Source organism: Pseudacidovorax sp. DMC4 (genome assembly GCF_056314265.1).
Genome location: NZ_JBQUYR010000001.1, coordinates 221,318 through 278,988 on the forward strand (window position 1 = coordinate 221,318; position 57,671 = coordinate 278,988).

Here is a 57,671-nt window from a genome sequence, read left to right on the forward strand (position 1 = left end):
GCCGCTGCGCGTGGCCACCGATGCCACCTTCCCGCCGATGGAATACATCGAGAACGGCAAGCGCACCGGCTTCGACACCGAGATGGTCGAGGCCATCGGCAAGCAGCTGGGCCGGCCCGTCGAGTGGATCGACATCGACTTCAAGGGCCTGATCCCGGCCCTGGTCTCGCGCCGCGCCGACATGGCCGTCTCGGCCATCTACATCACCGACGAGCGCCGCAAGGTGGTCGACTTCACCGTGCCCTACTACGCCGGCGGCCTGGTGGTGATGACCAAGGCCGACAACACCACCGTCAGGTCGCCCGCCGACCTGGCCGGCCGCAAGGTGAGTGTGCAGGTGGGCACCAAGTCGGTGAGCTTCCTCAAGGAGAAGTACCCGCAGGCCCAGCTGCTCGAGGTCGAGAAGAACCAGGAGATGTTCAACCTGGTGGAAGTCGGCCGCACCGACGCCGCCGTCACCGGCAAGCCCGCCGCCTACCAGTACGTGCGCACCCGGCCGGGCCTGAAGGTGATGCCCGAGCAGCTGACCACCGAGGAATACGGCATGGCCATCCGCAAGGACACGCCCGAGCTCACGAAGGCCGTGAACGACGCGCTCGCCAGGATGAAGGCCGATGGCTCTTATGCCGCCATCGTCCAGAAGTGGTTCCCTGCGTCGAAGTAATGCACGGCTGACCCCAGGACGCAATGATGGATCTGGACTTCTCGCCGGTCTGGGCCGGATGGCCCGACCTGCTGCGCGGCACGTTGGTGACGGTGGAGATCACCGCCTGCGCGCTGCTGCTGGGCTGCGTGCTGGGCCTGGCGGTGGGCATCGGCCGGCTGCGGCCGCAGCGCCGCTGGCTCTACAGCGTGTGCACCGCCTATGTGGCCGTGATCCGCGGCACGCCGCTGCTGGTGCAGCTGTTCATCCTGTTCTTCGGGCTGCCGCATTTCGGGCTGCTGTTGCCGGCCTTCCTGTGCGGCGTGCTGGGCCTGGGCGTGTACAGCGGCGCCTATGTGTCGGAGATCGTGCGCGGTGCCATCCAGTCCATCGACCGCGGCCAGACCATGGCCGCCCAGTCCCTGGGCATGACGCCGGGCCAGGCCATGCGCCACATCATCCTGCCGCAGGCGGTGGTGCGCATGATCCCGCCGCTGGGCAACGAGTTCATCGCGCTCATCAAGAACTCGGCCCTGGTCTCGCTGCTGACCATCCACGACGTGATGCACGAGGGCCAGAAGATCATCAGCGTGTCCTACCGCTCGCTGGAGGTGTACCTGGCCATCGCGGCCGTGTACTTCGCCCTCACCGGCACGGTGACGCTGGTGCTGCGCCACTTCGAACGCCGGCTGCGTCAAGGCGGCCTGGTGCATTGAAGTGACACCCGCCCACGGAGACATCGCCATGACGACCCTGCACCGCTTCGACCTCGACCGGCTCCCGGCGACGCCCTGGAAGAACGGCGGCGGCCGCACGCGCGAGATCGCCTGCTGGCCGCCCGGCGCCGGGCTGGAGGACTTCGGCTGGCGCTGCTCGGTGGCGACCGTGGATGCCGATGGCCCCTTCTCCACCTTCGCCGGCATCGACCGCCGCATCCTGCTGCTGGCGGGCAACGGCCTGCACCTGACCGGCGAGGGCATCGACCACCGGCTGGACGTGCCGCTGCAGCCCTTCGCCTTTGCCGGCGAGGCGGCCATCGCCTGCAGTCGGCTGGGCAGCACCTCGACCGACTTCAACCTGATGACGCGGCGCGGCCGCTGGCAGGCCGAGCTGACGGTGCACGACCATGCGGTGCGCCTGGCCGGCGCGCCGCACGGGCTGCTGCTGGCGGTCTCGGGCACCTGGCGCACCGGCACCGCAGCGCCGCTGGAAGCGGGCCAAGGCCTCTGGTGGGCCGATGTCGCGGGCCCCGCGGAGGCGGTGCCTGACACAGAGGGCGGCGAGGCGCGCCTGATCGCCATCCGCCTGATGCCGCTATGACCGCCCTGCCCTTCTCCCAACGCCCCAGCGCCGACGGCCTGTGGACCGGCCTGCGCGGCAGCGACGGCCAGCCGCTGGCGCTGACCGTGGCAGATGGCCGCATCGTGTGGCGAGGCACCCCCGATGCGCTGCCGCCCGGCGCGGACGCCCTGCCCCGCCACGACGGCGGCGGCGCGCTGGTCACGCCGGGCCTCGTCGACTGCCACACCCACCTGGTCTACGGCGGCCAGCGCGCCAACGAATTCGCCATGCGCCTGGCCGGCGCCAGCTACGAAGAGGTGGCGCGCGCCGGTGGCGGCATCGTCTCCACGGTGCGGGCCACGCGCGAGGCCAGCGAGGACGCGCTGTTCGACGCCGCCAGCGCCCGCCTTGCGCCGTTGCTGGCCGAGGGCGTGTGCGCCATCGAGATCAAGTCCGGCTACGGCCTCGCCTTGGAGCACGAACGCAAGCAGCTGCGCGTGGCCCGCCGCCTGGCCGCCGCCCATGGCGTGACGGTGCGCACCACCTTCCTCGGCGCCCACGCGCTGCCGCCCGAATACGCGGGCCGCAGCAGCGACTACATCGACCTCGTCTGCCGCGAGATGCTGCCCGCGCTGCATGCCGAAGGCCTGGTGGACGCGGTGGACGTGTTCTGCGAGCGCATCGCCTTCTCGCTCGAAGAGACCGAGCGCGTGTTCCAGGCCGCAAAGGCGCTGGGCCTGCCGGTCAAGCTGCATGCCGAGCAGCTCAGCGACATGGGCGGCGCGTCCCTGGCGGCACGCTACGGCGCCCTCTCCTGCGACCACATCGAGCACCTGTCGCCCGCCGGCATCGCGGCCATGGCGCAGGCCGGCACCGTGGCCGTGCTGCTGCCCGGCGCCTACTACACGCTGCGCGACACGCAGCTGCCGCCCATCGCCGGCCTGCGCGCGGCCGGCGTGCCCATGGCCGTCTCTACCGACCACAACCCGGGCACCTCGCCCTGCCTGAGCCTGCTCCTGATGATGAACATGGCCTGCACCCTGTTCCGCCTGACGGTGCCCGAGGCGCTGGCGGGCGTCACCACCCATGCCGCGCGGGCGCTGGGCATTTCGGCCACGCATGGCGAACTGGCCGTCGGCCGCGCCGCCGACTTCGTGCTGTGGAACGTGCAGGAGGCCGCCGAGCTGGCCTACTGGTTCGGCCAGCGGCCCGTGCGTTGCGTCATCCGCCAGGGCAGGATCGCGGAGGGCGCGCTTTGAGCGCCGGGAGCCTCTTCGCCGATCACGCCCTGCTGCCTGGCGGCTGGGCGCGCGACGTGCGCCTGGACTGGGACGCCGCCGGCCGCCTCACCGCCGTCCAGCCCGGCGCCTCCGCCGAGCCCGGCATGCCGCGTGCCGAAGGCCCGCTGTTGCCCGGCATGCCCAACCTGCATTCGCATGCCTTCCAGCGCGGCATGGCGGGCCTGACCGAGTACCGCGCCGAGGCGCAGGACAGCTTCTGGAGCTGGCGCAGCCTCATGTACCGCTTCGCGCTGCGGCTGAGCCCTTCGCAGCTGGAAGCCATCGCCTTCGGCCTCTACGTCGACATGCTGGAGGCCGGCTACACGGCGGTGTGCGAGTTCCACTACGTGCACCACGACACCGACGGCCATCCCTACGCCGACGATGCCGAGCTGGCCCGCGCCCTGCTGCGCGCCGCCGAGCGTGCGGGCATCGGCCTGACGCTGCTGCCGGTGCTCTATCAGACCAGCGGCTTCGGCGGCGCCGCGCCGGCCGAAGGCCAGCGCCGGTTCATCCGCAGCACCGCGTCGATGCTGCGGCTGCTCGAAACGCTGCGTCCGGTTTGTGAGGCCCAGGGCGCGCGCCTGGGCCTGGCGCCGCATTCGCTGCGCGCCGTGCCGCCCGAGGCGCTGCGCGACGCGCTGGCCGGCCTGGCCGCGCAGGACGCGACCGCGCCCATCCACATCCACATCGCCGAGCAGACCAAGGAGGTGGAGGACTGCGTCGCCTGGAGCGGCCAGCGCCCCGTCGCCTGGCTTCTGGACCATGCGCCGGTCGATGCCCGCTGGTGCCTGGTGCATGCCACGCACATGGACGCCGACGAATACTGTCGCGCCGCCGCCACCGGCGCGGTGGCGGGCCTGTGCCCCACCACCGAGGCCAACCTGGGCGACGGCCTGTTCGACCTGCCGCGGTGGACCGCCGGTGGCGGCGACGGAGAACCGGACCCCGCTGCCCGGCAGGGTGCGTCCTCGACGGCCTCCGGCGCCGGCAGGCGGCCCGGCGGCGGCGCCTGGGGCATCGGCTCCGACAGCCATGCCTGCGTCGATGCGGCCGAGGAGCTGCTGATGCTGGAGTACGGTCAGCGCCTGCTGCGCCGCCAGCGCAACGTGGCCGCCACCGCGGCGCAGCCCGATGTGGCCACCGCCCTATGGCTGTCGGGCGTGGGCGGCGGCGCACAGGCGTCGGGCCGCGCGCTCGGTGGCCTGGCCGTGGGCCAGCAGGCGGACATGCTCGTGCTCGACGCGGCCCATCCGGTGCTGGCCGGGCTGGAGGCGCCGCAGATGCTGTCGGCCCATGTCTTCGCCGCCGGCCGCCAGCGCCCGCTCGCGCAGGCGTACGTGGCCGGCCGCAAGACGGTCGATGCCGGCCGCCATCCGCTGCGCGCCGAGGCCCAGCGGGCGTTCGTCCAGGCCCGGCGCGAACTGCTGGCCGGTGGGGCCTGAGCGCCGGCTCTGCCGCACCGGAGCTCGGCCCATGAGCGCGCCCGAACCCCTTTGCTTTTCGGTGCCGTGCCCCCGCGCCAGCGCGGGCGCACGGCCGCCTTCACACTCGCTTCTGCCATGACCGCCTTCACCACCACCGAACCCCCCTTCCGCTTCCGCCAGGGCACGCGGCCGCTGCTGATCTCCATGCCGCACGTCGGCACGCATGTGCCGCCCGCGTTGGCTGCGCGCCTGACCGATGAGGCCCGCCAGGTGCCCGACACCGACTGGCACCTGGAGCGCCTTTACGACTTCGCCGACGAACTCGGCGCTTCGGTCCTGGTGGCGACGCATTCGCGCTATGTGATCGACCTGAACCGGCCGCCGGACGGCGCCAGCCTGTACCCGGGCCAGAGCGTGACGGGCCTGTGCCCCGTCGACACCTTCGACGACACGCCGCTGTACGCGGACCCGGCCGACCAGCCCACCGAGGCCGAGATCGCCGCCCGCCGCGAGGCGATCTGGGTGCCCTACCACGCGAAGCTGGCCGAGGAGCTCGAACGCATCCGCGCCGCCCATGGCATCGCCATGCTGTGGGACGCGCATTCCATCCGCTCGGTGCTGCCGCGCTTCTTCGAAGGCACCCTGCCCGACCTCAACCTGGGCACGGCCCAGGGCGCGGCCTGCGACCCGCAGCTGGCCGAACAACTGCTGGCCATCGCCCGCGCCGACACGGCGCACACCAGCGTGCTCAACGGCCGTTTCACCGGGGGCTACATCACCCGCCACCATGGCCAGCCGGCACGCGGCGTGCATGCGGTGCAGCTCGAAATGACCCAGAGCAGCTACATGCAGGAACGCCTTCCCTTCGACTACCTGCCCGACGTGGCCGCGCGCGTGCAGCCCACCGTGCGCCGCATGCTGGAGGCCATGCTGGCCTTTGCCGACGGAGCGCGCGCATGAGCGGCCATCCGGCGGCCTCGCAGGGCACGCTTGCCGCAGGCGAGGGCATGGCAGGCGGCCCGGCGGGCGTCCGCCGCGCTGCTCCGCCGGCCTTCCTCGCCGCCCTGATCGAGGCCCTCGGCGCCGACGCCGTCACGCCCGGCGAGGCCGTGCCCGACCGCCACCTGGCCGATTGGAGCGGCCTGCCGCCCGTGCGCCCGCTGGCCCTGCTGCGACCGCGCAGCACCGAGGCCGTGTCGGCCGCATTGCGCCTGTGTACCGAGCACCGCGTGCCGGTCGTGCCCCAGGGTGGCCTCACCGGCCTGGCCGGCGCCGCCATGCCTGTCGAAGGCGCGGTCGCCCTGTCGCTGGAACGCATGAACGCCATCGAGTCGGTCGATGCCGCCACGCGCACCCTCACCGCCCAGGCCGGCGTCACCATCCAGGCCGTGCAGGAGGCCGCTGCCGAAGCCGGCCTGCGCTTCGGTGTGGACTTCGGCGCCCGCGGCTCGGCCCAGGTGGGCGGTGCCCTGGCCACCAACGCGGGTGGCAACGGCGTGCTGCAGTTCGGCATGATGCGCGAGCAGCTGCTGGGCCTGGAGGCCGTGCTGCCCGACGGCCGCGTGCTGCCCATGCTGCGGCCCATGCAGAAGAACAACACCGGCTACGACCTCAAGCAGTTCTTCGTCGGCGCGGAAGGCACGCTGGGCGTGATCACCCGCGCCCTCTTCCGCCTGCATCCGGCACCCCGTGCGCGTGCCACGCTGCTGGCCGCCCTGCCCGACTACGACGCCGCCCTCGCCCTGCTCGGCCGACTGCAGTCCCGCTTCGCCGGCGGCGTCGCCGCCTTCGAGCTGATGTGGCGCGACTTCGTGGCCGCCTCCATGGCCTGGCAGCACCTGCGCGAGCCCTTCGACACGGAGCATCCTCTGATGGCCCTGGTCGATCTGGACGGCGGCAGCGAGGCCGCGCTGCAGGCCGAGGTGGAAGAAGCCCTGGCCGAGGCCATGGAGGCCGGCCTGGTGGTCGATGCCGCCCTGGCCCAGTCGCAGGCCCAGGCCGCGGCCTTCTGGAAGATCCGCGAGGCCACCGCCGAGCTTCCGGCCAACCTGCGTCCGCCGGTCAACTTCGACGTCAGCCTGCCGATGGCGCAGATCGGCCGCTTCGTCGACGAATGCCGCGCCGCGCTGGAGGCGCGCTGGCCGGGCCACACCAGCGTCTTCTTCGGCCACATCGGCGACAGCAACCTGCACCTCTCGATCGATGGCGCCAGCATCGGCGGCGATGCCGAGGCGGCGGAGCAGCTGGTCTACGGCATGGTCGGCCGCTTTGCCGGCAGCGTCTCGGCCGAGCACGGCATCGGCCTGCACAAGAAGCCCTACCTGGGCGCCAGCCGCACGCCCGAAGAACTCGACGCCATGCGCGCCATCAAGGCCGCGCTGGATCCGCTGGGGTTGATGAATCCGGGGAAGGTGTTCTGAGCGCAGGGACCGGGGCCCGCTGACCGTCTGCCTGGCGCGCGTTCAACGCTCAGTGGCGCATGCTGGGCTCGCGCCGTACCGGCCAGTCCAGTCGCACGGCGGTGCCCTGCCCCGGCGTCGACGTCACGGCCAACGTGGCCCCGATGGCGGCGGCGCGGCTGCGCATGCTGGCCAGGCCCTGGCCGCCCGCGGGCGGACCGTCCGCCGCGAAGCCGCGGCCGTCGTCGGCCAGCACGATCTCCATGCGCTCGGGCGGGCCGGCATGCCAGTGCGCTTCGAGGCGGATGCGCCGCGCCTGCGCATGGCGCAGCACGTTGGTGAAGCCCTCCAGCAGGATGCGCTGGATCTGCATGGCCGTCTGCGGCGTGACGTCGGCGCGCGGCGGCAGGCTGTCGACCTCCCATTCCAGCGTCAGGCCGGCCGCCTCCAGGCGCGGTTGCAGCCGGTAGCGCAGCGTGGCGAGCACCACGGTGAGGTCGCCTTCCAGCGGCTGAAGCGAATCGACGGCCACGCGCAACTCGTCCAGCGCCAGCTTGACCTGCGCCTCCATCAACGCCGGGTCGGCGCCCGGGCGGCCCACCAGGTTGAGCAGGCCCACCAGCTGCGAGCCGACGCCGTCGTGGATCTCGCGCATCAGGCGCTGTCGCTCCAGCAGCACGGCCTGCTGCTCGCGCTCGGCCTGCAGCGCGTCCATGGCGGCAGTGAGCTGGCGCTCGCGCTCGGCCACGCGCGCATCGAGCGAGCGAGCCAGGTCGCGGTACTCGCGCACCGAGCGGCTGTAGCGCTCGACCACCATGCCGGCCAGGATCAGCACGAAGCCGAACATGGCATGCGGGGTGAGCGGCACCCAGCTCGCCCCGCCCAGGCCGATGCGCACGTGCAGCAGGTCGTGCAGCCCGGCTGCGATGGCCAGCACCCCGGCGACGAGCAGGGCATAGGCGGTCGGGCGCCGGCCCGCCACGGCTTCGCGCACCACGCCTGGGAGGCTCAGGATGCCGCCCCCGCACAGCAGCGCCAGCGCGGCCGTCCACAGCAGCGGCCGGCGCAGCGCGAAGGAGGCGGCTGCCAGCAGCACCGCGGCCCACAGGATCGCGCTCAGCAGCTGCAGCACCCGGGGCGAGGGCTGGCGCAGCGCGAGCGTGACGAAGCGTGCGAGCAGGGCGATGTGGACCGCATAGCTCATGGCCACGAGCGCGCCCCATTCGGGCCAGGGCAGCGGCATCTGCAGGCCGCTCTGGTCGAAGTTGCGCAGTGCGCCGGCAACCGCGGCCACGCCGAAGCAGCCATAGAGCGGATCGCGCTGGCGCCACCAGAGGCCCGCGGCCAGACCGCCCATCAACAGCAGACCCGTGGCATACACCAGCGACAGCGTATTGCGCCACAGCCGCTCCTGGGCCTCCAGCGCCTCCAGCCGGGCCAGTGGTCCCCAGCGCACCGCCGAGACGCCGCCGCCGCGCTGCGGCTGGAAGCTCAGCTCGATCCGCACGCGCAGGGGCGCGGCCGCGCCGTCGACGAGGTCGGCGGGCAGCCGCACCAGCCGCGGGCCCCGGCCGGCATCGAAGCCAGGGTCGCCCAACTGGCCCCAGCGCGCCACGAGCCGGTCGTCCACGTAGATGGCGGCCTGGTTGCCCAGTGCTTCGAAGAGCAGGCCATGGAGGCGGTCCTCCGTGCCCGCAGCCGGGACGGGCAGGTCGAGCGTCAGCGTGGCGCCGCCGGCCTGGCGCGGCGACTGGTCGGCCCAGCGGAAGGGCAGGGGGACGGCGCGGGCCGGGCGCGGCGGCTCGCCGGCCACGCGCACCACCGCCTCGGCCGCGTTCAGCGTCAGCAGCTCGGCCGCGGGTGCGGCGGTGGCCGGCCCGGGCGCGCACAGAAGGGCGGGCAGCAGCAGGAGGGCGAGGCGCCACGCCAGCCGGCGCGCGCGGGGGATGCGTCCGGCGTGCGGATCCTCAGGGCAGCAGGCCAAGGTTGCGGGCTTCGTAGACGGCCTCGGACTTGTTGTGCACGTCCAGCTTGCCGTAGATGTTGCGCACATGGGTCTGCACCGTGCTGACCGACACGCCGATGCGGGCGGCGCTCTCGGCATAGGTGAAGCCGCGGGAGATGAGGTCCAGCACCTCGAATTCGCGCGGCGACAGCCGCTCGGCCGCGGGCGCCGCACCGGCCTGCGCCGGACTGGCCGGCGCGGCGCCGCGCCCACCCGGGAGGGCCGTGCCGCCGGTCTGTTGCCAGCGCCGCAGCAGCTGCCGCGCAATGATGGGCGACATGGGCGAGCCGCCCGCACGCAGCGATCGGATGTGCAGGCCCAGGTCGTGCTCGGTGCCGTCCTTGAGCAGGTAGCCGCTGGCGCCCGCCTCGAAGGCCCGCACCATGTTGGCCTCGTCGCCGAAGATGGTGATGACCATCACCGCGCAGTCGGGCTGCAGCCGGCGCGCGGCGCGGATCACCTCCAGGCCCGGGCGGTCGGGCAGGCCCAGGTCCACCAGCAGCACGTCCAGCGGCTGCCGGGGCAGCCAGTCGAGGATCTGCTGCGCGGTGGCGGCCTCGAACACCAGCGCCAGCCCGGCGTCGCCCGTCACCGCATGGGCGATGCGCTGGCGCATGCCGGCATCGTCCTCGACCAGGGCGACGCGGGCCGGCCTGCCGGAAGTGCTCGTCGGTGGGGTAATCATTGCCAGTCGTCGCGGGGGATGGTGTGGCGCTCGGCCAGGCCGCCCGAATGGTAGAGGCCCACCTCGACGCGGTCGTCATGGACCGTCGCCAGGCCCCAGTGGTGAAGCGTGGTGGGATTGCGGCTGGTCATCATCCAGGCGGGCAGGGCGGCGCCGGAGGCCGTGGCCTCGAACAGGCAGGTCTCGCCCGCGTAGCGCTGATAGCGGCGGAAGGCGTTGCGATGGATGTCGCCGCTGAGCAGCAGCAGGCGCCGCTGCGCCGCCAGGGCGAGCAACTGGTCGTGTTCCTGATGGCAGTCGGCCCAGGTCTCTCCCTGGTCCGCGCTGTTGGCCAGCCAGGTGTCGCGCTCGAACACCACGCCCGAGGCGACGATGTGGATCGCCTGCGGCTCGGCGCAGCCCGCGATCAGCGCCGCCATCTGCGGCTGGCCCAGCAGCGCCTTGTGGCCGTTGCCGGCCTTGAAGCTGCGCCCGTCGGTGAGGTGCAGCACCACGCCGTCGGCCAGCGGCACGCGCTGGTAGCCGGGCGCGGGCGGCGGCCGGGTGTGGTCGATGGTCTCGAAGAGGGGCATGCGCCCCGGGCCCGGCCTGGCGGCCAGCGCCGCGCGGAAGGCGCTGAACAGGCAGCGCGAATAGGCCAGATGGTCGCGCCACTGCGGATCGGCGGCGAGGTCGGCGCCGCAGGCGTTGTTCCAGAGGAAGTCGTGGTCGTCCCAGATGGCGGAGGTGGGCACCTGGGCCACCAGCGCCCGGAACTCCGGGCAGTCCAGCTGCTGCTGCAGGCGCCGGTGGGCATGGCGGCCGAACTGCTCGGCACTCATGGCCTGGACGCTGGCGGTATCGGCCCCATGCACGTCGTAGTAGGCCGCGTCGCCCAGCAGCACCAGGTGGTCGGGCTGGGCTTCGGCGATGCGCGTCCACACCGGCTGGCTGGGGAACTGCGTGGCCTCGGCGCACGAGGTGAAGGCGATCTTCAGGGGGGTGGGCATGGGGGCTCCGCGGGGGGGATGGGACCGCGGCGAGTGTCGATTCTGGAGCGCCGGCCGCCGTCCCATGAATGGGGGACCTGCGGCCAGATCGGCCACCCAGGGAGCCGATACGGTGGCCGCCTGTGCGAGGGCGCCGGCGCGCTCGGCGTGTCCGCGCCTTCTCAGCCGCCCGGTGGTGCCATCAGCCCGCTGGCACGCAGCACCTGGCGCCCGATGGCCGCCTCCAGCACCCGCTGCCCACGCCCGGCCGGCGCCACCAGCGTGAACCAGCGCCGCGCACGGGTGATGCCGGTGTAGACCAGCTCGCGCGTGAGCACCGGGCTGGCGGTGGGCGGCAGCAGCAGTGCGGTGTGCTCGAACTCCGAGCCCTGCGACTTGTGCACCGTCATGGCGAAGACGGTCTCCACGGCCTGCAGCCGCGCGGGCAGGGTCCAGCGCACGCCGCCCGAGCCGTCGGCCGCGGCGAAGGCCACGCGCAGCGCGGTGCCGGCCTCGGGCACCGGTCGGCCGGTGGCATCGTCGAAGCGGGCGGGCAGCTGCAGCGTCAGGCCCACGTCGCCGTTCATCAGGCCCAGCGCCGAATCGTTGCGGGTGACCAGCACCGGCCGGCCGGCGTACCAGCCCTGGGTGGCGGCGATCCAGCCTTCGGCGTGCAGCAGTTCGGCGATGGCGGCATTCAGGCCCGCCACGCCCCACGGACCTTCGCGCAACGCGCACAGCAGCTGGAAGCGGCCGCTGGCCTGCAGCAGGGCCGCGGCCCAGGCGTCCCATTCGGCGCGGGGCGCGTCGGAGTCGGGGCGCGCCTCGTGGATGCGACGCAGCCAGTGGGCCGGACCGACAGGCTGCCGGCCGTCGGGCTGCGCGCCCGCCGCCGAGGTGTCGTCGATGCCGTCGTCGGCCAGCAGCAGGGCGCGCAGGGCGGCGTCCTGCGCCAGATGACCCGGCGCAGCGCTGAGGCGGCAGCGGCGCAGGTCGGCGGGGCCGTCGTCGAACAGCGCCAACGCCTCGGCCGCCCGGCCCGCATTGACGGCTGTCGCCAGCCGGCCGATGCCGCTGCCGGCATGGAAGCGCCGGCTCACGCGCAGCATGGCGATGGCCTGGTCCAGCGGCTGCCCGCGCGGGTCCTGCAGATCGGCGGGCGGCGTCTGGCCGGTGGCGGCCTGCAGCCAGGCGAGGGTGTCCGGGGCGTAGTGGCCGGCCTCGGCGCGGCTGCACAGTTCGCCCAGCACCGCGCCGGCCTCGACGGAGGCGAGCTGGTCCTTGTCGCCCAGCAGCACCAGCCGGGCCTGTGGGGGCAGGGCGTCGAGCAGGGCGGCCATCATCTCCAGGTCGACCATGGAGGCCTCGTCGACCACCAGCACGTCCAGCGGCAGCGGATGGCCTGCGTGGTGACGCAGGCGGCGGGTGTCGGGGCGGCTGCCCAGCAGGCGGTGCAGGGTGCGGGCCTCGGCCGGCACATGGCTTCGCAGGCCGGCGCCGCCGGGCAGCTGGTGCCAGGGCAACGGGTCGAGGGCGCCGCGGATGGACTCGGTGAGCCGCGCGGCGGCCTTGCCGGTGGGTGCGGCCAGCTGGATGCGCAGCGGCCGGCCCGGGGCGCCCGGCATGCCGCGCGTGCCGGCACCCGCATCGGAGGCTGAACGGGCACCGGTATCCGGCGCCGCTTCCGCGCCGTGCTGTCGCCCGTCGCCCCCATGCATCGCCATCGACTGCAGCAGCGCCAGCAGCCGCACCACGGTGGTGGTCTTGCCGGTGCCCGGCCCGCCGGTGATGACGGCGAAGCGCTGGCGCAGCGCGAGGGCGCAGGCCATCTTCTGCCAGTCGGGCGTGCCGTCGCCGGCGCCGAAGAGCCGGTCGAGCACGGGGCGGATGCGCGCGGCCGGTGCCACGGGGGCGGGCGCCAGGCGGGCCTCGATGCGGGCGCGCACCTGCTGCTCGTACTGCCAGTAGCGCCGCAGGTACAGGCGCGGGCCCTGCAGCACCAGCGGCGTGGCGCCTTCGGCCGGGTCGCCGCGGCCGCACAGGCGGCTGGCGGTCAGGGCCTCGCGCCAGGCGGCCAGGCGCAGCGGCTGCAGCCAGCGCTGCGGGCCGTCGCCCACCGCGGCGGCGCTGGCGGTGTCGGGCGGCAGCGAGAGGCTGTGGCGGCCGTCGGCCAGCGTGGCCTGCAGGTCCAGGCAGACATGGCCGCGGCCGAGCTGGTGGCTGGCCAGGGCGGCGGCCAGCAGCAGCTCGGCGCCGGCTTCGGGATCATGGTCGCGGCAGAAGAGGGCGAAGCTGCGGTCCAGCTCGCGCAGCCAGCCCTGCTGCACCCAGCGGTCCAGGTCGGCCAGCAGGGCGTCGCGCCGCTGCCCGGCGGCGGCTTCGGCGGGCTCGGCGTCGAAGAGGTCGGCGGTGGGCGTCACGGGCGCGGTCTGCGTGGCGTCGGTGCGGCGGGTCATTCGGCGTCGCCTTCCTCGGGGCCGCGCAGCAGGGCGTCGAGTGCCTCGATCAGTTCGCGCGGCGGCCGCACGGCCCAGATGCCGTGGCCGGGCGCATCGGCGCCGCGCAGGTAGACGGTGAGCGCGCCGCCCAAGTGCGTGTCGGGGTCGTAGCCCGGCAGGCGGCTGCGCAGCAGGCGGTGCAGCGCCAGGCTGTAGAGGGCAGCCTGCACGTCGTAGCGATGGGCCAGCAGCGAGGCCTGGATCGCCGCATCGCCATAGGCCGCGTCGTCCGGGCCCAGCCAGTTGGACTTGTAATCGGCCACCCACCAGCGGCCGTCGTGTTCGAAGACCAGGTCCATGAAGCCCTTGAGCATGCCGGCCAGCTGCGTGGGTGGCAGCGGTGGGCGGGGCTGGCCGGGCAGCAGGTGGCGCTGCACCAGCGCGTCGATGCTGCGCGCGTCGGCGCGGTGCACCGGCATCCAGAACTCCATCTCGGACTTCGGCCGCGCCAGGCCGGCCGGCGTGGCGGGTGCGGCATCGGGCAGCGGCCAGGGCGTGCGCAGCCAGCGCGGCAGCCAGTCGCACAGCGGCTCGATCCAGGCCTCCCAGCCGCGCACGGTGCAACGGCGGGCGATCAGGTCGCGCAGGGCCTCGGGGCTTTCGAGCACGCGGGCGAAGCCCTGCTGCGCGCACCAGTCGAGCAGGCCGTGCAGGAAGCTGCCCGCCTCGGCGCCCTGCGGGAAGGCATGCCAGCTGCCGCCGCGCGGGGCGGTGGCGGGACGCTCCTCCGGCGCGACGTCGGCGGGCGCGATGGCTTCTTCCAGCGCCTGGTCCTGGCGGGCGTCCTCGGGCTCGGCGGCGGGCGCCGGGGCGTCCTGCGCCAGGGTGCCGCTGCCGCCCAGTTGCTGCACGAGTGCGGAATAACTGGCGATCCACCAAGGCGCATGCCCGTGGCGCAGCGGCGTGCGGGCGGTGCCGGGTGGCGGCGGGACGGGTGGGCGCCAGATGCGGGCGTCGGGGGAGGGTGCGGGTTCGATGACGAGCGTGGGCGGGCCGGAGGCGGCAGATGCGCCAGCCGCGGCGGATGCGTCGGAGGGCGTGGCTGTCCGGGCTGCCCCGGATGCGCCGCCCACCCCGGACGCGGAGGACGCTCCGGCTGCCGTCGTCGCGGCGGCGTCGCCCGCATTGCCCGCATTGCCCGCCAGCGTGTGCAGCGCCGCCCGGTAGCCCGCCAGGCTGTCGATGGCCGCGCCAGCGCCCAATACCTGCCCCAGCGCGCCGCGGTCCAGCGCCACCTTCCTGCCGCTGCCAGCCGACAGGGGCGCCACGCCCAGCCACAGCGCATGCCGGGCGCGGGTCAGCGCCACGTAGAGCAGCCGCATGTCCTCGGCCAGCCGCTCCTCGTCGGCCAGGGCGGCGGCCTCCTCGTGCTTGCCGTCCAGCTCGATCACGCGGGCATCGGCCTCGGCGTCGTGGAAGCCGATGGACCTGGTGGCGGAGGCCTTCTCCTCGCGCCAGGCGGCGATGAAGGGCAGCAGCACCAGCGGGTACTCCAGGCCCTTGGACTTGTGGATGGTCACGACCTTGAGCAGGGCGGCGTCGCTCTCCAGCCGCAGGATCTCTTCCTCGCCGCCCGGCTCGGCCAGGCGCTGGGCGAGGGCGCGGATCAGCGCATGCGGGCCGTCCAGGTCGAGGGCGCGGCGTTGCAGCCATTCGGCCAGGTGCAGCACGTTGGTGAGCCGGCGTTCGCCGCCGAGGGCGGTCGCGGCGGGTGCAGCGCCGTCGGGCGCATCCGCCTCATCGACGGGCGTTGGGCTGCGCGTGTCAGGCTGGGGGCGCACATCGGGCCCGGACGCCATCCCTGCGGGCGCTTCGGCAGGCAGCGCGCCGGCCCTGCCAGCCGGCGCAGCCAGCCAGCGCGCGGGCAGGTCGTAGGCATGCAGCAGCGCATGCACCATCGGCAGCACGCCGTGGCGCAGCCAGCAGGCGTTGAAGGACTGCCAGCGCAGGGCGGTCTCTTCCCAGGCCAGTTCGTCCTCTTCCAATCGGGCCAGTCCGGCCAGCGGCAGGCCCAGGCTGCGGCTGGCCAGGGCGGTGCGCAGCAGCCGGTCGTCGCCCGGCTCCGCGGCGGCGCGCAGCCAGCGCAGCATGTCCTGGGCCTCGGGCGTGGCGAAGACCGATTCGCGGTCCGACAGGTAGACGCTGCGCAGCCCGCGCGCGGCCAGCGCACCGCGGATGGCGGCGGCCTCGGTGCCGCTGCGCACCAGCACGGCGATGTCGGCCGGCCGCAGCGGCTGCCAGCGGCCGTCGGACTGACGGAAGCCGCTGCGGCCCTCGCCGGTGTCGGCCAGCCAGCGCACGGCGGCGCTGGCGAAGACTTCGGCCATCTGCGCGCGGTAGTCGGCGGTGCCGACGCTGTCGCGGCCGGCGTCGGGCTCGGGCTCCTGCGACCAGAGGGTGAGGGCGGCCGCGGGCGCGCCTTGGAGCCACAAAGCCTCGCTCCGGCCGCGGGCGCGCACCGGCACGAAGGGCACGGGGTCGCCGTCCGCCTGCGCGAAGCGGAAGGCCCCGCGCGGATGGCGGCTGGCCTGCGCGAAGACGCGGTTGACGGCCTGCACCACGGCGGTGGTGGAGCGGAAGTTGGTGTCCAGCGCATAGATGGCGCCACCCGCCGCATCGGCCTGCGCGGCGGTGTCGCGCCGGGCGCGCAGGTAGGTGCGGATGTCGGCGCCGCGGAAGGCGTAGATGGCCTGCTTGGGGTCGCCGATCAGGATCAGGCCGGTGGCGGTGCGGGGGGCGGCAGCAGGGCCGGCGCCGTGCATGTCGCCGGCCCCGGCGCCGCTTCCGTTTTCGCCATCGCCACCGCTTGGGCCACTGCCGTCGCCGCCATCCCCCGCTTCGCCATAGATGCGCCGGAAGATGCGGTACTGCACCGGGTCCGTGTCCTGGAACTCGTCGATCAGCGCCAGCGGAAAGCGGGTGCGGATGCGCGCCGCCAGCGCCGCGCCGCCCGGGCCGGCCAGGGCGCGGTCCAGCTGCAGCAGCAGGTCGTCGAAGCCCAGTTCGGCGCGGCGCAGCTTCTCGGCCGCGAGGGCTTCGCGCAGGGCGCGGGCGGCATGCACGGCCAGGTGCGCACGCAGGCCCGCGGGCTGGGCCGCGACCTGCGCCTGCTGCCAAGCGTCGATGGCGTCCAGCGCGGGATGGTCGGGCAGGGCCTGGCCCTTCTTGAGCTTGGCGCCTGCGCGGCCGAAGCGGGCGATGTTGTCGGGCGCCTCGGCACCGGCGCTCCAGTCGGCCAGCGCCTGCAGCCAGCCGTCGAAGGTGGCGTCGTCGTCCTTGCCGCGGTAGCTGTTGCCGTTGAGGTGCGGGCGGGCGTCGTGCCACAGGCGCTCCAGCGTGGCGCGGTCGGCCTGCCAGGCCTGGCGCGCGGCGTTCTCCCACGCGTCGGCCTCGGCCATGCTGCGGCCCAACTGGCGCAGGGCGTCCAGCGCGTCGGCTTGGCCGTCGAAGGCGCTGCCTTGCAGCCGCAGCTGCGCATCGCCTTGCGCGAGCAGCGGGCGCACGGCCTGCCACAGGGCCTCGGGGTTGGCGAAGCAGCCCAGCAGCGCACGCGAGGCGGCGGCGTCCAGCGGGTAGTAGTGGCGCCGCCAGTGGTCGTGCAGCACCTGCTGCTGCAGCGCCTGCAGGTCGGTCTGCAGGGTCTGGGCGAACAGACTGCCGCTGCCCATGGCGTGCTCGCGCAGCATGCGCCAGGCCCAGCCGTGGATGGTGGCGATGGCCGATTCGTCCATCCACTGCGCGGCCACGCGCAGGCGGTGGGCGCAGCCGGGGCGGGCCTCGGGCGCGTAGTCGGCGAGCAGGGCGGCCAGCGCGTCGCCGGCCGGTGCCTCGGCCTCGCCGGCGAAGACGCGCGCGGCCTCGTCCAGCCGGGCGCGGATGCGCTCGCGCAGCTCCTGGGTGGCGGCTTCGGTGAAGGTCACGACCAGGATCTCGGGCGGCGTGAGCGGCCGGCCGAAGGCGCTGCCGGGCCCGCCATGGCCCAGCACCAGGCGCAGGTAGAGCAGGGCGATGGTGTAGGTCTTGCCGGTGCCGGCGCTGGCCTCGATGAGGCGCAGGCCGTGCAGGGGGAAGCGCAGCGGGTCCAGCGGCTGGACGGCGGGGAGGGTGGCGTTCACGACTCGGCCTCCTTCGTGGCGCCGCGGCGTGCGGCGGGCACTTGTCGCCACAGCGGGCCGTAGAGCGCCTGGGCCCAGTCGAACAGGCCGCGGCCATCGCCGGTGGTGCGGGCGCTGTCCAGGGCGGCGAAGTCGGCATAGGCGCGGGCCAGTGCAGGGCGCTCGCACTCCCCCTGGCGCTGCATGCCGCCGTCGTAGGCCATGCGGGCAGCGTTGCCGGCCATGTCCTCGGCCAGCGCGGCGAAGCCGGTGCGGCATGCCAGGGGCAGCGGCTGGCGCAGGCCGGCGAGCCAGGCCTCGACGAGCTGACCCAGCGCTTCGTCCGCATCGGCCCGGGTCAGCGTCGGCAGCACCAGGGTGCCCGATTCACTGACCAGCACGGTGCGCGTGGGGCCGGCCGCCCAGTTGAGCGCCAGGTGCGCCGGCCAGTGGCGCACCACGTGGTGCCACGACAGCTCCTTGCCCTTGTGCAGCCGGCCCTGGGCCAGCACGAGGCGCGCGGGCTCGGCGGTGGCGGAGCCGGATGCCGGGCCTCCACCCGCACCTGCACCACCGCCAGCGGCCAGTCGCCGCGGCGGCAGGGCATCCTCGATCGCCACGCCGCTGGCCGCATGCCGCCAGTGCAGCAGCACGGGCTCGGCCTCCACCTCGGGCCACGCCTCGCAGGCCTTGAGGTAGTGATCGAAGGTGCGGGCCACGCGCTGGCGCAGACCCTGGCCGGCCAGCGTGCCGAAGGCCTGCAGCGGCAGCCGGCCTTCGCTCGCCAGCCGGTCGATCTGCTGCGCGAGCGTCGTGCCCAGCGCCGCCCGGACGGCGGCCGGGCCGGGCTGCGCGTCGCACCAGGGCTGCAGGGCCTGGCGCAGCTGCTGCTCCAGCGCCCAGTTCTCCAGGCCGCCCAGGGCGAAGAGCTCGTCGTCGAGCACGTCCTCGCTGCCGTCCGCACCGGGGCCGAAGCGCACATGCAGGCGCTGGGCGAAGAAGGCCTCGATGGGCTGGGCCAGGAAGTCCTCCAGCGGGCGCAGGGCGATGGGCTCCTCGGGCTGCCAGGGCGGGAGGGCCTGCTCGTCGCGGTCGGGCGGTTGCGCGGAATGAGCCGCCTGCCACTCGCGGCCATAGGTGTAGAGGCCGTCCACGGCCGGCGCGCGCGGCGCCTCGGGCGCGAAGTAGCGCGGGCTGAAGGGCTGCAGCGGATGCTCGGTGGTCAGCGCGGCCAGCAGCGCGTCGCGGTCGTGCTCGTGGCCGGCCAAGTGCCAGCCGGCGGCCAGGTGATCGCGCAGCTGGCCCACCAGCACGCTGGGCGCGCGGGCGCTGTGGTCGCGCACGTCGCGGCCGATCCAGCTCAGGTAGAGCTGCTCGCGCGCCGACAGCAGCGCCTCCAGCAGCAGGTAGCGGTCGTCGTCGCGGCGCGAGCGGTCGCCGGGGCGCCAGTCGTCCCTCATCAGGTCGAAGTCGGCGCGCATCACCGGGCGCGGGAAGTCGCCGTCGTTCATGCCCAGCAGGCAGACCACGCGGAAGGGAATGGCCCGCATGGGCATCAGCGTGCAGAAGCTGACGCCGCCCGACAGGAAGCGCTGGGCCAGCCCGCCGCTGCCCAGCTGGCCCAGCCAGGTCTCGCGCACCACCGAAAGCGGCAGCTTCTCGTCGAAGCCGGCGGCGGCGCAGTCGTCCAGCCAGCGGTCCAGGCCCTGCAGCAGTTCCTGCACGCGCACCTGCTCGCGCGGCGTGGCCGGCGCGAAGAAGCGCTGCAGCAGCGCGCGCAGGCGTTCGGCCCAGACGGTGGGCGTGTCTTCCAGCGACAGCGTGTCGAGCGTGACTTCCATGGCGCGCAGCAGCGCCGCCAAGGGTCCGAGGGCGGCGGCGTCCAGCCCGCCCACTTCGTCGAAGGGCGCGATGCCGTCGAAGGCCTCACCGTCGCCAGCGGCATAGCCCAGCAGCATGCGTTGCAGGCCGAAGCGCCAGCTGTTCGCTTCGCCGGCGGCGCCCAGGCCCTGCTGCGCGCGCTGATCGGCATCCAGGCCCCAGCGCACGCCGGCGCCTTCGATCCAGCGCTTGAGCACGGGCAGCTCGTCCTCGGCCAGGCCGAAGCGTTCGCGCACGGCCTGGACTTCGAGCAGGTCCAGCACGTCGCTGGCGGCGAAGCGGCTGTCGGGCAGGGCCAGCAGCGCCTCGAGGGCCACCAGCAGCGGCTCGCGCCCACGCTGGCCCTGGTCGGCGACGGTGAAGGGAATGTGCCGCGGGTCACTGCGCGTCAGCCGGCCGAAGACGGCCTCGATATGGGGGGCGTAGGCATCCACGTCCGGCAGCATCACGATCACGTCGCGCGGCTGCAGCGTGGGGTCCGCGTCGAAGCGGGCCAGCAGCTGGTCGTGCAGCACTTCCACCTCGCGCTGCGGCGAATGGGCGGTGTGGAAGCGCAGCGAGATGTCGCGCGCCGGGTCGACGGCGGGCCAGCGGGCACGGGTCTCGGCCAGGGGGCGCAGCTCCAGGATGTCGTCCTGCAGCTGGCGCAGCAGGCTGTGCTCGGGCGGCGTGTCATCGCTGAAGAGGTCGATGCGGCCGCTGCCGATGCCGGCCCAGGCGCCGCGGTAGCGGTCGGGTTCGTCGAAGCCGTCGATCAGGTGCAGGTAGTCGCGGCCCTGCTTGCCCCAGGCGGCCAGCAGCGGATGGGCATGCTGGTGCAGCGCGGCCTCGTCCAGCACGGCGGGCATGCCGGGGCGGCGCGCCTGACGGCGGTAGGCGCCGCGCAGCAGGTCCTGGTCGGCCACGATGTCGGTCCAGTGGTGGCGGCAGGGGTTGTGCACGAAGAGCATCACCTGCGCGTGCCGCGCCAGGGCCGCCAGCGCCTGCAGCGTCTGCGCGGGCAGGGCGGAGATGCCGAAGACGATCACCCGCCGCGGCAGGCCCGCCGGGGGCGGGCCTTCGTGCGCGGCCAGGGTGTCGATGAAGCGCTGGTGCACGCCGGCGCGGCTGCCCGCCAGGCCCTGCGTCGCATCAGCCGGTGCGCGGCCGTCCAGATCGTCGAGCAGGGCGCGCCACAGGCGGGCCTGCCAGTGCTGGTCCTCGGGCAGCGGGCGGGTGCCGCCGCGCAGCGTCTGGAGCTGGTCGCGGCCGGCGGCCCAGTCCTGCAGCCAGTCGGCGCGGTAGACCTGGTACTGGTCGAACAGGTCGGCCAGCCGCAGTGCCAGCTGGTGGCACTTGCGGGATTCGGGATCGTGGGCCAGGAATCGGGCCAGCGGCGCGAAGCGCGGATCGGTCTCGGCCGCGCGGGCGGTGAGGGCAGGCAGCAGGCGCATCAGCCGCCAGGCGAGCGGCGCCTCGTCCAGCGGCGAGCGCTCGGGCACCGTGTCGGCGCCCAACACCGCGCGGTAGGCCCGCCACAGAAACTGCGCCGGCAGCTGCACGTCGAAGGCCGCCGTGATGCCCAGCCCGCCGCGGGCCGGATCGGCCGCCAGCGCCAGCTTGAGCCACTGCGCGATGCCGTTGCTCTGCACCAGCACCACCTCGTCCTCCAGCGGCGCGAGCGGATGCCGCGCCAGCCAGGCCACGAGCAACTGCCGCAGGTCTTCCGGCCGGTTGCCGTGCAGGACCATCAGGCCGGGCTGCAGGGGGGGCGTGGCGAAGGAATCGGTCATGGCGGGCAGCGGCCGGCCATGTTAGCGGCCGGGGCAGGCGCGGGTTTTTACAATCGCGCCCCCATGAATCTGCCCACCTACACCCGCGCCCAGCAGCTGCCGGCCATCCTGGCCCAGCGCATTGCCATCCTCGACGGGGCCATGGGCACCATGATCCAGCGCTTCAAGCTCAGCGAGGCGCAGTACCGCGGCGAGGGCTACACCGGCCCCGGGGCCGTGGGCGATCGTTTCAAGGACTTCCACAAGGACGTGAAGGGCAACAACGAGCTGCTGTCCCTGACCCGCCCGGACGTCATCCGCGACATCCACGAAGGCTATCTGGCGGCCGGCGCCGACCTGATCGAGACCAACACCTTCGGTGCCACCACCATCGCGCAGGAGGACTACGACATGGCCGGCCTGGCGCGCGAGATGAACTTGGCCAGCGCCCGCCTGGCGCGCGAGGCCTGCGACAAGTTCAGCACGCCGGACAAGCCGCGCTTCGTGGCCGGCGCCCTGGGCCCGACGCCGCGCACCGCCAGCATCAGCCCCGACGTGAACGACCCGGGCGCCCGCAACATCGACTTCGAGACCTTGCGCGCCGCCTACTACGAGCAGACCGCCGCGCTGGTCGAGGGCGGCTCGGACGTGCTGCTGGTCGAGACCATCTTCGACACCCTCAACGCCAAGGCCGCGCTCTTCGCCATCGACGAGTACTTCGAGGCCAGCGGCGAATGCCTGCCGATCATCATCAGCGGCACCGTCACCGACGCCTCGGGCCGCATCCTGAGCGGCCAGACCGTCACCGCCTTCTGGCACAGCGTGCGCCATGCGCGCCCGCTGGCCGTTGGCCTGAACTGCGCCCTGGGCGCCGCGCTGATGCGGCCCTATGTGCAGGAACTCAACCGCGTGGCGACCGACACCTTCATCAGCTGCTACCCCAACGCCGGCCTGCCCAACCCGATGAGCGAGACCGGCTTCGACGAGACGCCCGACGTCACCTCGCGCCTGGTGCACGAATTCGCCGCCGACGGCCTGGTCAACATCGTCGGTGGCTGCTGCGGCACCACCCCCGACCACATCGCCGCCATCGGCGCCGCCGTCGGTCCGATGACGTCGCGCGGCGTGCAGGGCGCGCGCTTTTACCGCGAAGCCGCCTGAGCGCCTGCCCGGACATCCCGACATCGGGCCGCGGAGCAGGCCACGCGGGAGCGCGCGCGGAACCGGCTTTGCCGGGCCGCTGCGTGCGCCCCCTTGAGGGGGAGGCGCCGCAGGCGCCAAGGGGGTGGGCCTACTTCAACCAGCCGCGCTTTCTAAAGTAGAGCATCGGCCCGACGGCGCTGGCTGCCATCAGCAGCAGCACGTACGGATACCCCAGGCTCCACTCCAACTCGGGCATGAACTTGAAGTTCATGCCGTAGATGCTGGCGATCAGCGTCGGCGGCAGCAGCGCCACGCTGGCCACCGAGAAGATCTTGATGATCTTGTTCTGGTTGATGTTGATGAAGCCGACCGTGGCGTCCATCAGGAAGTTGATCTTGTCGAACAGGAAGGCGGTGTGGCTGTCCAGCGATTCGATGTCGCGCAGGATCTGCCGCGCCTCCTCGAACTGGTCGGCATTGAGCATGCGGCTGCGCATCATGAAGCTCACCGCGCGGCGGGTGTCCATCACGTTGCGGCGGATGCGGCCGTTCAAGTCTTCCTGGCGCGCGATCAGGCCCAGCACCTCGCCGGCGATTTCGTCGCTCACGTTGCCCTTGAGCACCAAGTTGCCGGCGGCTTCGAGCTCGTCGTAGATGCCTTCGAGCGTGTCGGCCGAGTATTCGGCGTCGGCGTCGAAGAGCTTGAGCAGCACCTCCTTGGCGTCCTCGATCAGCCCCGGCGCGCGGCGCGCGCGCATGCGCAGCAGGCGGAACACCGGCACGTCCTCGTCGTGGATCGAGAACAGCACGCCGCGGCTCTTCAGTTCGGCGTTGTGCTGGTTGAGGATGAAGGCGACGCGCACGCTGCGCGGCTCGTCGGCGTCGGCGATCAAGAAGTCGCTGCGCACATGCAGGTCGCCGTTGTCCTCTTCGTAGAAGCGGGCCGACTCCTCGATGTCCTCGTCGGTCACGTCCTCGGGAATGGACAGGCCGTAGTACTGCTTGACCCAGCGCTTCTCGTCCGGGCTGGGCGACTCCAGGTCGACCCAGATGGGCTGGAAGCGGGACAGCTCCTCCAGCGACTCGATTTCCTCCTGGACGAGGCGGCCGTTGGCGAGCGTGAAGATGTTGAGCATGGCGTGCTCCCCTGAAAGCGAAGGCGTTGCGGGACGATGGGCGACAGGAAGGGGGTGGTTGGCGCTTTCAGCCCGCCACCCGCGCACCGGCCGGCACGCGCGACGCGAAGGTCAGAAGGGAGCTGAAAGCTGCCGAGACGGGGAGGTGTCCAAGGTCGGTACTCCGGTAAAGCAGCGGGCGCGATTATGCACCGCAGCAGGGCGTGAAATGCCCCGATCTGGATGGGCATCCAGTACATTTGTGGCGTCATGTCCACCCTTGTGAACGAAGCGTCCACGGTCGCCGCCGACACCGTGGCCGGGCGCCTGGAAGCGGCCCTGGCCGGGCTCAACGAAGACCAGCGGGCAGCCGTCCTGCACGGCGTCGGCGAGCGCGCGATGCCGGGCGGGCCGCTGCTGGTCATCGCCGGTGCCGGGGCCGGCAAGACCAGCACGCTCGCCCACCGGGTCGCCCACCTGCTGGCCGCGGGCGCCGACCCGCAGCGCATCCTGCTGCTGACCTTCTCGCGCCGTGCCGCGCAGGAGCTGACCCGCCGCGCCGGCCTGGTCGCCGCCCGCGTGCTCGGCCTCGCAGAAGGCAGCCTGCCGGCGCTGCCCTGGGCCGGCACCTTCCACGGTGTCGGCGCACGGCTGCTGCGCGACCATGCGGTCCAGCTCGGGCTGGACCCGGACTTCACCGTCCACGACCGGGGCGATGCCGAAGACCTGATGGGCTGGGTGCGCCACGCCCGCGGCCTGTCGCAGACGGCCCGGCGCTTTCCCCTCAAGGGCACTTGCCTGGCCATCTACTCGCGCGTGGTCAACACCCGGCTGCCGCTGGCCGAGGTGCTGCGCCAGTCCTTCCCCTGGTGCGCCGAATGGCAGGAACAGCTGCCGGCCCTGTTCGCCGACTATGTGGACGCCAAGGCCCAGCAGAACGCGCTGGACTTCGACGACCTGCTGCTCGCCTGGGCCACGATGATGGAAGAACCGGCCCTCGCCGCACAGGTGAGCGCCCGCTTCGACCATGTGCTGGTCGACGAATACCAGGACACCAACCGGCTGCAGGACGAGATCCTTCGCCGCCTCAAGCCCGACGGCCGTGGTGTCACGGCCGTCGGCGACGACGCCCAGGCCATCTACGGCTTCCGCGGCGCGACGGTGCGCAACATCCTGGACTTTCCGGCCGCCTTCGACCCGCCGGCGCGCGTGCTCATGCTGGAGCGCAACTACCGCAGCACGCCGCCGATCCTCAACGCCGCCAATGCCGTCATGGACCATGCCCAGGAGCGCCATGCCAAGCGCCTGTGGACCGACCGCCCGAGCGCGGGCCGTCCGCAGCTGGTGCTGGTGCCCGACGAGGCGCACCAGGCCACCTGGGTGGCCGACCGCGTGCTGGCCCACCGCGAAGGCGGTCTGGCGCTCAAGCGGCAGGCAGTGCTGTTCCGCACGGCCAGCCACAGCGCGGCGCTGGAGCTGGAACTGGTGCGCCGCAACATCCCCTTCGTGAAGTTCGGCGGCCTCAAATTCCTGGAAGCGGCCCACGTCAAGGACCTGCTCGCGCTGATGCGCTTCGTGCACAACCCGCGCAGCCGGCTGGCGGGCTTCCGCACGGTGCAGCTCATTCCCGGCATCGGTCCCGCGACCGCAGGCCGGCTGATGGACGCGATGCAGGCTGCCGCCGACCCGGCCGCCGCGCTGGCCGCCTTCGTGCCGCCACCCATGGTGCGCGAGGCCTGGCAGGACTTCGCCCGCGCCTGGCAGGCGCTCAAGGCCGGCGGCGATGGCTGGCCACAGGAGCTGGCCATCGCCATCGACTGGTACGCGCCGCACCTGGAGCGCCTGTACGAGGCCGCGCCGCTGCGACTGGGCGATCTGCAGCAACTGGCCGAACTGGCCCGCGGCTACGCGTCGCGCGAGCGCTTCCTGACCGAGCTGACCCTCGACCCGCCCGACGCCACCAGCGACCGGCCCGGCCCGCCGCTGCTCGACGAGGACTACCTCATCCTCTCGACCATCCATTCCGCCAAGGGCCAGGAATGGAACTCGGTGCACGTGCTCAACGTGGTCGACGGCTGCATGCCGGCCGACGTGGCGCAGGGCGCGCACGAGCTGGAGGAGGAGCGGCGCCTGCTCTACGTCGCCATGACGCGCGCCCGGGAACACCTGCACCTGCTGGTGCCGCAGCGCTTCCATGTCACGCAGCAGTCGCGCTTCGGCGACCGGCATCTGTATGCAGGCCGCACTCGCTTCATCCCCGATGCGGACCTGCACCATTTCGACCGCGTGACCTGGCCGCCACCGCCGCCCGTCGTGCCCCATGCCCCTGTCCCGCCCGAGGTCTTGGACCTGCGCCAGCGCCTGCGCGCCGCCTGGCGTCCGGGCTCTTGAATGCGGGCCCCCGCGCTATCGAAGATGCAGCGGCGCGAACATCTCCTGATGGCGCTCAAACATTCCTCCATTGCAATTCGATGACGCCGCGCGCATAGTGAATTCAACGCGCCGACGCGCCTTCATCCCACATCGTCAGACCGCCCCGCCGACATCCCGCATTGCCTCGCGCACCCGCTTGAGTTCCGCCGGCCGGCGCCTTCCTTTCGAAGAACCGGCCATTTCCCCAACCGTCAATTCCAGGAGGTCATTCATGAATTTGACGATCAGCGGCCATCACCTCGACGTCACGCCTTCGCTGCGCAGCTACGTCACCACCAAGCTCGACCGCATCACGCGGCACTTCGACCGCGTGGTGGACGTCAAGGTGATCCTTACCGTGGAGAAGCAGAAGGAAAAGGAACGCCGGCAACGCGCCGAATGCAGCATCCACGTGAAGGGCAACGACATGTTCGCCGAGTCCAGCCATGCCGACCTGTATGCGGCGGTGGACGAACTCATGGACAAGCTCGACCGCCAGGTCGTCCGCCACAAGGACCGTCTCCAGGATCATGGACATCCCTCGCCCAAGCGCCTGATGTGAAGTCCCGCAGGCGACACCGCCTGCCATGCCGCCGAGCCCCTGCTCGGGGCAAATCCTCTTGAAAAGCCGCCTCCGGGCGGCTTTTCCATGTCTGGTACAAGGGTTAGCCCGGGTGCATAATCGCGCCCCGATTCGCCCCCCACCATGAACCGACTCGCATCCATCCTGCCGTCCGCTCAAGTGCTCGTGAGCGTGGACGCCACCAGCAAGAAGCGTGCTTTCGAGGAAGCGGGCCTGCTGTTCGAGAACCTGCACGGCCTCGGCCGCGCGCTCATCACCGACAGCCTGTTCGCCCGCGAGCGTCTCGGTTCGACCGGTCTGGGCCATGGCGTGGCCATCCCGCACGGTCGCATCAAGGGCCTGAAATCGCCGATGGCGGCGGTCTTCCAGCTGGCCCATCCCATCGGTTTCGACGCGCCCGACGAGCAGCCCGTGGCGCTGCTCATCTTCCTGCTGGTGCCGGAGACGGCCACGCAGAAGCATCTGGAGATCCTCTCCGAGATCGCCGAGATGCTGAGCGATGCGCCCCTGCGCGAGAAGATCAAGAGCAGCGTCGACGCCAGCGAGCTGCATGCCCTGATCGCGGGCTGGCGCTCGGCCCAGGTGGTCTGAGGGGCGCACGCCCCGGGGCTCGCGCCCTTTCCTGCTTTCTCATGACGTCGCGCGGGTGCCCCGACGGGGGCTCGCCTCTGTGGACAATGGCCGCATGAAGCCCACCGTCATCAGTGCCGATGCGATGTTCGAGGATTTCCGCGGCTCCCTGCGCTGGGAGTGGCTGGCGGGCCTCGGCGCCTCGGAGCGGCAGTTCGACCCCGAGGTCATCAGCAATGCCCGCTCGGCCGCCGACCTGGTCGGCTATCTGAACTACATCCATCCCTACCGCGTGCAGATCATGGGCGCTCGCGAGGTCGCGTACCTCACGCGCGGATCGCCCGAGGACTGCGCCCGGCGCGTGGCCCGCATCGTCACGCTGGAGCCGCCCATGCTGGTGCTGGCCGATGGCCAGGCCGCGCCGGACGAACTGCTGTCCATCTGCGAGCGGGCGCAACTGCCGCTCTTCGCCACCCGCGAATCCTCGGCCTTCGTCATCGACGTGCTGCGGGCCTACCTGTCCAAGCACTTCGCCGAGCGCACCTCGATGCACGGCGTGTTCATGGACATCCTGGGCATGGGCGTGATGATCACCGGCGAATCGGGCCTGGGCAAAAGCGAACTGGGTCTGGAGCTGATCTCGCGCGGCAATGGCCTGGTGGCCGACGACGCGGTCGACCTGTTCCGCATCAACCAGGCCACCATCGAGGGCCGCTGTCCCGACCTGCTGCAGAACCTGCTGGAGGTGCGCGGCATCGGCCTGCTGGACATCAAGGCCATCTTCGGCGAGACGGCGGTGCGCCGGAAGATGCGGCTCAAGCTCATCGTGCACCTCGTGCGCCGCGACTCCTTCGAGCGCGACTACGAGCGCATGCCCGCCGAGCCGCTCACGCAGGACGTGCTGGGCGTGCCGATCCGCAAGGTGGTCATCCAGGTGGTGGCCGGCCGCAACATCGCCGTGCTGGTCGAAGCCGCCGTGCGCAACTCCATCCTGCAACTGCGCGGTATCGACACCTATGCCGATTTCGTCGCCCGCCACCACAAGGCGATGGAAAACGGCGGCGCGTGAGCCGCAGTCCTCCGAATGAACAAAGCCCCGGAAGGGGCTTCGTTCATTGATGAGCCGTTGTTCAGCGGCAGGCGGGCCGTCTTTAGACGGCATCGGCTGGCTCCTGCTTCCCCTGATCAAAAGGCCGCGGAGCAGGCCATGTCAGGGCACCCGAGGAACTGGCTTTGCCAGGCCTCTGGGTGCGCCCCCCTCCAAGCCGAAGGCGCCAGAGAGGGGCTGAGGGCCGCGGCTCCAAGACTGCCAGTGCAGGCTTGGACGTGCCCGAAGAGCAGCCGCCTCTGGCGGCCGCCCGGAGCCGCGAAGCGGCATGGGGGGTGTTTATCGGTTTCTACAGTCGTTGCACACGCCGTAGAGCGACATGGCATGGTCCTGCAACTCCCAGCCCTTGTCCTTGGCGATCATCTGCTGGCGGCGCTCGATCTCGGCGTCGTAGAACTCCTCGACCTTGCCGCAGACGGTGCACACGAGGTGGTCGTGGTGCGTGCCCTCATTGAGTTCGTAGACGGCCTTGCCGCTCTCGAAGTGGCTGCGCTCCAGGATGCCGGCCTGCTCGAACTGGGTCAGCACGCGGTACACGGTGGCCAGGCCGATGTCGGAGCGCTCGTTCAGCAGCACGCGGAACACGTCTTCGGCCGTCATGTGGCGCTGGCCGCCGGTCTGGAAGATCTCCAGGATCTTCAGGCGGGGAAGGGTGGCTTTGAGGCCGGTGCTCTTGAGTTCTTCGATGTTGCCCATGGTGGATTCCGGCATTGGCGAGGCGGGTGGCATGCCCGCGCTGCCTGTGGGTCGGAGCCGCCCTGGCAGAGGCCGGCCGCTACAATGCCCGGATCATATCGCCACGCTTTTTCCCCATGCCTGGACAACTTCTCCGCCCGAGCGGCTTTCGTCTGGCGGCCGTCCTGCTGGTCGGCGTCGGCATCGCCGGCTGCAGCAGCACCGGTGATCGTGTGCGCGGCGCCCTCAACGCGATCACGCCGTACAAGGTCGAGGTGGTGCAGGGCAACTTCGTCTCCAAGGAGCAGGTGGACGCCCTCAAGACCGGCATGTCGCGCCAGCAGGTGCGCGAGATCCTGGGCACGCCGCTGCTCACCGACGTCTTCCATGCCAACCGCTGGGACTACGTTTTCACCATCCGCCGCCAGGGCGTCGAGCCGCAGCAACGCCGCCTGACGGTGTTCTTCGAGGGCGACACGCTGGCCCGCTTCGAGGGCGACACCATGCCTTCCGAAGAGGAATTCGTCGCCACGCTGGACACCCGCAAGCGCAGCGGCAAGGTGCCCGAGCTGCAGGCCTCGGAAGACGAGCTCAAGAAATTCAAACCGGCCGTGTCCGCGTCGCCCACGCAGGACCTGCCGCGCAGCACCCAGCCGCTGCCGCCGAGCTACCCGCCGCTCGAAACCCGCTGAACCTTCTCCCCAGGCCGCCGGTCGCCGCCGTCGCAACGCGGCCGGCCCGGCGGCCTTTGTTGTTCTTGCCCTCCCGCACCGAAAGCGAACGCGCATGACCGCCGCTCCCGTCGCCTCCTCTCCGTCTTTCGCCTCGCACCGCATCGCCGTCGCGGGCGCCTCCGGCCGCATGGGCCACATGCTGATCGAGGCGGTGCGCGCCGCGGACGACTGCCAGCTGGCCGGCGCCCTCGACCGCGAAGGCAGCCCCACGCTGGGCGGCGATGCGGGCGCTTTCCTGGGCTTTGCCTCCGGCGTGGCCGTGACGGCCGACCTGCGGACTGGCCTCGCCGGTGCGCAGGTGCTGATCGACTTCACCCGCCCCGAAGGCACGATGGCCCATCTGGCCGTCTGCCGCGAGCTGGGTGTGCAGGCCGTGATCGGCACCACCGGCTTCAGCGATGCGCAGAAGGCCGAGATCGCCGAGATCGCCAAGGACATCGCCATCGTCATGGCGCCCAACATGAGCGTCGGCGTCAACGTCACCTTCAAGCTGCTGGAGATGGCGGCCAAGGCGCTTTCCACCGGCTACGACATCGAGGTCATCGAGGCCCACCACCGCCACAAGGTGGACGCCCCCTCGGGCACCGCGCTCAAGATGGGCGAGGTGATCGCCGACGCGCTGGGCCGCGACCTGAAGGACTGCGCCGTCTACGCCCGAGAAGGCGTCACGGGCGAGCGCGACCCCTCCACCATCGGCTTCGCCACCATCCGCGGCGGTGACATCGTGGGCGACCACACCGTGCTGTTCGCCGGCACGGGCGAGCGCATCGAGATCTCGCACAAGTCCAGCAGCCGCGCCGGCTATGCCCAGGGCAGCCTGCGCGCGGTGCGCTTCCTGGCCGGCCAGAAGGCCGGCCTGTTCGACATGTTCGACGTGCTCGGCCTGCGCTGAGCGCGCCATCCCCTCCAACGCGACCGCGCGAGCAGACGATGGGTGCCCTTTCGCTGCTGGACCAGGCCGACGCCGTCGGCCGCGGCGTCGCCTTGTTGCTGCTGCTGATGTCGGTGGCCAGCTGGGTCACGCTGCTGTGGAAAGCGTGGGTGCTGCGCGGCGGCGCCGGCCGGCTGGCCCGCGCGGTGGCGCTCTTCTGGCAGGCGCCGGACGTGGGCGAGGGCGTGGCCCGACTGGCAGGACTCGACCCGCGCCGCCATGTGCTGCCGCTGGCGCAGGCCGTGCAGTCGCTGCCTGCGCGCACGGCGCCCGACACGTTGCAGGCCCTGGGCCAGCCGCAGGCCCCGCTCACCCGGGCGCTGCGCGATGCGCTGCAGGCCGTGCTGCGCCAGCTGCAGGCGGGGCAGATCCTGCTGGCCACCATCGGCGCCACCGCCCCCTTCGTCGGCCTGCTCGGCACGGTGTGGGGCATCCATGGCGCGCTGGTGAGCATCGCGGGCCAGGCGGGCGGCTTCACCATCGACAAGGTGGCCGGCCCGGTGGGCGAGGCGCTGATCATGACCGCCTTCGGCCTGGCCGTGGCCCTGCCGGCCGTGGCGGCCTACAACGTCTTCGGCCGCATCATCGGACACATGGAGGCCGAGCTCGAAGGCTTCGCGCACGACCTGCTGGCCGTGTTCGCACCCGAGCCGGCGACGGCACCGATGCCCCCTGCGCGGCCGATGCCGGTGACGGCCTGATCGCCGCTCTGCCGCTTGCTACAGCCGGGCGAGCTCTCATCCCCACCAAGCAGGACGACCCCGCACCATGGCCTTCGGCCGCAGCACCGACCGCCTGAACCCGCGCACCGGCCCCGCTGCGCGGCCCATGGCCGACATCAACGTCACGCCGCTGGTGGACGTGATGCTGGTGCTTCTGGTGATCTTCATCGTCACGGCGCCGCTGATGGCCAGCTTGATCCGCCTCGACCTGCCCGCTGCAGGGGCCGCCGCGCCGGTGGAGCAGCCGCGCGCCATCACCGTGGCGCTGGACGCGCAGGGCCACCTGTTCGTGGACGACCAGCCCGTTGCCGATGCCAACGCGCTGACGCAGCGGCTGCGCACCGCCGCCGCGGGCGTGCCGGACATCGAACTGCAACTGCGCGCCGACCGCAGCCGGCCCTATGGCGAGATCGTCACGCTGATGGATGCGGCGCGCGAGGCGGGCATCCAGCGCATCGGCTTCGTGGCCGAGCCGGCGTCCATCGATCGCGCTGGCGCGTCGCCACGCTGAGCAACTGCGTCGGCCGGCGCATCGGCCAAAAGCAGGCTTGGCCGCCGGTCCGTGGCCGACCGCCTCTTGCCCCGCAGCGGCGCCAAACGGTGACCGCGCGCCGCCCTCAGCCCGCCTTGCCCAGCACCACCGGCCTGGTGCGCCAGATGTCGTGTGCGTACTCGGCGATGGTGCGGTCGGACGAGAACGCCCCCATGCCCGCCACGTTCAGGATGGCCTTGCGCGCCCAGGCGTCGGCGTCGCGGTAGAGCGCGTCCACCTCGGCCTGCTTGGCCACGTAGGCCGCGTAGTCGGCCAGCAGCAGGTAGTGGTCGCCCCAGTTCACCAGCGTGTCGAACAGGCCCTGGTAGCGCCCCGGCTCGCCCGCCGAGAAGGCGCCCGACTGGATCGCGTCCAGCGTGCGCTTGAGCTCGGCATTGCCTTCGTAGAAGTCGCGTGGCCGGTAGCCCTTGGCGCGGATCTCGGCCACCTGCGGCGTGGTGTTGCCGAAGATGAAGATGTTGTCGTCGCCGACGTTCTCCTTCATCTCCACGTTGGCGCCGTCCAGCGTGCCGATGGTCAGCGCGCCGTTGATGCCGAACTTCATGTTGCCGGTGCCCGAGGCCTCGGTGCCGGCGGTGGAGATCTGCTCCGACAGGTCGGCCGCCGGCATGATGATCTCGGCCAGGCTCACGGAGTAGTTGGGCAGGAACACCACCTTCAGCAGCTTGCCCACGCGCTCGTCGGCGTTGATGACGGCGGCCACGTCGTTGATGAGCCGGATCACCTGCTTGGCGGTGAAGTAGGCCGAGGCCGCCTTGCCCGCGAAGATCACGACGCGCGGCACATGGTGGCCGTGCGGATCGTCCAGGATGCGGTGGTAGCGCGTGATGACGTGCAGCACGTTCAGCAGCTGGCGCTTGTATTCGTGGATGCGCTTGACCTGCACGTCGAACATGGCGTCGGTGTCCACCACCACGCCCATGTGCTGCTCGATCCAGTTGGCCAGGCGCAGCTTGTTCTCGCGCTTGGCATGGCGGAAGGCGCGCACGAAGGTGGGCTGCTCGGCCATGGGCTTGAGGGCTTCGAGCTGCGACAGGTCGCGCCGCCAGCCGCGGCCGATGCGCTTGTCCAGCAGCGCGGCCAGCGGCGGGTTGGCCTGGGCCAGCCAGCGGCGCGGCGTGACGCCGTTGGTCTTGTTGTTGAAGCGCTCCGGGAAGAGCCGCGCGAAGTCCGCGAAGATGGACTGCTTCATCAGCTCCGAATGCAGCGCCGACACGCCGTTGACCGAATGGCTGGCCAGCACCGCCAGGTAGGCCATGCGCACGCGCCGCTCGCCCGACTCGTCCACCAGCGACAGCCGGCGCATCAGGTCGGTGTCCTGGCCCACCTGGGCGGCCACCTCGCCCAGGAAGCGGGCGTTGATGTCGAAGATGATCTGCAGGTGGCGCGGCAGCACGCGGCCCAGCATTTCGACCGGCCAGGTCTCCAGCGCCTCGTGCATCAGCGTGTGGTTGGTGTAGCTGAAGACCTTCTGCGTCTGGGCCCAGGCCTCGTCCCAGCCCACGTCGTATTCGTCCACCAGCAGGCGCATCAGCTCGGGCACGGCCAGCACGGGGTGCGTGTCGTTCAGGTGGATGCTGACCTTCTCGTGCAGCTGGTCGAAGCCCGTGTGGGTGCGCAGGTATCGGCGAACCAGGTCCTGCACGCTGGCGCTGCAGAAGAAGTACTCCTGGTGTAGGCGCAGCTCCTTGCCCGAGAGCGTGGAGTCGTCGGGGTAGAGCACGCGCGAGACGTTCTCGGAGTGGTTCTTGGTCTCGACCGCCTCGAAGTAATTGCCGCGGTTGAAGGCCGAGAGGTCGATCTCTTCGGTGGCGCGGGCCGACCACAGCCGCAGCGTGTTGGTGGCCTGCGTGCCGTAGCCCGGAATGATGGTGTCGTAGGCGATGGCCAGCACGTCGTGGGTGCCCACCCACTTGGCGGTGCCGTAGGCCTGGCGGCCTTCCACATGGCCGCCGAAGCGCACCCGGTACTTGACCTCCGGCCGCTGGAATTCCCAGGGATTGCCGCGCGTGAGCCAGTAGTCGGGCGTCTCCACCTGCTGGCCGTCGATGATGCGCTGGCGGAACATGCCGTATTCGTAGCGGATGCCGTAGCCCATGCCCGGCACGCCCAGCGTGGCCATCGAATCCAGGAAGCAGGCTGCCAGCCGGCCCAGGCCGCCGTTGCCCAGTGCCGCGTCGGGCTCGCGCTCGGCCAGGGCGCTGACGTCGATGTCGAAGTCGGCCAGCGCGGCCTTGACGGTGTCGTACAGGTCCACCGCCAGCAGGGCGTTGGTGAAGGTGCGACCGATGAGGAATTCCATCGACAGGTAGTACACGCGCTTGACGTCCTGCGCATAGCTGGCGCGCGTGGTCGCCATCCAGCGCTCGACCAGCTGGTCGCGCACGGCCAGGGCGGTGGCGGCGAGCCAGTCGTCCTGGCTGGCGGCCACCGGGTCCTTGCCGACGGCGTACATGAGCTTGGTCGCCACGGAGCGCTTGAAGGCGGCAACGTCACGATCGGGATGGTCGTATTCGAAGTCGGCTGGAGTCATGGCGTTCTTGAAAGCTTTCGTGGATGGGAAGGGGCCCGGCGCCGAAGGTTCCCCAGCATTTAATGGGCCAGGGCCTCCCGGTAGACCGTGAGATAGTGCTCAGCGGCGGTGCCCCAGTCGGCCGGCCGGCGCATGGCGGTGGCCCGCACGCGGCGCCAGTCGGCGGGTCGCTCGTACAGGGCGAAGGCCCGGCGCAGGGCGCGGGCGTAGTCCTCGCCCTCGAAGCGCTCGAAGACGAAACCGGTGGCCGTGCCCTCGGCCATGTTCTCCAGCGCGCAGTCCACCACCGTGTCGGCCAGGCCGCCCACGCGGTGCACCAGCGGCAGGGCGCCGTAGCGCAGGCCGTACATCTGCGTCAGGCCGCAGGGCTCGAAGCGCGAGGGCACCAGCACCACGTCGGCGCCGCCGAAGAGGCGGTGGGCCAGCGGCTCGTCGTAGCCGATGCGCGCAGCGATGCGCTTGGGCTGCGCGGCGGCGCGCTCGCGGAAGGCCTGCTCCATCCAGGCGTCGCCGCTGCCCAGCAAGGCCAGCTGGCCGCCGCGTTCGAGCAGCCCGTCGATGCCGCCCAGCACCAGGTGCAGGCCCTTCTGCTCGGTCAACCGGCTGATCACGATGAACAGCGGCGCGCGCTCGTCCACCGCCAGGCCCAGCTCGTGCTGCAGGGCCGCCTTGCAGCGGGCCTTGCCTGCCATGCGCCGGCCCTCGGGCATGGAAAAGCGCTGCGCCAGGTGGCTGTCGGTGGCGGGGTTCCACACCGTCTCGTCCACCGCATTGAGGATGCCGTGCAGCGCACCGCTGCGCGCGCGCAGCAGGCCGTCGAGGCCGAATCCCTGCTCGGGCGTCTGGATCTCGCGGGCGTAGGTGGGGCTGACGGTGGTGATGCGGTCGGCGTAGAACAGGCCCGCCTTCATGAAGGACACGTCGCCGTGGTATTCCAGTCCCTCGACCTGGAAGGCTTCGGGCGGCAGACCCAGCTCGGCGAAGGCCCAGCCGCCGAACTGGCCCTGGTAGGCCAGGTTGTGGATGGTGAAGACGCTGCGCACGTCCGCGCCCTGGCCGCGCTGGCGCGCGAAAGCCAGGTAGGCCGGCGCCAGGCCGGCGTGCCAGTCGTGCGCATGCAGCAGCTCGGGGCGCCACAGCGGGTCCAGCCCCTGGGCCAGCAGCGCGGCCGCCCAGCCCAGCATGGCGAAACGGCGGTGGTTGTCGCCGTAGGGCTGCTTGCCTGGTCCTTCGTAGGGGTTGCCGGGACGGTCGTACAGGGCGGGCGAATCGACCAGGTAGGTGGGCAGCAGCCGGCCGGCACCGCCGTCGATGTAGCCGAAGCGCAGCAGGGCCGGCTCGCCCCAGGGTGCGTGGAACGTCGCCACCGGCCGGGCATCGGCCACGCCGGCCGCGATGGCGGGAAAGGCGGGCAGCAGCACGCGGGCGTCGGCGCCCGCGGCCGCCAGGGCCAGGGGCAGGGCCCCGGTCACGTCGGCCAGGCCGCCGGTCTTGAGCAGCGGGAACAGCTCCGCGCTCACTTGCAGGATGCGCATCAGGCCGAGCCACCCTTTCCGTAGCTGGCGAGGTTCTCCACCGGCTGCTGCAGACCGAGCCGGCGCAGCATCTCGCGCGTGATCAGCACCACCCCGCCGGCCGTGCGCTCGAAGCGCTCGGCGTCGGCCACCGGGTCCTCGCCCACGATCAGCCCGTCGGGCAGCACGCAGGCGCGGTCGATCACCACCTTGCGCAGCTTGCAGCCGCGGCCGATGGTCACGTCGGGCAGGATCACCGCCTCCTCGATGTCGCAGAAGGAATGCACCCGCACGCCGGAGAACAGCACCGAGTTGCGCACGCCGGAGCCCGAGACGATGCAGCCGCCCGAGACGATGATGTTCACCGCCTGCCCCGGGTTGCCGTCGCGGTCGGGCACGAACTTGGCCGGCGGCAACTGGCGCTGGTAGGTCCAGATCGGCCAGTCGTCGTCGTAGATGTCCAGCTCGGGCGTGATCGAGGCCAGGTCGAGGTTGGCCGACCAGAAGGCGTCGATCGTGCCCACATCGCGCCAGTAGGGCACCACGCCCTGCACCCGGCTCACGCAGGACATGCCGAAGGGATGCGCCAGCGCCCGGCCCTCGGCCACGGCACGCGGGATGATGTTCTTGCCGAAGTCGTGCTCCGATTCGGGGTTGTCGGCGTCTTCCTCCAGCAGGCGGTAGAGGTACTCGGCATCGAAGATGTAGATGCCCATGCTGGCCAGCGCCACATCGGGCTTGCCGGGCATCGGGGGCGGGTCGGCCGGCTTCTCGATGAAGGCGGTGACGCGGCGGGATTCGTCCACGGCCATCACGCCGAAGGCCGTGGCCTCCTCGCGCGGCACCTCGATGCAGCCGACGGTGCAGCCGCCGCCGTTGGCCACGTGGTCGCGCAGCATGATGGAGTAGTCCATCTTGTAGATGTGGTCGCCGGCCAGCACCACCACGTAGTCGTGCCGGTGCGAGCGCGAGCGGATGATGTCCGCGTTCTGGTAGACGGCATCGGCCGTGCCGCGGTACCAGTGGTCTTCGCTCACCCGCTGCTGGGCGGGCAGCACCTCGACCATCTCGCCGAACTCGGCGCGCAGGAAGTTCCAGCCGCTCTGCAGGTGGCGCATGAGCGAATGCGACTTGTACTGGGTGACCACCGCCACCCGGCGGATGCCGGAGTTGATGCAGTTGGACAGCGCGAAATCGATGATGCGGAACTTGCCGCCGAAGAAGACGGCCGGCTTGGCGCGGCGGTCGGTCAGCTGCTTGAGCCGCGAGCCCCGGCCGCCGGCCAGGACCAGGGCGATGCTTCGTCGCACCAGCTGATGGGTTTCGAGGGAATGGTCCATCCCGTGAGTCTCCTGTGGGGTCGGTGTCGGTCTTGTGGAAAGCAAAGTCAGCCGTCGTCAGGCCGGCCCGGCCAGCCAGAGCGTGCCGGGCGGCACCGTCTCGTGGGTGGACAGGTTGCGCGGCGCGGTGGGTGTCTCGTCGTCGGTGGCCAGGTGCAGGTGCCAGTCGCCAGGAGGTAGCACGAACGGTGCCGGGCCATTCCCGGCGTTGACCAGCAGCAGCCAGTCACCCTCGCCCGCCTCGCCCTCGAAGCGGACGGCCATGGCGTGGGCCTGGCCGCGTTCCCAGTCGGCGGGTTCCATGGGGCGGCCTTCGGGTGCCAGCCAGCGCAGGCGGGGCTCGTTCGCGGCCGGCTCGGCGGGCCACCAGCGGGTGCGGCGCAGCGGCGCCGCCCGGCGGCGCAGGGCCGTGAGGCGGGCGGTGAAGTCCACCAGCGCGGCATCGGCGCGGGCCCAGTCGATCCAGGTGGTCTCGTTGTCCTGGCAGTAGGCGTTGTTGTTGCCGCCCTGGCTGTGGCCCAACTCGTCGCCCGCCAGCAGCATGGGCGTGCCCTGGGCGCACATCAGCGCCGCCAGCAGGGTGCGCGCCAGGCGCCGGCGGCGGGCCAGGACGGCCGCGTCGTCGGTGTCGCCCTCCACGCCCTGGTTGTGGCCGAGGTTGTGGGCATGGCCGTCGCGGCCCTGCTCGCCGTTGGCCAGGTTGTGGCGCTCGTTGTAGCTGAGCAGGTCGCGCAGGTTGAAGCCGTCGTGCGCGGTGATGAAGTTGACGCTGGCCGTGGGCGCCCGGCCGTCGTGGTGGAACTCGCCGCTGGAGCCGGCGAGCCGGTGTGCGAAGTCGCCGCGGCCCACGGCCCGGTGCAGCCAGAAGGCGCGCTGCGTGTCGCGGAAGCGGTCGTTCCACTCCAGCCAGCCGGGCGGAAAGGCGCCCAGCTGGTAGCCACCGGGGCCGATGTCCCAGGGCTCGGCGATCAGCAGCGCCTGCGAGAGCACCGGGTCCTGCAGGCAGGCGGCCAGGAAGGGTGCGCGGGCGTCGAAGCCGCCATCCGTGCCGCGGCCCAGCATGGGCCCCAGGTCGAAGCGGAAGCCGTCCACGCCCAGCTCGGTCACCCAGTGGCGCAGGGCGTCCATGGCCAGCTGCACCACGCGCGGCTCGGAGAAGTCCAGGCAGTTGCCGCAGCCGCTCCAGTTCTCGTAGAAGGCCGGGGCGTCGGCGCGCAGGCGGTAGTAGAGGGCGTTGTCGATGCCGCGCAGCGAGAGCGTCGGGCCCAGCTCGTCGGTCTCCGCGCTGTGGTTGAACACCACGTCGATCACCAGTTCCATGCCGCGCGCATGCACCGCCTCGGCGAGGGCACGGAACTCGGCCACGGGACTGCCGCCTTCGCTGGCATAGCGCGCCTCGGGCGCGAACCAGCCGATGGGGCTGTAGCCCCAGTAGTTGGCCAGGCCCAGCTTCTGCAGCCGCTCCTCGTCGGCGCGGTGCTGCACGGGCATCAGGCTCAGCGTGGTCACGCCGAGGCGATGCAGATGGTCGAGCACCGCCGGCTGGGCCAGGCCGGCATAGCGGCCGCGGTGCTCCGGCGGCACGGCCGGATGCAGCATGGTGTGGCCCTTGGGGTGCAGCTCGTAGAGCACCCGTTCGCCCGCCGCGATACGCGGCCGCGGCACGGCCAGCGGCGGCAGCGGGGCGGTCACGCGGGCCTTGAGGGCGATGGCGGCGTTGTCGCGTGGGTCGCGCACCTCGGGCTGGCCCGGGACATGGCCGAGGAAGAGGTCTTCGCCCCGGTACTGGCCGACCACCTCGCGCGCATACGGGTCCAGCAGCAGCTTGGCCGGGTTGAAGCGCTGGCCTTCGTGCGGCGCCCAAGGGCCGTGCACGCGCCAGCCGTAGACCAGCCCGGCGCGCGCCGCCGGCAGCAGGCCGTGCCAGACGCCGTCGGTGCAGTGCGCGAGCTTCAGACGCTGCTGCTCGTGGCGGCCCTCGGCGTCGAACAGGCACAGCTCCACCGCTTCGGCCCGCGGTGCGACGAGGGCGAAGTTGACGCCGCCGCCGGGCAGGAGCGTGGCGCCGAGGGGATGCGGCCGACCGGCGAGCAGGCTCATGCGAGGGTCCACCACGTCACCGCCAGCGGCGGCACGGCGATCGCCAGGTGCTGGTCCTGGCCGTGCATCGGCTCGGGCACCGTGTTGGCCATCCCGTTGACCACGCCGCTGCCGCCGAAGCGTTCGCTGTCGGTGTTGAGCACCTCGCGCCAGGCGCCGGCCCGGGGCACGCCCACGCGGTAGTCGTGGCGCACCACGGGCGTGAAGTTGGCCACCGCCAGCAGCAGGGCGCCGTCGGGGGCGCGGCGCACGAAGGCGAAGACGGACTGCGCCTCGTCGTCGTGGACCATCCATTCGAAGCCCTGCGGCTCGCAGTCCTGCTCGAACAGGGCCGGAAAGTGGCGGTACATGCGGTTGAGCTCGCGCACCAGGCGCTGCACGCCCTGGTGCGGCGCGTGGTCGAGCAACTGCCAGTCCAGGCCGCGGTCGTGGCTCCATTCGCGCGTCTGGGCGAACTCGCCACCCATGAACAGCAGCTTCTTGCCCGGATAGGCCCACTGCCAGCCGTACAAAAGCCGCAGCCCGGCAAAGCGCTGCCAGTCGTCGCCGCCGGCCATCTTGTCGATGAGCGGGCCCTTGCCGTGCACCACCTCGTCGTGCGACAGCGGGAGCACGAAGTTCTCGCTGTGGGCGTACATCAGGCCGAAGGTGATCTGCCGGTGCTGGTGGCGGCGGTGCAGCGGATCGGTGTGGGCGTAGGCCAGCGTGTCGTTCATCCAGCCCATGTTCCACTTGTAGTGAAAGCCCAGGCCGCCCGCCTCGGGCGGTTGGGTGACCCGCGGGAAGCTGGTCGATTCCTCGGCGAAGGTGACGGCGCCGGGCCGCTCGGTGCCCACCACCTGGTTCATGCGGCGCAGGAAGGCGATGGCCTCCAGGTTCTCGCGGCCGCCGTGTTCGTTGGGCAGCCACTCGCCGTGCGGGCGGCTGTAGTCCCGGTACAGCATGGAGGCCACCGCATCCACCCGCAGGCCATCGATGCCGAAGCGCTCCAGCCAGTAAAGCGCATTGCCGACCAGGTAGTTGCACACCTCGGTGCGCTTCCAGTTGTAGATGAGCGTGTTCCAGTCGCGGTGGAAGCCCTCGCGCCGGTCCTCGTATTCGTACAGCGCCGTGCCGTCGAAGCGCGCAAGGCCATGTGCATCGGTGGGAAAGTGGGCCGGCACCCAGTCCAGGATCACGCCCAGCCCGGCGGCATGGGCGGCCTGAACGAAATGGCGGAAGTCCTCCGGCGTGCCGAAGCGCGAGGTCGGCGCATACAGGCCGATGGGCTGGTAGCCCCAGGAGCCGTCGAAGGGATGTTCGCTGACGGGCAGCAGCTCCAGGTGGGTGAAGCCCAGCCCGGCGGCATAGGGCACCAGCGTCTCGGCCAGCTCGCGGTAGCTGAGCCATTCATGGCCGTTCTTGCGGCGCCAGGAGCCCAGGTGCACCTCGTAGATGCTGATGGGCGCGTCGCGCCGGTTGGCGGCAGCGCGCTCGGGCGGCAGCGGCAGGGGCGGCGGCAATTCGCGCACCACGCTGGCGGTGCCGGGCCGCAGGCGGGCGCCGAAGGCGTAGGGGTCGGCCTTCCGCAGCAGCGCCCCGTCCGCGGCCAGGATCTCGAATTCGTAGGCATCGCCCGGCTGCACGTGCGGCGCGAAGATCTCCCACACGCCGCATTCGGGGCGCCGCCGCATCAGGTGGCGGCGACCGTCCCAGGTGTTGAAGTCGCCCACCACCGACACCCGTCGCGCATGCGGCGCCCAGACGGCAAAGGCCACGCCGTGCACGCCGGCCTGGACGCGCGGATGCGCGCCCAGCACCTCGAAGGGCCGCAGGTGCGTGCCTTCGGCCAGCAGCCACACGTCCAGGTCGGACAGCACGGGCCCGAAGCGGTAGGGGTCGTGCAGGCGGGAGGCATGGCCGTCGTCCCACTGCACCTGCAACAGGTAGCCCAGTTCGGCCGGGGCGGCGGGCACCAGGGCGGCGAAGACATCCGAGTCGCCCTGGCGCTGCAGCACCGCCAGCGGATCGCCCGAGGCCGCATGCAGCACCGCCACCTGACGCGCCCCCGGCAGCAGGGCCGCGATGCGCAGCCCGCCGGCCACGCGGTGCGGGCCGAGCACGGCGAAGGGGTCGCCATGCTCGGCCCGCATGAGGGACTGGATTTCGCCGTCGGAAAGCATTCGGAAAAGGGGGAAGGCGAAGAGGACGCCGCAGGGGTTCCAAATGTAGCGAATACCCTGCGCCGTCCGGCGGGACGGGAGGCCAGGGCGGTACCGGTGGTCGCCCGCGCCGCAAGCGAGAAACGGGCCACCCCGTGCGGCCTGCGCCAAGCCCTGATAATCGCCGGTCCCCGGCCCGCCCTGCGCCGGGCGCCTGTGCCAAGCCCATGAATCCCACCTACCAACCGAGTGAAGTCGAGTCCGCCGCCCAGGCCGACTGGACCGCCGCCGATGCCTACCGCGTGACCGAAGTCGCGGGCAAGAAGAAGTACTACGCCTGCTCCATGCTGCCGTACCCCAGCGGCAAGCTGCACATGGGCCATGTGCGCAACTACACCATCAACGACATGCTGGCGCGCTACCTGCGCATGAGCGGCTACAACGTGCTCATGCCCATGGGCTGGGACGCCTTCGGCCTGCCGGCGGAGAACGCGGCGCTCAAGAACGGCGTGCCGCCGGCCAAGTGGACGTACGAGAACATCGCGTACATGAAGGGCCAGCTCCAGGCCATGGGCCTGGCCATCGACTGGAGCCGCGAGGTCGCCACCTGCGACCCCAGCTATTACAAGTGGAACCAGTGGCTGTTCCTCAAGATGCTCGAGAAGGGCATCGCCTACCGCAAGACCCAGGTCGTCAACTGGGACCCGGTGGACCAGACCGTGCTGGCCAACGAGCAGGTGATCGACGGCCGCGGCTGGCGCACCGGCGCGCCGGTCGAGAAGCGCGAGATCCCCGGCTACTACCTCAAGATCACCGACTACGCCGAAGAGCTGCTCGACCACGTGCAGCACAAGCTGCCCGGCTGGCCCGAGCGCGTGCGGCTGATGCAGGAGAACTGGATCGGCAAGAGCAGCGGCGTGCGCTTCGCCTTCACGCACGACATCCGCGGTGCGGACGGTGCGCCGATCCAGGACGGCCGCATGTACGTCTTCACGACGCGGGCCGACACCATCATGGGCGTGACCTTCTGCGCCGTGGCGCCGGAGCACCCGCTGGCCGCGCATGCCGCCGCCAGCAACCCCGAGATCGCCGCCTTCATCGCCGAGTGCAAGGCCGGCGGCGTGACCGAGGCCGAGCTGGCCACGCAGGAGAAGAAGGGCGTGCCCACCGGCCTCACGGTCACGCACCCGATCACCGACGAACAGGTCCCCGTCTGGGTCGGCAACTACGTGCTCATGAGCTACGGCGACGGCGCCGTCATGGGCGTGCCGGCGCATGACGAGCGCGACTTCGCCTTCGCCAACAAGTACGGCATCCCGATCGTGCAGGTGGTGCTGGTGGACGACGAGCCGCACTTCGACTTCCACAAGTGGCAGGACTGGTATGCCGACAAGGAGCGCGGCGTCACCATCAACTCCGACAACTTCAGCGGCATGCGCCACCAGGAGGCGGTGGACGCCGTGGCGCACGCGCTGGAGGAAAAGGGCCTGGGCGCCAAGAAGACCACCTGGCGCCTGCGCGACTGGGGCATCAGCCGCCAGCGCTACTGGGGCACGCCGATCCCCATCATCCACTGCCCCGACTGCGGCCCCGTGCCCGTGCCCGAGCAGGACCTGCCCGTGGTGCTGCCCACCGACTGCGTGCCCGACGGCAGCGGCAATCCGCTGAACAAGCGCGAGGACTTCCTCGCCTGCACCTGTCCCACCTGCGGCAAGCCGGCCCGCCGCGAGACGGACACGATGGACACCTTCGTGGACAGCTCGTGGTACTTCATGCGCTACTGCGACCCGGCCAACGACCAGGCCATGGTGGCCGACGGCGCCCGCTACTGGATGCGGGGCCAGGGCAATGCCGCTGGCGGCAGCGGCATGGACCAGTACATCGGCGGCATCGAGCACGCCATCCTGCACCTGCTGTACGCGCGCTTCTGGACCAAGGTGATGCGCGACCTGGGCCTGGTGACGATCGACGAGCCCTTCACCCGCCTGCTCACGCAGGGCATGGTGCTCAACCACATCTATTTCAAGCGCAACGCCAAGGGCGGCAAGGACTACTTCCCGCCCTCCGAGGTCACGCCCACGCTGGACGCGCAGGGCCGCATCACCGGCGGCACCACGGCCGACGGCACGGTGGTCGAGTACGGCGGCGTCGGCAAGATGGGCAAGAGCGAGCGCAACGGCGTCGACCCGCAGGAGCTGATCGAGAAGTACGGCGCCGACACCGCGCGCCTGTACACCATGTTCACCGCGCCGCCCGAGGCCACGCTGGAGTGGAACGACGCGGCGGTGGAAGGCAGCTTCCGCTTCCTGCGTCGCGTGTGGAACTTCGGCCAGGCGCTGGCCGCGATGCCCGCCGCCGATGGCGCCGCGCCCGGCAAGGCCGCCAAGGCCCTGCGCCGTGAGGTGCACACCGTGCTGCGCCAGGTCGACTACGACTACCAGCGCATGCAGTACAACACCGTCGTCTCCGGCGCGATGAAGCTGCTCAACGCGCTCGAAGGTTTCAAGGCCGAGGGCGAGGAAGGCGGCGTGGCCGCGCTGCGCGAAGGCTTCGGCATCCTGCTGCGGGTGCTCTACCCGGTCACGCCGCACCTGACGCACCAGCTGTGGAAGCAGCTCGGCTACGCGGATGCGCAGGGCGTGCTGCTCGATGCGCCCTGGCCCGTGGTCGACGAAAGCGCCCTGGCGCAGGACGAGGTCGAACTCATGCTGCAGATCAATGGCAAGCTGCGCGGCGCCGTGGTGGTGCCGGCCAGCGCCGACAAGGCCGAGATCGAGGCCCTGGCCGTGGCCAGCGAGGCCTTCACCAAGCATGCGAACGGCCAGGCCGTGAAGCGTGTGATCGTGGTGCCGGGTCGCCTGGTCAACGTGGTGGTGGCATGACGACGGGCGCGCGCCTTGCCGGGCGGCCGTCGGACACGGCGCAGCGCGTCTCGCGCCGCGGCCTGCTGGCGGGTGCGGCCATGCTGCCCGTGGCCGCGCTGCTGGGCGGCTGCGGCTTCCGGCTGCGCGGGGCCGCGCAGTTTCCCTTCCGCTCCATCGCCGTGACCGGTGTACCGGGCGTGGCCGCCGAGCTGCGCCGCGCCTTGCGCGGCCAGGGCGACCTGAAGGTGCTGGCCAACACCGACCCGGTGGCCGAGGCCGAGGCCATCTGTGAGCTCAGCGACGAGTCCCGCAACAGCGCCATCCTTTCGACCAATTCCACGGGCCAGGCCCGCGACCTGTCGATCACGCTGCAGATCAGCTACCGGCTGCGCACCAAGGACGGCCGCGAGCTGATCCCCAAGACCTCGATCACGCTGTCGCGCGACATCAGCTACAACGAGAACACCGTGCTGGCCAAGGAAGCGGAACAGAACTTCCTGTACCGCGACATGATGCAGGACATGGCCCAGCAGCTGGTGCGCCGCCTGGCGGCGGCCAAGCCGCCCGCCGCGTCCTGAGTCCGTCGTCCCGATGCAACTGGCCGCCGCCCAGCTCGACGCGCACCTGGCCAAGGGCCTGCGCACCCTCTACACCGTGCACGGCGACGAGCCGCTGCTGGTGCAGGAGGCGGCCGACGCCATCCGCACGGCGGGCCGCGCGGCCGGCTACACCGAGCGCAGCAGCTTCACCGTGGCCGGCGCCCACTTCGACTGGAGCAGCGTGCTGGCCGCGGGCGGCTCGCTCAGCCTCTTCGCCGACCGGCAGCTGATCGAGATCCGCATCCCGTCGGGCAAGCCCGGCAAGGACGGCAGTACCGCCCTGCAGCAGATCGCCGAGGGGGCCTCGGCCAGCGATGGCACGCTCACGCTGGTCTTCCTGCCGCGGCTGGACAAGATGACCAAGAGCGGGGCCTGGTTCGGTGCCCTGGAGTCGCACGGCGTCACGCTGCAGGTCGACCCGGTCGAACGCGGCGCCCTGCCGCAGTGGATCGCCCAGCGCCTGGCGCGCCAGGGCCAGCGCGTGAAGGCCGGCGAGGAGGGCCAGCGCACGCTGCAGTTCTTCGCCGACCGGGTGGAAGGCAACCTGCTCGCCGCCCATCAGGAGATCCAGAAGCTCGCCCTGCTGCACCCGCCGGGTGAGCTGGGCTGGGAACAGGTCGAGGCCGCCGTCAACAACGTGGCACGCTACGACGTGTTCAAGCTGTCGGACGCGGTGCTCTCGGGCAACGCCCCGCGCGTGGCCCGCATGCTCAGCGGCCTGCAGGCCGAGGGCGAGGCGGCGGTGCTGGTGCACTACACGCTGGCCGAGGACATCCGCGCCCTCAAGCGCGTGCGCGACGCCATGGAGGCGGGCCGTCCGCTGCCCATGGCCCTGCGCGAGAACCGCATCTGGGGCCCGCGCGAACGCGCCTTCGAGCGCGTGCTGCCGCGCCTCACCCCGCGCGCGCTGGCGCGCCTGCTGCGCGCCGCGCATGTCACCGACGGCATCGTCAAGGGCCTCAAGCAGCCCGACTGGCCCGCCGACCCCTGGCAGGCGCTGCAGCGGCTGGGGCTGATGACGGCGAAGCTGTGCGCGTGAGCGCTGCAGAAGACGCCCCCATCGCCATCGTCGGCGCCATGCACGAGGAGCTGGCGGCCCTGCTTGCCGCCATGCCCGACGAACAGGCCGAGACGGTCGCCGGCCGCCAGTTCTGGCGCGGCCACCTGGAGGGCCGGCCGGTGGTCGTGGTGCTCTCGCGCATCGGCAAGGTCGCCGCCGCCACCACGGCCGCCGTGCTGCTGGCGCGCTACGGCGTGCGGGCCGTGCTCTTCACCGGCGTGGCCGGCGGCCTGGGCGACGGCGTGGCCGTGGGCGACGTGGTGGTGGCGCGTGAGCTGCTGCAGCACGACATGGACGCCTCGCCGCTCTTTCCGCGGCACGAGGTGCCACTGACCGGCGTGGCCCGTTTTGCGGCCGACGCCGCGCTGGCCGACGCCCTGGCCGCCGCGGCGCAGGAGGTGCTGGCCGCGTTGCCCACGCACCTGCCGGCCGAGGTGCAGGCCGAGTTCGCGCTGACGCAGGCGCGGCTGCACCGCGGCCTGATCGTGAGCGGTGACCGCTTCGTCGCCACGGCGGCGGAGAGCGCGGCGCTGCGCAACGCGTTGCCCGATGCGCTGGTCGTGGAGATGGAAGGCGCCGCCGTCGCCCAGGTCTGCCACGACTGGGGTGTTCCGTTTGCGGCTGTGCGCACCGTCTCCGATCGCGCCGACGACGCGGCCCATGCCGACTTCGGCCGCTTCGTGGCCCGCGTGGCCAGCCCGTTCAGCGCGGCCATCGTGCGGCGGGCCCTGACGCGGCTGTAGCTTCCAGCTCGCGCCAGCCGGGCACGTGCGCCGTGAGCAGGGCCTTGAACAGGCGCCCATGATTGGGCAGGCGCAGGTGCAGCAACTCGTGCACGATGACGTAGTCCTGGAAGTCTCCGGTCCGGTGCACCAGGTCGTAGGCCAGTGTCACCGTGCCACTGGACGTGCAAGAGCCCCACTTCCTGTCCATGTCCTGAACGCGCACGGTTCGAGGATTGACCCGCAGCCTGACGGCCCAGGCCATGGTCCGCTGCCGCAGTTCCTGCACGGCGTCGCCAGATCCTCTGCGGCGCCCCGCAGCACGCCGCGCCCGATCACCCGAGCCCTCCCTCATCGTTCCGAATCCTTGAGCAAGGTGGCGACGACCGTGTCGACGACGCGCGTCATGGCTGCCGTGGTCAGCTTCAGCAAGGGCTGGTACAGCGCACCGCGCAGGCGCCGTCTTTCGTCCGAGTTGACGGCGGCATTCGGAAACTTGTCCCACTGGACTTCCACTTCCCGCGCCAGCGTCATGGGGTCGATGTGGGCTGCCTTCAGATCCGGGTCGTCGCGCAGCGTCCAGTAGACGCCGAAGGCACGGCTGGACAGGCCGCTCGCTGCCGTCGCTTTCATCGCTTCCTCTTTTTCCGCAGCCAGGGCTGCAAGCTGGTCGATGGCCGCCAGGCCGGTGGTCCGGCGCTGTTCCATGTCCTTGAGGATGCGCTCGGCCCGGTCCTTCAACGGCTGCAGAACAGGCGCGGCGCTGGCGTCCTCGTCGATCTCCTTCTGCAGACCCCGGACCAGGTTGAACACCTTGCCTTCGTCGGTGCCCGAGTCGTCCCGCAGCGACTGCAGCGTCTTGGTGTCGAAGGTGATGCTCTTGGTCAGCCGGCCCAGGCCCTGCTGGGTGGCGTTCTCCTCGATCAGCCGGCGGGTCTTGTAGGCCAGATCCGCGATGAAGCCCACCTTTTCCGCATAGGCGTTACGCACGGCGGCATACAGCACCGAAAGTTGCTTGTAGATGGCGATGTGGTCGCGCAGCTCGGGCGAAGGCGACAGGATTTCCCACAGGGCCTCGATTTCCTTGTAGCGCTCGAAGAAGGCCTTGCGCACCGCGGCGTCCAGGAAGCGCCCGTAGACCACCCGCTCCAACTGCTCGTCGGCCCTGCCGTCGCCCACATCGCCCAGGTAGTCTGCCTTGACCTGAACGATCTTCTGCAGGAAGTCGGCCAGCAGCACGTCCAGGTCTTCGATGACCCCGCTCACATCGGCAGAGTCGAACTTCAGTGCCTTCCTCAGCTCGCGCAGCACCCCCACGAAGTCCACCACCAGGCCAACCTTCTTGCTGACGCCCTGGGCATCCACATAGGGCCGGTTGACCCGTGCAATGCTCTGCAGCAGCACATGGTCGCGCATGGGCTTGTCCAGGTACAGGCAGTACAGCGGCGGCGCGTCGTAGCCGGTCAGCAGCTTGTCGGTGACGATCAGGATCTTGGGCTCGCGGTCGGGCTTCTTGAACAGCAGGCGCACATCCTCTTCGCGCTCAGGGCTGATCTGCAGCTGGGCCACCAGCGGCCGGTCCACGATGTCCGCCGCGTTGTCGGTGTAGACCGGCACGGTCCACTCGGGCGGCAGCAGCTTGTCCAGGGCGCGCTTGTACTTGGCGCAGGCCTCGCGGTTGACCGCGACGACGAAGGCCTTGTAGCCCAGCGGCATCACGTTGTCCTGGAAGTGCCGGGCCACGAATGCCGCCACGTTCTCGATGCGCTCGTCGGCGCACAGGAAGGTGCGCAGGCCGACCGAGCGGTCCAGCACCTTGTTCAGCTCGTCGATGTCGGTGATGCCCTCGGCGTCGGCCAGCTCGAAGAACTCCTTGTCCAGCTGTTCCGCGGGAACGGTCATCTCGGAAGGTGCCATCACATGCTTGATCGGCAGCGTGGTCTCGTCCTCGATGGACTCCTTGATCGAGTACTTGTCCAGATAGCCCAGGTCGTCCTGCGCGCCGAAGATCTTGAACGTGCCTTCGCCCTGCGCGTTGTTGGCGATGGGCGTGCCGGTGAAGCCGAGGATGGTGGCATTGGGCAAGGCCGCCATCAGGTAGGTGCCCAGGTCCTTGGCCACCGAGCGGTGCGCCTCGTCGATGAACACGTACACGTTGTCGCGGGTGCAGCTGGCCTTGGCGATGCCCTCGAACTTGTGGATCATCGAGACGATCAGGCCGCGGAAGTCGCCGTCCAGCAACGACTGGAGCTCGGCCTTGGAGTTGGCCCGCCTGGTGGCGATGTCCTGCTTCTGCATCTCGCCCAGCAGACGCTCCACCCAGCCCTTGAGCTGACCTTCGAGTTCCGTGCGGTCCACCACCAGGATGACGGTGGCATTCTGGAACCGGGCCTTGTCCTCCAGGATGCGCCGGGCGGCCGTCAGCAGCGTGAACGTCTTGCCCGAGCCCTGGGTGTGCCAGATCAGGCCGCGCGTCTTGCTCGGGTCGGCGCAGCGGTCCAGCACCGCCTGGATGGCGCGCTGCTGGTGCTGCCGCAGCACCGACTTGCGCGTTTCGCCGTCCTGCACGTAGAACAGGATCCAGTGCTGCAGCGTGCGCAGGAAGTCGGTGGGCTCGAAGAAGGACTGCACCGCGAAGCGGTAGGTCTCTTCAGGCATCTGCTTCCACCGCGCCATGTCGCGGCGGGTGACGTTCCAGGTGACGCCGTACCAGTAGTCCAGCAGGTGCGTCACGTTGAAGAGCTGGGTGCTGGCCAGCAGCTCGGGTGTCTCCAGCTCGTAGCGGCGCAGCTGCTTGATGCCGCGCTCGATGGCGTCGCCGTCCTTGGGGTTCTTGTGCTCGACGATGCACATCGGCACGCCGTTGACGAGGAACATCACGTCGGCCCGGTTGCCCTTGCGCGCGGGCGGCTTGATCTTCCATTCCCAGGTCACGTGGAAGTCGTTGGCAGCGGGCACGCCGAAGTCGATCAGCGTGACGCGCCGATGGCGCTTTTCGGCCTCGTCGTACCAGCCCTGCTCGCCCCGCAGCCAGGCCAGGAGCTGGCGGTTGCCTTCGATGGTGGGCGGCAGCGCCTCCAGGGCGTCGATCACGCCGCGCACGCCTTCGTCATTGAGCCATGGGTTGAACGCCCGGAGCTTGTGCGTCAGCTCGCCGCGCAGGAAGCCGCCTGCTTCGCCGCCGCGCCGGTACAGCGCATCCGCCGGTTTCAACGGCGTCCAGCCGACTTCGACCGCATGGTCGACCATCGGGAACTGGACGCTGCCGGCTTCGCCGATCTTGAGTTCACTCATGGGGATGGGCTTTCAGGGCAAGGTGCTATTTCTCGGGGCCGGCCAGCCTGGAGGCCTGCTTCGGCAGCTTTTTGGCCTCGGACTTCAGCCGGCGCTCCAGCTTCTTCACGTCCTCCGCGGCCGGCAGTTCCTCGGGCACGATGTCCCGGTCGGTCAGCAGCTTGCGCACGTCGCGGTTGTTCTTGACGTGCTCATGGGTGATGCTGGTCTCACCGCGCAGGTCGCGCTGCTTCACCTGCGTGTTGGTGATCTCGTTGGCGAAGTCCTTGGCCTTGATCGTGATCGTGGGCAGGAAGTCCGCCAGCGGCCGCCCCTCCGGCACCGCCAGCCGCCCCTTCATGTTCTGCGTGCTCAGGCCGCCGAACAGGGCGGCGTCGCCCTTGCTCAAGATGCGGCCGAAGCCCTGGCTGTCGATGCCGCGCTCGTAGAGCACGCCAGACAGTTCCTTCTGCGACAGCGTCAGCTTTTCGCGGGCCTGCAGCCGCTCCCACTCGGCGATGCGGGTTTCGATCAGCTCCTGCTTGCGCGTCTGCACCGCGAAGTAGGTCATCGCGAAGGCGATGGCGTCCTTGCGCGGGTCGCCGTTCTGGGCGATCAGGTAGCAGGCGTAGCGGGTGAGGGCGATGTCTTCTACCTCGCGCTCTGCCGTCTTGCCGAGCTCGATCATTTTGTTGACGTCAACAAAATGATCGGCCACCGGTTGACCGGCGTTCTGGCAGGCGACCTTGGCCTTGTCGATGACCTGGCTGAAGTTGCGCCACTCCTTGTAGCCCAGCAGCGCCTGCAGCTCGCGCGCCAGCCAGTACTCCACGCCGTCCTTCTGGTGGGCGCAGTCCTCGAAGCTCTTGTGCAGCTTGGTGATCAGTTCCTTCTTCATCTTTTCTCCCTGGTTTGCGTTGATTCAGGCGGTGGGTTGCAGTGCGCTGAGGTCCAGATCGTTGACGTCGATCTCGCCGGTCATCAGCTTGTGCAGAAGTGCCTTGAACAGCTCTTCGAGCACGGCTCGCTTCTTTTGATGCAGAGCGATCTTGGCGTCGATGGCGTCGAGGATTTCCGCGATCTCGTTCTGCTCCGCTAACGGCGGCAAGGGAACTGGCAAGCTGCGCAGGAACGCGCAGGTCAGCGCACCTTTGGTGCTGCCGCCACCTGCGCCGACTTGGCGCAGATAGTCGTATTGCGTTTCCAGGTAGCCACGCAGAAAGGCAGGATTCGCGCGGGTGGTGTCGGTCTGCACATATGCCACGTGCTGACTGACCGTGGCCTCCGTGCGGAGAACAGCACAATGTCCCAGTGTCTTGCCTTGACCAGTGATCGCCATCAGCAGCGCGCCAGGCTGGACCTTGGGAAGATGGCATTCCCGAAGCGCAGTGTCCGTAACGAACTCGTCACCACGAATGACGTCGCGGTCGTACACCTTAGCGCTCGTCAGCCAGGGATAGTGCCCGCCGTCCCAATACGCGCTAACAGTTCTCTTCGGAGTAGAGCCATTTCCCACTCGGCCCAGACTACCGAGGGGCACCACCTCCCAACTCAGTGGAACGGAGCCAATATCCGTTTCCTCCTTGGTCTCCCCGTGCAGTCCGCGCGAGAACACTACTTCCGTGCATGCTGCCTTAAGTCGCTCGGCTGCGGTGATCAGGTCAAACTGCTGCAAAAGCGAAGCGCGAACCGCATTCAGAAGGATCGTGATTCGGCGCTGTACGTCCAGACTTGGCAGTGGGATTTCGCTGTCTAGAACGTCCTGGTCACGGATCGCTGGATAGCTGGCGCCCGTCTCATGAAGCGCCAGTGCGGCGATGAAGTCATCGCTCGCAACCGCATAGAACAGGTAGTCGGGGTCAACGATAGTCCTGTCGGGCCTGAGTACACAAAAAGCGGTAGACGCCACTTCTCCGTGAAGTACCGGCGGAACCTTGGCGATCCTTTTCAAGCCTGGACGTATGGTCGCAATGATCGTGTCGTCGGCTTCAATGAGCTTTCTTGCTCTGCTCGGTGCCGTCGCAGCATGAATGACCTCGGCGGCACCGATTTGAAGCTTCTCTCGGGAGACAGCAGACACATCGACATACCGAATCTCTTGGCGCGCCTGTTGGCTGGGGTTCCACGTTCTGGTGCGTTGAGTGATTGATCGAATCGTCGGCATTGCTCACTCACCAATGGTCTGGAGCAACTTGGCGAGCTTGGCATCAAGCTTCGCTTCGTCCTGGCAGAGCCTATTGAACTCGCGGATCAGGGCGCCAAGGTCTGCATCTTTGTCTTGTTCGTTGCAGTTGACCCACCGGCTCGGACTCAAGTTGTAGTCCGCCTCCGCCGCCTGCGCCTGCGTGATGACCGCCAACTCACCCTCGACAGCCTCGCCCTTCAGGTACATCGCCGCCAGCGGACGTATCGCATCCTCGGGCAGGTAGTTCTTCGGCCGGCCCTTCCTGAAGCGCTTGCTCGCATTCAGCAGCACGATGCGGCCTTGCCGCGCCGCGGGCTTGCGCTTGTTCAGCACCACGATGATGCCGGCCGCCGTGGTGTTGTAGAACAGGTTGTCGGGCAGCAGGATCACGCCGTCGATCAGGTCCTGCTCCACGAACCACTTGCGGATGTTGCGCTCCTTGTCTTCGTTCTTGGAACCGCTGCCGCGCGTCACCGCGCCGGTGTCCAGCACCACGGCCGCGCGACCGTGGTCGTTCAGGCAGGCCAGCGTGTGCTGCAGCCAGGCCCAGTCGCCCTTGCCGCTGGTGATGCCGCCGGTGGTGCGGAAGCGGTCGTACGGGTCGTGGGCGAAGGTGCTGTCCGCGTCGAAGGGCTGGTTCCACATCGGGTTGGCGATCACGATGTCGAAGGCCTGGATGCGCCCGTCCGGCGTGCGGAACTTGGGGTTCAGCATGCTGTTGCCGCGGGCCAGCGTGATGTCCATGTCGTGGATCGTGGCGTTCATGTGGGCCACGGCATAGCTGGCGCCTTCCAGTTCCTGGCCGTAGAGCTTGAGCGGCACCTTGGCGATCGGGTCAAGCTCGCGCGAGACGAGCTGCAGCTTGATGAGCAGGCCGCCAGAGCCGCAGGCGAAGTCGTGGCAGGTCTCGCCCGGCCGCGGGCGCAGGATGTGCGCCATCAGGAAGCCGGCTTCGGTGGGCGTGAAGAATTCGCCCGCACTCTGCCCGGAACCTTCGGCGAACTTGCGCAGCAGGTACTCGTAGGCCCGACCCAGGAAGTCGGGCTGCACGTCGGCCAAGCCCAGGCGGTAGCGCGGGTCCGAGAAGGTCTCGATCACCTCGCGCAGCTTGGCGGGGTTGATGTCCCGCTCGCCGTTGCGCTCGGCGGCGAAGTCCACCACATCGATCACGCCGGACAGGCTGGGGTTGTGCTTGACCACGCCGCGCAGCGCGCGGGTGAGGTGCTCGCCAGCATCCTTGGGCGCCGTGCTGCGCCCCCGGTCGTCCGCGGGCCATGCGAAGGGCTCGCGACCGCTGATCACGCCCCATCGTGCCTCCGGCGGCAGGTAGAAGCGCAGCAGCGAATGGTCGGCTTCGGCGATCTGCAGGGCGGTTCTCCTGTCGCCGTAGTCCTCGGCCAGGCGTTCGACTTCGTCATCGAACACATCGGACAGACGCTTGAGGAAGACCAGCGGCAGCAGGTAGTCCTTGAACTTGGCTGCGTCCTTTTCGCCGCGAATCGAGCACGCGGCATCCCAGAGCATCTGCTCCATCGGCTTGGTGGTGGTGGTCGCGACGTGCAGGCTCGTCTTGCGGCGACGGCTGACCTCGACGGCGGCTGTCTCAGGGCTGATTTGGTGTGCCGACAGGCCTGCCTCGGCCGCGAGCGCCTCAATGGCCGCAGCGGCCGCTCTCTGCGGCTGCGATCCTCCTCCTTCCCATCGGTTGACTGTGGCGAAGGAAACGCCCAGACGCTGGCCCAGCTGTTCTTGCGTGAGGTTGAGGGAGGCACGGATGGCCCTCAAGAGTGCCGGAAGTTCGCCGATTTGAAATGTCATTTTTGCGATGTTTGCAATATTTGTCCGCTCCGTCAAGCCACGTGAAGCCGTAGACGGCCGGGAAGACGCTGACGGGCAGCGTCGACCTCGCGAGCTCTGGACGCCGCCACCGTCCTACATCCGCGGGCGACGCCTTCCGCTTGGGTGCGGCCTTCCCATCGATAGGCTGCTGCCACTGGATGGTCGGCATGCCGCCTGGTTCTGCTGGCACCTGGAGAACCACCGGCCGCCGGTCCGTCCGCTTCACGCACCTCTGCGCACATCATTCATTCCGTCGAAGGAACCGGCACCATGCCCCGCTTCTCGCCCTCCACTTCCTCGCCCCGTCCGCTGCGCCGCGCCGGCGTGCCCCTGGCCCTGGCGGCCGGCTCCGTGCTGCTGCCACTGTCCGCCCTGGCCCAACAGCAGACCGCGATGGCCACCGATCCGGCCCTGCGCCCGACCGTCTCGCCCGCGCTGGACCGCATCAGCCTGTCGGTCGGCGCCTTCTATGCCGAGCCCAAGGTCAGCGCGACCGTGGGCAATTCCTTCGCTTCCTTCAATACCGGCGACGTGACCGCCGACCGCAAGGCGCTGCCGCGCATCGCCGGCGAGATCCTGCTCGGCGACAACCACGGCATCTCCTTCGAGGCCTTCCGCTACAGCCAGAACTACGCCAACGCCGGCACCGCGGGCTACACAAGTGGCCCCTTCGGCGTCACCGGCACGGCCGGCCTGAACCTGAACTTCGACCTGGACGTGGCCCGCCTGGGCTACCGCTACTGGTTCGGCTCGGGCAACACGGTGTTCGGCATCGGCGCCGGCATCGGCTACTACAAGGTCAAGCTGGAGACCAATGCCTTCGCCGCAGCCAGCGCCAATCTGCCCAGCCTGGGCTTCTACGGCACCAGCGGCAACTACAGCCGCCAGGACAGCGACGACGCCGTGGCGCCCATGCTGGAAGTGGGCGTGCGGCATGCCATCTCGCCCGACCTGCGCCTGTTCTTCGATGCCTCGGGCATCCGCAAGGGCGGCAGCAGCGGCGTGCACGGCAGCATCTACAACGCGCAGCTGGGTGCGGAATGGTTCCCGTGGCGCAATGTGGGCGTGTCGCTGGCTTATGCCGTCACCGACGTGGACCTGAAGCGCGACGACCCCGGCCTCCAGGGGCTGCGCATCAAGTTCCAGGGCCCGGTCGCGGCGGTCAAGGCCCGCTTCTGATCGGGCGCGGCGGCGGCTCCACAAGGCGCCGCCGCCTTTCGCCGGCCTGCCTCAGGCGGGCAGGCGCAGCTCGCGCGCGGCCTCGGCCGCGATCTCGTACGAGCGCAGCCGTGCGGCATGGTCGTAGATGCCGCTGGCGACGATCACTTCCTGCACGCCGGTGCGGTCCATGAAGTCCTGCAGGCCGGCGCGCACCGTCTCCTTGGTGCCGATGGCGGCGCATGAGAGCACGCTGTCGAGCAGCATGTTCTCGGACGGGCCGATGCGCTCGCGGTAGCCCGCGACCGGCGGCGGCAGCCGTCCCGGCCGGCCGCTGCGCAGGTTGACGAAGGACTGCTGCCACGAGCTGGCCAGCAGGTGCGCCTGGGCTTCATCGTCCGCCGCGAAGATGTTGAAGCCGGCCATGGCGTAGGGTTTGGCCAGCTGGGCGGAGGGCTTGAAGGTCTCGCGGTAGATGCGCAACGCCGGCATCAGCTGCTGCGGCGCGAAGTGCGAGGCGAAGGCATAGGGCAGGCCCAGGTGCGCCGCCAGTTGCGCACCGAAGGTGCTGCTGCCCAGGATCCACACGGGCACCTGCAGCCCGCGTCCCGGCACGGCCAGCACGGGCTGGCGCGGCTCGGGGCTCATGAAATCCATCAGCTCCAGCACGTCCTGCGGAAACTGGTCGGCATCGCTGGCCAAGTCGCGCCGCAGCGCGCGCGAGGTGCGCTGGTCCGAGCCCGGTGCGCGGCCCAGGCCCAGGTCGATGCGGCCGGGGTACAGCGACTCCAGCGTGCCGAACTGCTCGGCGATGACCAGCGGTGAATGGTTGGGCAGCATCACGCCGCCGGCACCGATGCGGATCGACCGGGTGCCGGCGCCGATGTAGGCCAGCAGGGTGGAGGTGGCCGCGCTGGCGATGCCCGGCATGCCATGGTGCTCGGCCAGCCAGTAGCGGCGAAAGCCCAGCGCCTCGCCATGCTGGGCGAGCGAGAGCGAGTGGCGGAAAGACTGTCCCGCATCGCCGTCGTCGCGGATCGGGGACAGGTCGAGGATGGACAGGGGCAACTGCTGCGAATCGGACATGGCGCCGATCATGAACCGATCGGATTGATCCTGCCGGCGTGGGCCCTTGCGCGCCGGAGGCCGACGCACCGACCCCGCCGTGGGGGCTTGGCACGGCTTCTTACAATCTGCCGTTTTTCGCCATAGCAAGCTGTGCGTCCCTGTGGGGAAAGCGCTGCCAGCCAGCCCTTTCATTCCTGCCCCAGGAGCATTGCATGCCTGCTTGCCGCCGGTCGCGTTCGGCCGTCCCTTCTTCTTTCTCCTCCCCGCGCCTCCCCCTGCGTCCGCTGGCCCTGGCCGCGTTCGCGCTGGGTGCGTTGCCCGCCTGGTCGCAGACGACCGCGGAGACCGCGGAACCGGCCGCCGAAGCCCCCGAGGCGCCTGCCGCGCGGCGGTCGCTCCAGAAGTCGCTCGATGCGGTCACGGTGCAGGGTGCGCGCGAAAGTGCCACCACCCGCCTGCCGCTCACGGCCCGCGAGACGCCGCAGTCCGTCACCAGCGTCACCCGCGAGCAGATCGAGCGCCAGTCGCTCACCAGCATCGACGCCGTGCTGCGCAACGTGAACGGCGTGGCCGTGAGCTTCTACGACACGCAGCGCCCGCTGTACTTTGCGCGCGGCTTCCAGATCACCGACTTCCAGATCGATGGCCTGCCCAGCTACAGCAGCACGACCAACCAGGAGTTCGACACCGCGCTGTACGAGCGCATCGATGTCGTGCGCGGCGCCAATGGCATCCTGACCGGCGTGGGCACGCCCTCGGCCACGGTGAGCCTGACGCGCAAGCGGCCGCAGCGGCAGTTCTCCGGCTCGGTGTCGTTGTCGGCCGGCTCGTGGGACTTCAAGCGCGCCGAGCTGGACCTGAACGTGCCCCTCAATGCCGACGGCAGCGTGCGCAGCCGCTTCGTCATCGCGCCGCAGAAGAGGGACTCCTTCCGCGACCGCTACTCGGAGGACAAGAACGCCATGCTGGCCGTGGTGGAGGCCGACCTGGGCAGCAGCACCGTGGCCTCCATCGGCTACCAGCGGCAGAAGAACGACCCCAAGGCGCCCATCTGGGGAACGATCCCGCGCTTTGCCACGGACGGCGGCAAGATCGACCTGCCGGTCTCCACCAGCTTCTCGCCCTCGTGGACGCGCTGGAGCCGCGAATCGGAGACGCTGTATGCCAACCTGGAGCACCAGTTCAACGACGACTGGAGCCTGCGCGCGAGCATTGCCCGCACCGAGGGCGAGACCTTCAGCCTGCGGACCTATGGTTACGGACGCACCACCTTGTCGGCGCCCTTCATCAACCGCCTGACCGGTGCCGGCATCACGCTGTACGGGTCCGTGGGCGGCGGCACCGAGACGCAGAACGCCATCGACACCTACCTGTCGGGCAAGCTGCACATCGGCGGCCGCACGCACGACGTGGTGCTGGGCATTGCCGACTACCACACGGTGACGCGCGCCGATAGCTACACCTCGCTGTCCAGCTGGCGCTACGACATCCCCAACATCTACGCCTGGAACGGCTACGCGCCGCAGCCCTACTACCGCAAGACGGGCGCCTGGAACGAGCAGACCACCGACCAGACCGGCCTGTATGCGTCGGGCCGCTGGCGGCTGACCGATGCGCTGTCGCTCATGACCGGCGTGCGCCTGACCAACTGGGAGCGTGCGACCAGCAGCTTCAACACGGCGGGTCAGTACGTGAGCACTACCGGCGTGCAGAAGGTGGAGCGCAAGAGCACGCCCTTCGTGGGCCTGATGTACGACGTCACGCCGGATGCATCGATCTATGCCAGCTACGGCCGCATCTTCAACCCGCAGAACTACC

At 70.7% G+C, this 57,671-nt stretch carries 41 protein-coding genes and 1 pseudogene (2 of these 42 running past the window's edge); 22 read left to right on the forward strand and 20 right to left on the reverse strand.

Annotated elements, in window-relative coordinates:
- From ACT54X_RS01020 to ACT54X_RS01050, 7 genes are all read left to right on the forward strand, one after another.
- Positions 1 to 664 carry the 3' portion of a transporter substrate-binding domain-containing protein gene (locus ACT54X_RS01020; RefSeq protein WP_294366337.1) on the forward strand. Its footprint begins 86 nt before the window's first position, so the window shows 664 of its 750 coding nt (coding positions 87-750); the start codon falls outside the window, past its left edge; the stop codon is at positions 662 to 664.
- Positions 665 to 690: 26 nt separating this feature from the next.
- Positions 691 to 1,359 (forward strand): amino acid ABC transporter permease, encoded by a 669-nt coding sequence (locus ACT54X_RS01025; protein ID WP_294366338.1) that lies wholly within the window; start codon positions 691 to 693, stop codon positions 1,357 to 1,359.
- A gap of 28 nt (positions 1,360 to 1,387) precedes the next feature.
- Complete coding sequence (locus ACT54X_RS01030; RefSeq protein ID WP_294366340.1) at positions 1,388 to 1,963, forward strand: HutD/Ves family protein; 576 nt, start codon at positions 1,388 to 1,390, stop codon at positions 1,961 to 1,963.
- A complete protein-coding gene (hutI, locus tag ACT54X_RS01035) occupies positions 1,960 to 3,183 on the forward strand; it encodes an imidazolonepropionase (RefSeq protein ID WP_476344532.1) in 1,224 nt (407 codons plus the stop codon). Before ACT54X_RS01030 ends, hutI begins: the two co-directional genes overlap by 4 nt.
- On the forward strand, positions 3,180 to 4,649 hold the full coding sequence (locus tag ACT54X_RS01040) for a formimidoylglutamate deiminase (RefSeq protein WP_476344534.1): 1,470 nt from the start codon (positions 3,180 to 3,182) through the stop codon (positions 4,647 to 4,649). The genes hutI and ACT54X_RS01040 overlap by 4 nt, the downstream gene beginning before the upstream one ends.
- A gap of 117 nt (positions 4,650 to 4,766) precedes the next feature.
- Positions 4,767 to 5,591 (forward strand): N-formylglutamate deformylase, encoded by an 825-nt coding sequence (gene hutG / locus ACT54X_RS01045; RefSeq protein ID WP_294366346.1) that lies wholly within the window; start codon positions 4,767 to 4,769, stop codon positions 5,589 to 5,591.
- Between the two features lie 47 nt (positions 5,592 to 5,638).
- Entirely contained in the window at positions 5,639 to 7,051 is a 1,413-nt protein-coding gene (locus ACT54X_RS01050; RefSeq protein WP_294366769.1) for an FAD-binding oxidoreductase, read from the forward strand.
- 49 nt (positions 7,052 to 7,100) lie between these two features.
- Here the strand turns inward: ACT54X_RS01050 and ACT54X_RS01055 are convergent, their stop codons facing one another.
- The 6 genes from ACT54X_RS01055 to recC form a co-directional block, all read right to left on the reverse strand.
- Positions 7,101 to 9,014 (reverse strand): sensor histidine kinase, encoded by a 1,914-nt coding sequence (locus ACT54X_RS01055; protein WP_294366347.1) that lies wholly within the window; start codon positions 9,012 to 9,014, stop codon positions 7,101 to 7,103.
- The gene (locus ACT54X_RS01060) at positions 8,998 to 9,720 is read right to left on the reverse strand and encodes a response regulator transcription factor (RefSeq protein ID WP_294366348.1); all 723 of its coding nucleotides are present in this window, start codon (positions 9,718 to 9,720) and stop codon (positions 8,998 to 9,000) included. The genes ACT54X_RS01055 and ACT54X_RS01060 overlap by 17 nt, the downstream gene beginning before the upstream one ends.
- Positions 9,717 to 10,709, reverse strand: coding sequence for an alkaline phosphatase D family protein (locus tag ACT54X_RS01065; protein WP_294366350.1), 993 nt, complete (start codon positions 10,707 to 10,709; stop codon positions 9,717 to 9,719). The genes ACT54X_RS01060 and ACT54X_RS01065 overlap by 4 nt, the downstream gene beginning before the upstream one ends.
- 161 nt (positions 10,710 to 10,870) lie before the next feature.
- Positions 10,871 to 13,144: an exodeoxyribonuclease V subunit alpha gene (gene recD / locus ACT54X_RS01070; protein ID WP_476344537.1), complete on the reverse strand. Its 2,274-nt coding sequence runs from the start codon at positions 13,142 to 13,144 to the stop codon at positions 10,871 to 10,873.
- On the reverse strand, positions 13,141 to 17,301 hold the full coding sequence (locus ACT54X_RS01075) for a UvrD-helicase domain-containing protein (protein ID WP_294366353.1): 4,161 nt from the start codon (positions 17,299 to 17,301) through the stop codon (positions 13,141 to 13,143). Before ACT54X_RS01075 ends, recD begins: the two co-directional genes overlap by 4 nt.
- Entirely contained in the window at positions 17,298 to 20,933 is a 3,636-nt protein-coding gene (gene recC / locus ACT54X_RS01080; RefSeq protein ID WP_476344539.1) for an exodeoxyribonuclease V subunit gamma, read from the reverse strand. The genes ACT54X_RS01075 and recC overlap by 4 nt, the downstream gene beginning before the upstream one ends.
- A 63-nt stretch (positions 20,934 to 20,996) precedes the next feature.
- Here recC and ACT54X_RS01085 point away from each other — a divergent pair, with 63 nt between their 5' ends.
- On the forward strand, positions 20,997 to 22,073 hold the full coding sequence (locus tag ACT54X_RS01085) for a homocysteine S-methyltransferase family protein (RefSeq protein WP_476344541.1): 1,077 nt from the start codon (positions 20,997 to 20,999) through the stop codon (positions 22,071 to 22,073).
- Between the two features lie 130 nt (positions 22,074 to 22,203).
- Here the strand turns inward: ACT54X_RS01085 and corA are convergent, their stop codons facing one another.
- Entirely contained in the window at positions 22,204 to 23,190 is a 987-nt protein-coding gene (gene corA, locus ACT54X_RS01090) for a magnesium/cobalt transporter CorA (RefSeq protein WP_294366359.1), read from the reverse strand.
- A gap of 249 nt (positions 23,191 to 23,439) precedes the next feature.
- On the opposite strand from corA, the gene ACT54X_RS01095 reads away from it, so the two are divergent.
- From ACT54X_RS01095 to hprK, 4 genes are all read left to right on the forward strand, one after another.
- Positions 23,440 to 25,560 carry an ATP-dependent helicase gene (locus ACT54X_RS01095; RefSeq protein WP_476344543.1) on the forward strand — a complete coding sequence of 707 codons (2,121 nt, stop codon included), beginning with the start codon at positions 23,440 to 23,442 and terminating at the stop codon, positions 25,558 to 25,560.
- Positions 25,561 to 25,813: 253 nt separating this feature from the next.
- Complete coding sequence (hpf, locus tag ACT54X_RS01100) at positions 25,814 to 26,143, forward strand: ribosome hibernation-promoting factor, HPF/YfiA family (RefSeq protein ID WP_017757964.1); 330 nt, start codon at positions 25,814 to 25,816, stop codon at positions 26,141 to 26,143.
- 144 nt (positions 26,144 to 26,287) lie between these two features.
- Positions 26,288 to 26,755, forward strand: a complete 468-nt coding sequence (locus tag ACT54X_RS01105; protein WP_294366364.1) for a PTS sugar transporter subunit IIA — start codon at positions 26,288 to 26,290, stop codon at positions 26,753 to 26,755.
- A 94-nt stretch (positions 26,756 to 26,849) separates the two neighbouring features.
- Complete coding sequence (gene hprK / locus ACT54X_RS01110) at positions 26,850 to 27,803, forward strand: HPr(Ser) kinase/phosphatase (protein WP_043119117.1); 954 nt, start codon at positions 26,850 to 26,852, stop codon at positions 27,801 to 27,803.
- Between the two features lie 318 nt (positions 27,804 to 28,121).
- On the opposite strand, the gene fur is transcribed toward hprK, so the two are convergent.
- Complete coding sequence (fur, locus tag ACT54X_RS01115) at positions 28,122 to 28,538, reverse strand: ferric iron uptake transcriptional regulator (protein ID WP_076505370.1); 417 nt, start codon at positions 28,536 to 28,538, stop codon at positions 28,122 to 28,124.
- Positions 28,539 to 28,654: 116 nt separating this feature from the next.
- On the opposite strand from fur, the gene ACT54X_RS01120 reads away from it, so the two are divergent.
- From ACT54X_RS01120 to ACT54X_RS01135, 4 genes are all read left to right on the forward strand, one after another.
- Positions 28,655 to 29,209 carry an outer membrane protein assembly factor BamE gene (locus ACT54X_RS01120; protein ID WP_294366369.1) on the forward strand — a complete coding sequence of 185 codons (555 nt, stop codon included), beginning with the start codon at positions 28,655 to 28,657 and terminating at the stop codon, positions 29,207 to 29,209.
- A gap of 94 nt (positions 29,210 to 29,303) precedes the next feature.
- Positions 29,304 to 30,143, forward strand: coding sequence for a 4-hydroxy-tetrahydrodipicolinate reductase (gene dapB, locus ACT54X_RS01125; RefSeq protein ID WP_354319051.1), 840 nt, complete (start codon positions 29,304 to 29,306; stop codon positions 30,141 to 30,143).
- A 38-nt stretch (positions 30,144 to 30,181) separates the two neighbouring features.
- Positions 30,182 to 30,883: a MotA/TolQ/ExbB proton channel family protein gene (locus tag ACT54X_RS01130; RefSeq protein WP_476344547.1), complete on the forward strand. Its 702-nt coding sequence runs from the start codon at positions 30,182 to 30,184 to the stop codon at positions 30,881 to 30,883.
- Positions 30,884 to 30,950: 67 nt separating this feature from the next.
- Positions 30,951 to 31,415: an ExbD/TolR family protein gene (locus tag ACT54X_RS01135; RefSeq protein ID WP_476344549.1), complete on the forward strand. Its 465-nt coding sequence runs from the start codon at positions 30,951 to 30,953 to the stop codon at positions 31,413 to 31,415.
- A 106-nt stretch (positions 31,416 to 31,521) separates the two neighbouring features.
- Here ACT54X_RS01135 and ACT54X_RS01140 read toward each other — a convergent pair whose 3' ends face one another.
- The 5 genes from ACT54X_RS01140 to glgB are packed head-to-tail and all read right to left on the reverse strand — an operon-like array spanning position 31,522 to position 41,106.
- Entirely contained in the window at positions 31,522 to 33,990 is a 2,469-nt protein-coding gene (locus ACT54X_RS01140; RefSeq protein ID WP_476344551.1) for a glycogen/starch/alpha-glucan phosphorylase, read from the reverse strand.
- Positions 33,991 to 34,049: 59 nt separating this feature from the next.
- Positions 34,050 to 35,525, reverse strand: a complete 1,476-nt coding sequence (glgA, locus tag ACT54X_RS01145) for a glycogen synthase GlgA (protein ID WP_476344553.1) — start codon at positions 35,523 to 35,525, stop codon at positions 34,050 to 34,052.
- Positions 35,525 to 36,844 (reverse strand): glucose-1-phosphate adenylyltransferase, encoded by a 1,320-nt coding sequence (gene glgC / locus ACT54X_RS01150; RefSeq protein ID WP_476344554.1) that lies wholly within the window; start codon positions 36,842 to 36,844, stop codon positions 35,525 to 35,527. Before glgC ends, glgA begins: the two co-directional genes overlap by 1 nt.
- A gap of 57 nt (positions 36,845 to 36,901) precedes the next feature.
- A complete protein-coding gene (gene glgX, locus ACT54X_RS01155; protein ID WP_476344556.1) occupies positions 36,902 to 38,944 on the reverse strand; it encodes a glycogen debranching protein GlgX in 2,043 nt (680 codons plus the stop codon).
- A complete protein-coding gene (gene glgB / locus ACT54X_RS01160; RefSeq protein ID WP_476344558.1) occupies positions 38,941 to 41,106 on the reverse strand; it encodes a 1,4-alpha-glucan branching protein GlgB in 2,166 nt (721 codons plus the stop codon). The genes glgX and glgB overlap by 4 nt, the downstream gene beginning before the upstream one ends.
- A 206-nt stretch (positions 41,107 to 41,312) precedes the next feature.
- On the opposite strand from glgB, the gene leuS reads away from it, so the two are divergent.
- Genes leuS through ACT54X_RS01180 form a run of 4 tightly spaced genes read left to right on the forward strand, consistent with a single transcriptional unit; the run spans position 41,313 to position 46,351 of the window.
- Positions 41,313 to 43,967: a leucine--tRNA ligase gene (gene leuS / locus ACT54X_RS01165; RefSeq protein ID WP_476344560.1), complete on the forward strand. Its 2,655-nt coding sequence runs from the start codon at positions 41,313 to 41,315 to the stop codon at positions 43,965 to 43,967.
- Positions 43,964 to 44,527, forward strand: coding sequence for an LPS-assembly lipoprotein LptE (locus ACT54X_RS01170; protein WP_234193695.1), 564 nt, complete (start codon positions 43,964 to 43,966; stop codon positions 44,525 to 44,527). The genes leuS and ACT54X_RS01170 overlap by 4 nt, the downstream gene beginning before the upstream one ends.
- Positions 44,528 to 44,540: 13 nt before the next feature.
- Positions 44,541 to 45,587, forward strand: coding sequence for a DNA polymerase III subunit delta (gene holA, locus ACT54X_RS01175; RefSeq protein ID WP_294366386.1), 1,047 nt, complete (start codon positions 44,541 to 44,543; stop codon positions 45,585 to 45,587).
- Between the two features lie 38 nt (positions 45,588 to 45,625).
- A complete protein-coding gene (locus ACT54X_RS01180; RefSeq protein WP_294366770.1) occupies positions 45,626 to 46,351 on the forward strand; it encodes a 5'-methylthioadenosine/adenosylhomocysteine nucleosidase in 726 nt (241 codons plus the stop codon).
- On the opposite strand, the gene ACT54X_RS01185 is transcribed toward ACT54X_RS01180, so the two are convergent.
- The 6 genes and pseudogenes from ACT54X_RS01185 to ACT54X_RS01210 all read right to left on the reverse strand — a co-directional run.
- Positions 46,311 to 46,619: a M48 metallopeptidase family protein gene (locus tag ACT54X_RS01185; RefSeq protein WP_294366388.1), complete on the reverse strand. Its 309-nt coding sequence runs from the start codon at positions 46,617 to 46,619 to the stop codon at positions 46,311 to 46,313. The genes ACT54X_RS01180 and ACT54X_RS01185 overlap by 41 nt on opposite strands.
- Positions 46,620 to 46,681: 62 nt before the next feature.
- Positions 46,682 to 49,624 carry a type I restriction endonuclease subunit R gene (locus ACT54X_RS01190; protein ID WP_476344564.1) on the reverse strand — a complete coding sequence of 981 codons (2,943 nt, stop codon included), beginning with the start codon at positions 49,622 to 49,624 and terminating at the stop codon, positions 46,682 to 46,684.
- 25 nt (positions 49,625 to 49,649) lie between these two features.
- Positions 49,650 to 50,501 (reverse strand): DNA damage-inducible protein D, encoded by an 852-nt coding sequence (dinD, locus tag ACT54X_RS01195; RefSeq protein WP_476344565.1) that lies wholly within the window; start codon positions 50,499 to 50,501, stop codon positions 49,650 to 49,652.
- Positions 50,502 to 50,525: 24 nt separating this feature from the next.
- Positions 50,526 to 51,767, reverse strand: coding sequence for a restriction endonuclease subunit S (locus ACT54X_RS01200; protein ID WP_476344567.1), 1,242 nt, complete (start codon positions 51,765 to 51,767; stop codon positions 50,526 to 50,528).
- Between the two features lie 3 nt (positions 51,768 to 51,770).
- A complete protein-coding gene (locus ACT54X_RS01205; RefSeq protein ID WP_476345086.1) occupies positions 51,771 to 53,321 on the reverse strand; it encodes a type I restriction-modification system subunit M in 1,551 nt (516 codons plus the stop codon).
- A gap of 168 nt (positions 53,322 to 53,489) precedes the next feature.
- A pseudogene (locus ACT54X_RS01210) lies at positions 53,490 to 53,606 on the reverse strand (helix-turn-helix domain-containing protein); the annotation flags it as partial.
- Positions 53,607 to 53,897: 291 nt separating this feature from the next.
- Between ACT54X_RS01210 and ACT54X_RS01215 the strand changes: the two are divergent.
- Positions 53,898 to 54,806: a hypothetical protein gene (locus ACT54X_RS01215; RefSeq protein WP_294366391.1), complete on the forward strand. Its 909-nt coding sequence runs from the start codon at positions 53,898 to 53,900 to the stop codon at positions 54,804 to 54,806.
- 51 nt (positions 54,807 to 54,857) lie between these two features.
- Here ACT54X_RS01215 and ACT54X_RS01220 read toward each other — a convergent pair whose 3' ends face one another.
- The gene (locus tag ACT54X_RS01220; RefSeq protein WP_476344568.1) at positions 54,858 to 55,871 is read right to left on the reverse strand and encodes an LLM class flavin-dependent oxidoreductase; all 1,014 of its coding nucleotides are present in this window, start codon (positions 55,869 to 55,871) and stop codon (positions 54,858 to 54,860) included.
- Between the two features lie 194 nt (positions 55,872 to 56,065).
- Between ACT54X_RS01220 and ACT54X_RS01225 the strand changes: the two genes are divergently transcribed.
- Positions 56,066 to 57,671: the 5' portion of a TonB-dependent siderophore receptor gene (locus ACT54X_RS01225; RefSeq protein ID WP_294366394.1), read on the forward strand. The gene runs 638 nt beyond the window's last position; only the first 1,606 of its 2,244 coding nucleotides appear in the window; it begins with the start codon at positions 56,066 to 56,068; its stop codon lies off the right edge, out of view.

What these genes read in the sequence shown, in the direction of transcription:
- hprK (WP_043119117.1), top strand. Translation starts at nt 26,850, where the DNA reads ATGAAGCCCACCGTCATCAGTGCCGATGCGATGTTCGAGGATTTCCGC.
- ACT54X_RS01180 (WP_294366770.1), top strand. Translation starts at nt 45,626, where the DNA reads ATGCACGAGGAGCTGGCGGCCCTGCTTGCCGCCATGCCCGACGAACAG.
- ACT54X_RS01105 (WP_294366364.1), top strand. Translation starts at nt 26,288, where the DNA reads ATGAACCGACTCGCATCCATCCTGCCGTCCGCTCAAGTGCTCGTGAGC.
- recC (WP_476344539.1), bottom strand. Translation starts at nt 20,933, where the DNA reads ATGACCGATTCCTTCGCCACGCCCCCCCTGCAGCCCGGCCTGATGGTC.
- ACT54X_RS01135 (WP_476344549.1), top strand. Translation starts at nt 30,951, where the DNA reads ATGGCCTTCGGCCGCAGCACCGACCGCCTGAACCCGCGCACCGGCCCC.
- glgB (WP_476344558.1), bottom strand. Translation starts at nt 41,106, where the DNA reads ATGCTTTCCGACGGCGAAATCCAGTCCCTCATGCGGGCCGAGCATGGC.
- glgA (WP_476344553.1), bottom strand. Translation starts at nt 35,525, where the DNA reads ATGCGCATCCTGCAAGTGAGCGCGGAGCTGTTCCCGCTGCTCAAGACC.
- ACT54X_RS01170 (WP_234193695.1), top strand. Translation starts at nt 43,964, where the DNA reads ATGACGACGGGCGCGCGCCTTGCCGGGCGGCCGTCGGACACGGCGCAG.
- ACT54X_RS01065 (WP_294366350.1), bottom strand. Translation starts at nt 10,709, where the DNA reads ATGCCCACCCCCCTGAAGATCGCCTTCACCTCGTGCGCCGAGGCCACG.
- ACT54X_RS01215 (WP_294366391.1), top strand. Translation starts at nt 53,898, where the DNA reads ATGCCCCGCTTCTCGCCCTCCACTTCCTCGCCCCGTCCGCTGCGCCGC.
- ACT54X_RS01085 (WP_476344541.1), top strand. Translation starts at nt 20,997, where the DNA reads ATGAATCTGCCCACCTACACCCGCGCCCAGCAGCTGCCGGCCATCCTG.
- leuS (WP_476344560.1), top strand. Translation starts at nt 41,313, where the DNA reads ATGAATCCCACCTACCAACCGAGTGAAGTCGAGTCCGCCGCCCAGGCC.
- ACT54X_RS01120 (WP_294366369.1), top strand. Translation starts at nt 28,655, where the DNA reads ATGCCTGGACAACTTCTCCGCCCGAGCGGCTTTCGTCTGGCGGCCGTC.
- hpf (WP_017757964.1), top strand. Translation starts at nt 25,814, where the DNA reads ATGAATTTGACGATCAGCGGCCATCACCTCGACGTCACGCCTTCGCTG.
- ACT54X_RS01200 (WP_476344567.1), bottom strand. Translation starts at nt 51,767, where the DNA reads ATGCCGACGATTCGATCAATCACTCAACGCACCAGAACGTGGAACCCC.
- ACT54X_RS01095 (WP_476344543.1), top strand. Translation starts at nt 23,440, where the DNA reads ATGTCCACCCTTGTGAACGAAGCGTCCACGGTCGCCGCCGACACCGTG.
- ACT54X_RS01025 (WP_294366338.1), top strand. Translation starts at nt 691, where the DNA reads ATGGATCTGGACTTCTCGCCGGTCTGGGCCGGATGGCCCGACCTGCTG.
- ACT54X_RS01130 (WP_476344547.1), top strand. Translation starts at nt 30,182, where the DNA reads ATGGGTGCCCTTTCGCTGCTGGACCAGGCCGACGCCGTCGGCCGCGGC.
- ACT54X_RS01050 (WP_294366769.1), top strand. Translation starts at nt 5,639, where the DNA reads ATGGCAGGCGGCCCGGCGGGCGTCCGCCGCGCTGCTCCGCCGGCCTTC.
- fur (WP_076505370.1), bottom strand. Translation starts at nt 28,538, where the DNA reads ATGGGCAACATCGAAGAACTCAAGAGCACCGGCCTCAAAGCCACCCTT.
- dapB (WP_354319051.1), top strand. Translation starts at nt 29,304, where the DNA reads ATGACCGCCGCTCCCGTCGCCTCCTCTCCGTCTTTCGCCTCGCACCGC.
- holA (WP_294366386.1), top strand. Translation starts at nt 44,541, where the DNA reads ATGCAACTGGCCGCCGCCCAGCTCGACGCGCACCTGGCCAAGGGCCTG.
- ACT54X_RS01140 (WP_476344551.1), bottom strand. Translation starts at nt 33,990, where the DNA reads ATGACTCCAGCCGACTTCGAATACGACCATCCCGATCGTGACGTTGCC.
- glgC (WP_476344554.1), bottom strand. Translation starts at nt 36,844, where the DNA reads ATGGACCATTCCCTCGAAACCCATCAGCTGGTGCGACGAAGCATCGCC.
- hutI (WP_476344532.1), top strand. Translation starts at nt 1,960, where the DNA reads ATGACCGCCCTGCCCTTCTCCCAACGCCCCAGCGCCGACGGCCTGTGG.
- recD (WP_476344537.1), bottom strand. Translation starts at nt 13,144, where the DNA reads ATGACCCGCCGCACCGACGCCACGCAGACCGCGCCCGTGACGCCCACC.
- ACT54X_RS01060 (WP_294366348.1), bottom strand. Translation starts at nt 9,720, where the DNA reads ATGATTACCCCACCGACGAGCACTTCCGGCAGGCCGGCCCGCGTCGCC.
- ACT54X_RS01205 (WP_476345086.1), bottom strand. Translation starts at nt 53,321, where the DNA reads ATGGAGCAGATGCTCTGGGATGCCGCGTGCTCGATTCGCGGCGAAAAG.
- ACT54X_RS01190 (WP_476344564.1), bottom strand. Translation starts at nt 49,624, where the DNA reads ATGAGTGAACTCAAGATCGGCGAAGCCGGCAGCGTCCAGTTCCCGATG.
- hutG (WP_294366346.1), top strand. Translation starts at nt 4,767, where the DNA reads ATGACCGCCTTCACCACCACCGAACCCCCCTTCCGCTTCCGCCAGGGC.
- glgX (WP_476344556.1), bottom strand. Translation starts at nt 38,944, where the DNA reads ATGAGCCTGCTCGCCGGTCGGCCGCATCCCCTCGGCGCCACGCTCCTG.
- corA (WP_294366359.1), bottom strand. Translation starts at nt 23,190, where the DNA reads ATGCTCAACATCTTCACGCTCGCCAACGGCCGCCTCGTCCAGGAGGAA.
- ACT54X_RS01030 (WP_294366340.1), top strand. Translation starts at nt 1,388, where the DNA reads ATGACGACCCTGCACCGCTTCGACCTCGACCGGCTCCCGGCGACGCCC.
- dinD (WP_476344565.1), bottom strand. Translation starts at nt 50,501, where the DNA reads ATGAAGAAGGAACTGATCACCAAGCTGCACAAGAGCTTCGAGGACTGC.
- ACT54X_RS01220 (WP_476344568.1), bottom strand. Translation starts at nt 55,871, where the DNA reads ATGTCCGATTCGCAGCAGTTGCCCCTGTCCATCCTCGACCTGTCCCCG.